Annotated in this window: 51 protein-coding genes, 4 tRNA genes and 1 pseudogene (1 of these 56 running past the window's edge); 35 read left to right on the forward strand and 21 right to left on the reverse strand. The window is 59.7% G+C overall.

Annotation, left to right across the window (positions count from 1 at the left end; genetic code table 11):
- Positions 1-113 precede the first annotated feature (113 nt).
- Together BMY54_RS15030 and BMY54_RS15035 are read left to right on the forward strand one after the other, a co-directional pair.
- The gene (locus BMY54_RS15030; protein ID WP_007965379.1) at positions 114-356 is read left to right on the forward strand and encodes a hypothetical protein; all 243 of its coding nucleotides are present in this window, start codon (positions 114-116) and stop codon (positions 354-356) included.
- 29 nt (positions 357-385) lie between these two features.
- Positions 386-1,135: a TerC family protein gene (locus BMY54_RS15035; protein WP_016986876.1), complete on the forward strand. Its 750-nt coding sequence runs from the start codon at positions 386-388 to the stop codon at positions 1,133-1,135.
- Positions 1,136-1,404: 269 nt separating this feature from the next.
- Here the strand turns inward: BMY54_RS15035 and BMY54_RS30615 are convergent, their stop codons facing one another.
- Entirely contained in the window at positions 1,405-1,575 is a 171-nt protein-coding gene (locus tag BMY54_RS30615; protein WP_175559614.1) for a hypothetical protein, read from the reverse strand.
- Positions 1,576-1,809: 234 nt separating this feature from the next.
- Here BMY54_RS30615 and BMY54_RS15045 point away from each other — a divergent pair, with 234 nt between their 5' ends.
- The 3 genes from BMY54_RS15045 to BMY54_RS15055 all read left to right on the forward strand — a co-directional run bounded on the left by BMY54_RS15045 (position 1,810) and on the right by BMY54_RS15055 (position 2,996).
- Positions 1,810-2,481 carry a peptidase C39 family protein gene (locus BMY54_RS15045; protein WP_093434034.1) on the forward strand — a complete coding sequence of 224 codons (672 nt, stop codon included), beginning with the start codon at positions 1,810-1,812 and terminating at the stop codon, positions 2,479-2,481.
- A gap of 89 nt (positions 2,482-2,570) precedes the next feature.
- Positions 2,571-2,777, forward strand: coding sequence for a DUF6021 family protein (locus tag BMY54_RS15050; protein WP_093434037.1), 207 nt, complete (start codon positions 2,571-2,573; stop codon positions 2,775-2,777).
- Positions 2,778-2,789: 12 nt separating this feature from the next.
- A complete protein-coding gene (locus tag BMY54_RS15055; protein WP_093434040.1) occupies positions 2,790-2,996 on the forward strand; it encodes a hypothetical protein in 207 nt (68 codons plus the stop codon).
- A 62-nt stretch (positions 2,997-3,058) separates the two neighbouring features.
- Here the strand turns inward: BMY54_RS15055 and pbpG are convergent, their stop codons facing one another.
- On the reverse strand, positions 3,059-3,997 hold the full coding sequence (gene pbpG, locus BMY54_RS15060; RefSeq protein ID WP_093434043.1) for a D-alanyl-D-alanine endopeptidase: 939 nt from the start codon (positions 3,995-3,997) through the stop codon (positions 3,059-3,061).
- 230 nt (positions 3,998-4,227) lie between these two features.
- Entirely contained in the window at positions 4,228-5,082 is an 855-nt protein-coding gene (gene folD, locus BMY54_RS15065; protein WP_038362797.1) for a bifunctional methylenetetrahydrofolate dehydrogenase/methenyltetrahydrofolate cyclohydrolase FolD, read from the reverse strand.
- Between the two features lie 275 nt (positions 5,083-5,357).
- Here folD and BMY54_RS15070 point away from each other — a divergent pair.
- The 12 genes and pseudogenes from BMY54_RS15070 (at position 5,358) to BMY54_RS15125 (ending at position 16,482) form a co-directional block, all read left to right on the forward strand.
- Positions 5,358-5,434, forward strand: a tRNA-Arg gene (locus BMY54_RS15070).
- A gap of 32 nt (positions 5,435-5,466) precedes the next feature.
- Positions 5,467-5,542, forward strand: a tRNA-His gene (locus tag BMY54_RS15075).
- A 56-nt stretch (positions 5,543-5,598) separates the two neighbouring features.
- Positions 5,599-5,683, forward strand: a tRNA-Leu gene (locus BMY54_RS15080).
- Between the two features lie 77 nt (positions 5,684-5,760).
- Positions 5,761-5,836, forward strand: a tRNA-His gene (locus BMY54_RS15085).
- 402 nt (positions 5,837-6,238) lie between these two features.
- Positions 6,239-7,549, forward strand: coding sequence for a trigger factor (tig, locus tag BMY54_RS15095; protein ID WP_093434049.1), 1,311 nt, complete (start codon positions 6,239-6,241; stop codon positions 7,547-7,549).
- Positions 7,550-7,642: 93 nt separating this feature from the next.
- The gene (clpP, locus tag BMY54_RS15100) at positions 7,643-8,278 is read left to right on the forward strand and encodes an ATP-dependent Clp endopeptidase proteolytic subunit ClpP (protein WP_007951559.1); all 636 of its coding nucleotides are present in this window, start codon (positions 7,643-7,645) and stop codon (positions 8,276-8,278) included.
- A gap of 112 nt (positions 8,279-8,390) precedes the next feature.
- Entirely contained in the window at positions 8,391-9,674 is a 1,284-nt protein-coding gene (gene clpX / locus BMY54_RS15105) for an ATP-dependent Clp protease ATP-binding subunit ClpX (protein ID WP_003223632.1), read from the forward strand.
- A 163-nt stretch (positions 9,675-9,837) separates the two neighbouring features.
- Entirely contained in the window at positions 9,838-12,234 is a 2,397-nt protein-coding gene (lon, locus tag BMY54_RS15110; protein WP_016986884.1) for an endopeptidase La, read from the forward strand.
- 148 nt (positions 12,235-12,382) lie between these two features.
- Positions 12,383-12,655 (forward strand): HU family DNA-binding protein, encoded by a 273-nt coding sequence (locus tag BMY54_RS15115; RefSeq protein ID WP_003183171.1) that lies wholly within the window; start codon positions 12,383-12,385, stop codon positions 12,653-12,655.
- A 228-nt stretch (positions 12,656-12,883) separates the two neighbouring features.
- Positions 12,884-14,755, forward strand: a complete 1,872-nt coding sequence (locus tag BMY54_RS15120; RefSeq protein WP_093434052.1) for a SurA N-terminal domain-containing protein — start codon at positions 12,884-12,886, stop codon at positions 14,753-14,755.
- Positions 14,756-15,370: 615 nt separating this feature from the next.
- Positions 15,371-15,535: pseudogene (locus tag BMY54_RS30900) on the forward strand (LysR family transcriptional regulator); the annotation flags it as partial.
- Between the two features lie 92 nt (positions 15,536-15,627).
- On the forward strand, positions 15,628-16,482 hold the full coding sequence (locus BMY54_RS15125; RefSeq protein WP_093434055.1) for a DUF2242 domain-containing protein: 855 nt from the start codon (positions 15,628-15,630) through the stop codon (positions 16,480-16,482).
- Positions 16,483-16,886: 404 nt separating this feature from the next.
- On the opposite strand, the gene BMY54_RS15130 is transcribed toward BMY54_RS15125, so the two are convergent.
- Positions 16,887-17,927, reverse strand: coding sequence for an AraC family transcriptional regulator (locus BMY54_RS15130; protein WP_093434058.1), 1,041 nt, complete (start codon positions 17,925-17,927; stop codon positions 16,887-16,889).
- 3 nt (positions 17,928-17,930) lie between these two features.
- On the reverse strand, positions 17,931-19,061 hold the full coding sequence (locus BMY54_RS15135) for a carbon-nitrogen hydrolase family protein (protein WP_093434061.1): 1,131 nt from the start codon (positions 19,059-19,061) through the stop codon (positions 17,931-17,933).
- Between the two features lie 208 nt (positions 19,062-19,269).
- Between BMY54_RS15135 and BMY54_RS15140 the strand changes: the two genes are divergently transcribed.
- Entirely contained in the window at positions 19,270-21,309 is a 2,040-nt protein-coding gene (locus BMY54_RS15140) for an NADPH-dependent 2,4-dienoyl-CoA reductase (RefSeq protein ID WP_093434064.1), read from the forward strand.
- 200 nt (positions 21,310-21,509) lie between these two features.
- Positions 21,510-22,436, forward strand: coding sequence for a 1-aminocyclopropane-1-carboxylate deaminase/D-cysteine desulfhydrase (locus BMY54_RS15145; RefSeq protein ID WP_093434066.1), 927 nt, complete (start codon positions 21,510-21,512; stop codon positions 22,434-22,436).
- Positions 22,437-22,439: 3 nt separating this feature from the next.
- Here the strand turns inward: BMY54_RS15145 and BMY54_RS15150 are convergent, their stop codons facing one another.
- The 3 genes from BMY54_RS15150 to BMY54_RS15160 form a co-directional block, all read right to left on the reverse strand.
- Positions 22,440-22,988, reverse strand: a complete 549-nt coding sequence (locus BMY54_RS15150) for a cytochrome b (RefSeq protein ID WP_093434069.1) — start codon at positions 22,986-22,988, stop codon at positions 22,440-22,442.
- 190 nt (positions 22,989-23,178) lie between these two features.
- Positions 23,179-24,006 (reverse strand): phosphonoacetaldehyde hydrolase, encoded by an 828-nt coding sequence (phnX, locus tag BMY54_RS15155; RefSeq protein ID WP_093434071.1) that lies wholly within the window; start codon positions 24,004-24,006, stop codon positions 23,179-23,181.
- Between the two features lie 143 nt (positions 24,007-24,149).
- Entirely contained in the window at positions 24,150-25,259 is a 1,110-nt protein-coding gene (locus BMY54_RS15160; RefSeq protein ID WP_093434074.1) for a 2-aminoethylphosphonate--pyruvate transaminase, read from the reverse strand.
- Positions 25,260-25,371: 112 nt separating this feature from the next.
- On the opposite strand from BMY54_RS15160, the gene BMY54_RS15165 reads away from it, so the two are divergent.
- Positions 25,372-26,232, forward strand: a complete 861-nt coding sequence (locus BMY54_RS15165; protein ID WP_093434077.1) for a LysR substrate-binding domain-containing protein — start codon at positions 25,372-25,374, stop codon at positions 26,230-26,232.
- Between the two features lie 114 nt (positions 26,233-26,346).
- Here the strand turns inward: BMY54_RS15165 and BMY54_RS15170 are convergent, their stop codons facing one another.
- Positions 26,347-27,219 carry a LysR family transcriptional regulator gene (locus BMY54_RS15170; RefSeq protein ID WP_093434080.1) on the reverse strand — a complete coding sequence of 291 codons (873 nt, stop codon included), beginning with the start codon at positions 27,217-27,219 and terminating at the stop codon, positions 26,347-26,349.
- 278 nt (positions 27,220-27,497) lie between these two features.
- On the opposite strand from BMY54_RS15170, the gene BMY54_RS15175 reads away from it, so the two are divergent.
- On the forward strand, positions 27,498-28,823 hold the full coding sequence (locus BMY54_RS15175) for an MFS transporter (protein ID WP_093434083.1): 1,326 nt from the start codon (positions 27,498-27,500) through the stop codon (positions 28,821-28,823).
- Between the two features lie 72 nt (positions 28,824-28,895).
- The gene (locus tag BMY54_RS15180) at positions 28,896-30,287 is read left to right on the forward strand and encodes an FAD-dependent oxidoreductase (RefSeq protein WP_093434089.1); all 1,392 of its coding nucleotides are present in this window, start codon (positions 28,896-28,898) and stop codon (positions 30,285-30,287) included.
- 105 nt (positions 30,288-30,392) lie between these two features.
- Here BMY54_RS15180 and BMY54_RS15185 read toward each other — a convergent pair whose 3' ends face one another.
- Positions 30,393-31,784: a type VI secretion system Vgr family protein gene (locus BMY54_RS15185; protein WP_093434091.1), complete on the reverse strand. Its 1,392-nt coding sequence runs from the start codon at positions 31,782-31,784 to the stop codon at positions 30,393-30,395.
- A 221-nt stretch (positions 31,785-32,005) separates the two neighbouring features.
- Between BMY54_RS15185 and BMY54_RS15190 the strand changes: the two genes are divergently transcribed.
- The gene (locus BMY54_RS15190; RefSeq protein WP_093434095.1) at positions 32,006-32,710 is read left to right on the forward strand and encodes a YebC/PmpR family DNA-binding transcriptional regulator; all 705 of its coding nucleotides are present in this window, start codon (positions 32,006-32,008) and stop codon (positions 32,708-32,710) included.
- Between the two features lie 126 nt (positions 32,711-32,836).
- Here BMY54_RS15190 and BMY54_RS15195 read toward each other — a convergent pair whose 3' ends face one another.
- On the reverse strand, positions 32,837-34,150 hold the full coding sequence (locus BMY54_RS15195; protein WP_093434098.1) for a protein kinase: 1,314 nt from the start codon (positions 34,148-34,150) through the stop codon (positions 32,837-32,839).
- A gap of 216 nt (positions 34,151-34,366) precedes the next feature.
- Positions 34,367-35,497 (reverse strand): cell division protein ZapE, encoded by a 1,131-nt coding sequence (zapE, locus tag BMY54_RS15200; RefSeq protein WP_093434101.1) that lies wholly within the window; start codon positions 35,495-35,497, stop codon positions 34,367-34,369.
- Between the two features lie 305 nt (positions 35,498-35,802).
- Here zapE and BMY54_RS15205 point away from each other — a divergent pair, with 305 nt between their 5' ends.
- The 7 genes from BMY54_RS15205 to BMY54_RS15235 all read left to right on the forward strand — a co-directional run bounded on the left by BMY54_RS15205 (position 35,803) and on the right by BMY54_RS15235 (position 42,229).
- On the forward strand, positions 35,803-36,306 hold the full coding sequence (locus tag BMY54_RS15205; RefSeq protein WP_093434104.1) for a Csu type fimbrial protein: 504 nt from the start codon (positions 35,803-35,805) through the stop codon (positions 36,304-36,306).
- 99 nt (positions 36,307-36,405) lie between these two features.
- Positions 36,406-36,939 (forward strand): Csu type fimbrial protein, encoded by a 534-nt coding sequence (locus BMY54_RS15210; protein WP_093434107.1) that lies wholly within the window; start codon positions 36,406-36,408, stop codon positions 36,937-36,939.
- 20 nt (positions 36,940-36,959) lie between these two features.
- Positions 36,960-37,496, forward strand: a complete 537-nt coding sequence (locus tag BMY54_RS15215) for a Csu type fimbrial protein (RefSeq protein WP_064389251.1) — start codon at positions 36,960-36,962, stop codon at positions 37,494-37,496.
- Positions 37,497-37,500: 4 nt separating this feature from the next.
- Positions 37,501-38,001 (forward strand): Csu type fimbrial protein, encoded by a 501-nt coding sequence (locus tag BMY54_RS15220; protein ID WP_093434110.1) that lies wholly within the window; start codon positions 37,501-37,503, stop codon positions 37,999-38,001.
- Between the two features lie 33 nt (positions 38,002-38,034).
- Positions 38,035-38,823: a fimbrial biogenesis chaperone gene (locus BMY54_RS15225; RefSeq protein WP_093434113.1), complete on the forward strand. Its 789-nt coding sequence runs from the start codon at positions 38,035-38,037 to the stop codon at positions 38,821-38,823.
- Positions 38,824-38,903: 80 nt separating this feature from the next.
- Positions 38,904-41,261 (forward strand): fimbria/pilus outer membrane usher protein, encoded by a 2,358-nt coding sequence (locus BMY54_RS15230; RefSeq protein WP_093434116.1) that lies wholly within the window; start codon positions 38,904-38,906, stop codon positions 41,259-41,261.
- Positions 41,258-42,229 (forward strand): Csu type fimbrial protein, encoded by a 972-nt coding sequence (locus tag BMY54_RS15235; protein WP_093434119.1) that lies wholly within the window; start codon positions 41,258-41,260, stop codon positions 42,227-42,229. The genes BMY54_RS15230 and BMY54_RS15235 overlap by 4 nt, the downstream gene beginning before the upstream one ends.
- Positions 42,230-42,287: 58 nt before the next feature.
- Here BMY54_RS15235 and BMY54_RS15240 read toward each other — a convergent pair whose 3' ends face one another.
- Together BMY54_RS15240 and BMY54_RS15245 are read right to left on the reverse strand one after the other, a co-directional pair.
- On the reverse strand, positions 42,288-43,043 hold the full coding sequence (locus BMY54_RS15240; RefSeq protein ID WP_093434121.1) for an anti-sigma factor family protein: 756 nt from the start codon (positions 43,041-43,043) through the stop codon (positions 42,288-42,290).
- Positions 43,040-43,546: a sigma-70 family RNA polymerase sigma factor gene (locus BMY54_RS15245; protein ID WP_007917263.1), complete on the reverse strand. Its 507-nt coding sequence runs from the start codon at positions 43,544-43,546 to the stop codon at positions 43,040-43,042. Before BMY54_RS15245 ends, BMY54_RS15240 begins: the two co-directional genes overlap by 4 nt.
- Positions 43,547-43,703: 157 nt before the next feature.
- Here BMY54_RS15245 and BMY54_RS15250 point away from each other — a divergent pair, with 157 nt between their 5' ends.
- Both BMY54_RS15250 and BMY54_RS15255 read left to right on the forward strand, forming a co-directional pair.
- Positions 43,704-44,810 carry a catalase family peroxidase gene (locus tag BMY54_RS15250; RefSeq protein WP_093434124.1) on the forward strand — a complete coding sequence of 369 codons (1,107 nt, stop codon included), beginning with the start codon at positions 43,704-43,706 and terminating at the stop codon, positions 44,808-44,810.
- The gene (locus BMY54_RS15255; RefSeq protein ID WP_093434126.1) at positions 44,807-45,352 is read left to right on the forward strand and encodes a cytochrome b; all 546 of its coding nucleotides are present in this window, start codon (positions 44,807-44,809) and stop codon (positions 45,350-45,352) included. The genes BMY54_RS15250 and BMY54_RS15255 overlap by 4 nt, the downstream gene beginning before the upstream one ends.
- Here the strand turns inward: BMY54_RS15255 and BMY54_RS15260 are convergent.
- A complete protein-coding gene (locus BMY54_RS15260) occupies positions 45,349-46,542 on the reverse strand; it encodes an MFS transporter (protein WP_093434129.1) in 1,194 nt (397 codons plus the stop codon). The two genes, BMY54_RS15255 and BMY54_RS15260, sit on opposite strands and share 4 nt — an antisense overlap.
- 148 nt (positions 46,543-46,690) lie before the next feature.
- Positions 46,691-47,842 carry a M14 family metallopeptidase gene (locus BMY54_RS15265; RefSeq protein ID WP_093434131.1) on the reverse strand — a complete coding sequence of 384 codons (1,152 nt, stop codon included), beginning with the start codon at positions 47,840-47,842 and terminating at the stop codon, positions 46,691-46,693.
- Positions 47,843-47,938: 96 nt separating this feature from the next.
- Here BMY54_RS15265 and BMY54_RS30620 point away from each other — a divergent pair, with 96 nt between their 5' ends.
- Positions 47,939-48,103, forward strand: a complete 165-nt coding sequence (locus BMY54_RS30620; protein WP_156685516.1) for a hypothetical protein — start codon at positions 47,939-47,941, stop codon at positions 48,101-48,103.
- A gap of 219 nt (positions 48,104-48,322) precedes the next feature.
- On the opposite strand, the gene BMY54_RS15275 is transcribed toward BMY54_RS30620, so the two are convergent.
- On the reverse strand, positions 48,323-48,661 hold the full coding sequence (locus BMY54_RS15275) for a DUF6124 family protein (protein WP_093434137.1): 339 nt from the start codon (positions 48,659-48,661) through the stop codon (positions 48,323-48,325).
- Positions 48,662-48,791: 130 nt separating this feature from the next.
- Between BMY54_RS15275 and BMY54_RS15280 the strand changes: the two genes are divergently transcribed.
- Positions 48,792-49,451, forward strand: a complete 660-nt coding sequence (locus BMY54_RS15280) for a LexA family protein (protein WP_093434139.1) — start codon at positions 48,792-48,794, stop codon at positions 49,449-49,451.
- Positions 49,452-49,491: 40 nt separating this feature from the next.
- Here BMY54_RS15280 and BMY54_RS15285 read toward each other — a convergent pair whose 3' ends face one another.
- From BMY54_RS15285 to BMY54_RS15300, 4 genes are all read right to left on the reverse strand, one after another.
- Positions 49,492-51,441 (reverse strand): acetyl/propionyl/methylcrotonyl-CoA carboxylase subunit alpha, encoded by a 1,950-nt coding sequence (locus BMY54_RS15285; protein ID WP_093434142.1) that lies wholly within the window; start codon positions 51,439-51,441, stop codon positions 49,492-49,494.
- Positions 51,441-52,256 (reverse strand): gamma-carboxygeranoyl-CoA hydratase, encoded by an 816-nt coding sequence (locus BMY54_RS15290; protein ID WP_093434145.1) that lies wholly within the window; start codon positions 52,254-52,256, stop codon positions 51,441-51,443. Before BMY54_RS15290 ends, BMY54_RS15285 begins: the two co-directional genes overlap by 1 nt.
- Positions 52,257-52,373: 117 nt before the next feature.
- Complete coding sequence (locus tag BMY54_RS15295) at positions 52,374-53,981, reverse strand: carboxyl transferase domain-containing protein (RefSeq protein WP_093434147.1); 1,608 nt, start codon at positions 53,979-53,981, stop codon at positions 52,374-52,376.
- A 12-nt stretch (positions 53,982-53,993) separates the two neighbouring features.
- Positions 53,994-55,157, reverse strand: coding sequence for an isovaleryl-CoA dehydrogenase (locus BMY54_RS15300; RefSeq protein WP_093434150.1), 1,164 nt, complete (start codon positions 55,155-55,157; stop codon positions 53,994-53,996).
- A gap of 297 nt (positions 55,158-55,454) precedes the next feature.
- Between BMY54_RS15300 and BMY54_RS15305 the strand changes: the two genes are divergently transcribed.
- Positions 55,455-56,363, forward strand: the 5' portion of a protein-coding gene (locus BMY54_RS15305; protein WP_093434154.1) for an AMP-binding protein. Its footprint extends 789 nt past the window's final position; 909 of the gene's 1,698 nt are visible here — the first part of the coding sequence; it begins with the start codon at positions 55,455-55,457; its stop codon lies beyond the right edge, outside the window.

Genomic DNA, 56,363 nt, shown 5'->3' on the forward strand with positions numbered 1-56,363 from the left:
AACCGAAGTATAGCCAATAAAAATACGAATTTTCCTGAAGTGTTTGTCTCCCTAGAATGCCCAGCCATCGACGGCCGGTCTGTGAGCCTGTCTGTTCATTCGAAGGAAACCTTATGAAATACACAATCCCGGCATTGATGTTTACGTCTTTACTGCTTATGGCCGGTTGCGATCAGGCCGAGAAAAGCGCCCAGCAACTGATGGGCAAAGCGGCCGAAAGCGCCAAGCAAGCGATTGACGACACCCATAAAGCCGCTGAGCAGGCACTCAGTGATGCCACCGGCGGGTTGATCGAGAAGAAAGAAACTCCGGAAAAAGATGCGGAAAAATCCGAATCTTCCTCCAAGACCATCTAATTCGTCTTACACAGAGTCAGGACTGACCCATGGAATATCTGTTACAGCTCGCCGCCAGCCCCACCGCTTGGGTTGCTTTGGCCACACTGGTGGTGATGGAAATCGTGCTCGGCATCGATAACCTGATCTTTATCTCGATCCTGACCAACAAATTGCCCAAGCAGTACCAGCAGAAAGCACGCCGTATCGGTATCGGCATGGCGTTGATCCTGCGTCTGGCACTGTTGAGCACCATCGCCTTCATCGTGCAGCTGACCGCACCTGTGATCGAAATCCTGGGCCAGGCCTTCTCCTGGAAGGACATGATCCTGATCGCCGGTGGTCTGTTCCTGGTCTGGAAGGCTACGACCGAGATCCATCACAGCATGGACCCGGCGCCGGAAGATCCGAAGTCGGCGACCTCGACAGTCACTTTGGGTTTCGCCGCGGCTATCGGCCAGATCCTGATGCTCGACATGGTGTTCTCGATCGACAGCATCATTACTGCGGTCGGCATGACCGAACACTTGCCGATCATGATCATCGCGGTGGTGGTGTCGGTGCTGGTGATGCTGTTTGCTGCTGAACCACTGGCCAAGTTCATCAACGACAACCCGACGGTGGTGATGCTGGCGCTGGGCTTCCTGATCATGATCGGCATGACGCTGATCGCCGAAGGCTTCGGCGCCCATGTACCGAAAGGTTATGTGTATGCGGCCATGGCGTTCTCGGCTTCGATTGAAGTGCTGAACATGATGTCGCGCCGGGCGAAGCAGAAGAAGCTGGCTGAGCAGGTGTAACCGCTGAAAGTGAAAAGCCGCCTGAACTCTTTGAGGTCAGGCGGCTTTTTTTCGATTCGAGATTTTCAGTGTGGGATAGAGCCAGCCCCTCACCCCAGCCCTCTCCCGAGGGAGAGGGAGCCGATTTGTGGAGTGTTTTAGTCTTTAGTTCGGCTCGATATTTCAGGTCGGCGTAACTCGAAAGACACCCCGGTCAGTCCCCTCTCCCTCTGGGAGAGGGCTAGGCGGGCGGCGTTCCGATGAGGGGCTTTTGCCTTTGACGTTCAGCCTCAGTGCGCAGTGGCGTGGCGAGGACTTTGTTTCGGCGTTTTTCCGAGTGCAGCAGGCTGAACCGGATGGTGATGATGGCGCCGCGAAACCCGCAGCACCCCCCACAACATGGCAGCGGCCACGGCCAGCCAGCCGGCAATCAACATCACAATGGTCATGGTCAGGCTCATCAGTGCCTCCTCTTCGCCCTGCATCGGGCCCACACTTTTTCAATTCGCTCTGTTTCAGTGACAGTCTAGACAATGGGCTGTTTCAGACTATTGACCAAAGGTCGATTGCGACCAATCACTTTGCTCTATGCAATCGATGGGTCTGCCGCTTAAGGCTATACCGCAGCCGGGCGCGGCCCTATGATCGCAGGCGTTGCCGGAACACGATGACCGGCGTCTGAACAGAGAGTGATGATGGTGCAGGTATTTTCTCGAATTCGTGCGGCGCTACTGGTGGCAGGTTGTGCGGCCGTGTTGGCCGGATGTGCAGGTACTGTGGCGCCTGAGGTCAAGCGTCTGCCGGAGCGGGTCGAACTCAGTGGCACGTTCTATCGCGGCGAAGCCAATCAGAGTGGGCCGCAAGTGTTGGCCAGCCTGTTGTCGCAGCAGGGCATCGTGATAACCCCGGGCTTGCTCGAGAAACCTCTGCACTTGCCGGGTGCCGAAGACAAATTGCAGCAGAACCTGCAAAACCTCGCCCGCGAGTACGGCATGGTGGTTTACCCGCTGGACAGCAACCTGCCCGCACTGTTGACCCAGGTGGCGGCAGGCTATCCGGTGATGGTGCGCTTCAGCGAGGGGGCGGCATTCTGGGCCGAGCCGCGTTACGCGATCCTGTCCGGCTACGACCGCAACAAACAGAAGGTCTTGCTGCGTGCCGGCATGAACCGTCGCGAACTGATGAGTTTCAGCTCCTTTGAGTCGGCACTGGAGAAATCCGGTGGCTGGGCCGTGCTGATCCAGAAACCGTCGCAGATCCCGGCAGCCGTTGACCGTCAGCGCTGGCTCAAAGCGGCCGATGAACTGGCCCAGGCCGGTCAGGAAAACGAAGCGGCGCAGGCGCGCAAGGCGCTGGCAGCCCACTGAGTTCCGTTCGTCATTTGCCGGGCACGACTGCGCCCGGCAAGCCTCCTACGAATAGAACCCGTTTTCTGCGGGTGACTCAGGAGGCGAACATGGCAGATTCCCCATCCCCGAAAGGGCCGCATTCGACCGAGCATTCGTCGGGTCATGATCTGGGTTTCGACCCCGATTCGCCGGACCTTGATGATCCGCAAGTCGATCCGGTTGGCCCGGCCAAGGCGCCGAAAGACGTGAAACCCGGTGAAGACGACAAGACGCCGGCCAAACCGTATGACCCGTTAGCCAATCTGAAACCTTGATGTGAGGTGCGTATGAGTACTGACTCAAGCTTCGATGAGCAAAAACCGGACAGCGTGCCCACGACGCCGGAGCCGGAGATTGATCCGGTGCTGAATCCGGACAGCCCGCTGCGCGATCCGATGGCCCGACCTAATGTCATGACGCCGGAACCTTCGCGGGATCCAAGTGCAGGCGATGGCATTCCTGATGACGACAAGATGCCGCTGCCCAATGACTGAAATGCAGGAATGCAGGCGAAAAAAAGCCCCGAGGATTCGGGGCTTTTTCTTGCGGGCGCGGGTTACTTGGACGCTTCAACCACACCGCTCTGGCGTGACTTAAGGTTTTTCTCGGCCTTGTATTGTTGCGCCACCGCAGGAACGTTGGCGCTCTTGCCGGTTTCCACCCAGCTGCGAATACGGCTGGCATCGGCAAAGTGGGTGTATTTGCCGAAGGCATCGAGAATCACCAGCGCGACCGGGCGGTTAGCCATTTTCGTTACCAGTACCAGGCAATGACCGGCAGGATTGGTGAAACCGGTTTTGGTGATCTTGATGTCCCAGTCGGCCTTGTTCACCAAGTGGTCGGTATTGCGGAAACCCAGGGTGTAGTTGGGTTTGCGGAAAGACACGGTCTTTTCCTTGGTGGTGGTGAGTTCGCTGAGGAGCGGGTACTTATGCGCGGCCACCAGCAGCTTGCTCAGGTCGCGGGCGGTGGAAACGTTACGTTCCGACAGGCCTGTCGGTTCGACAAAGTGCGTACTGGTCATGCCCAGTGCCTTGGCTTTCGCGTTCATGGCCGCGATAAAGGCCGCATAACCTCCCGGATAGTGGTGAGCGAGGCTGGCGGCCGCGCGGTTCTCCGAAGACATCAAGGCGATCAGCAGCATCTCGCGACGCGGCAGCTCACTCTTGAGTTTGACTCGGGAGAACACACCCCTCATTTCCGGTGTGTTGCTGATATCGACATTGATCCATTCGTCCATGTTCTGCCGGGCTTCAACCACTACCAATCCAGTCATGAGCTTGCTGACAGAGGCGATCGGCACGATCACGTCAGGGTTGCTGGAGTAGATGACTTTATTGGTCTGCATATCCATGAGCAGTGCGCTGCCGGAGGCGATCTTCAGGCTCGAAGCGTCACGTGGGGCAGCGGTGGTTTCCGCAGCGTTGATCGTTGGCGTGATGAATGTGCCTGTAAAAGCAAAAAACAGGCTCAGAATCGAAAGACGAATTTTCACGCGGGCGAACTCATAAAGGTTGGATATTCCGTTAGTTTGTAACGGGTTATTTCTTCAAAGCGTCGCATTCTAGGAGTATGGCTGAAGATCTGTCGATGGTTGTTTGAATGACCTGAAAAACTCGTGAAAAGGCCTGTAAAAAGAGGGGTTTCCGGCGAACGGTTACAGTTTTTTCTCAGGCATGAAAAAACCCGCACAAGGCGGGTTTTTCTTATTGCTGAAAGTACCGATCAGGCGTGCAGGGTTTCTGCCGCATAAAGGGTGTTTTCCAGCAGGCAGGCACGGGTCATCGGACCTACGCCACCCGGCACTGGAGTGATCCAGCCAGCGCGGGGCAGGGCGGTTTCGTAGACGACGTCGCCGACCAGTTTGCCGTCGTCCTGACGGTTGATGCCGACGTCGATCACGATCGCGCCTTCCTTGATCCACTCGCCTTTGACCAGGCCCGGCTTGCCGGCGGCCACCACCACCAGATCAGCACGACCAACGTGGCCGGCCAGATCCTTGGTGAAACGGTGAGTCACGGTCACGGTGCAGCCGGCCAACAACAACTCCATCGCCATCGGGCGACCGACGATGTTGGAGGCGCCGACGACCACTGCGTCCATGCCATAAAGGTCGGCGCCAGTGCTTTCCAGCAGCGTCATGATGCCTTTAGGTGTGCAGGGACGCAGCAGCGGAATGCGCTGGGCCAGGCGGCCGACGTTATAAGGATGGAAGCCGTCGACGTCTTTGTCCGGGCGAATGCGCTCCAGCAATTTGGAGGCATCCAGGTGCTCGGGCAGCGGCAGCTGAAGCAGGATGCCGTCGATTGCAGGGTCGTCGTTGAGGCGATCGATCAGATCGGTCAACGCGTCTTGCGTGGTGTCGGAGGGCAGGTCGTAGGCTTGAGAGAGGAAGCCAACCTCTTCACAGTCTTTACGCTTGTGCGAGACATAAACCTGAGAGGCAGGATCGCTGCCGACCAGGATCACCGCGAGGCCGGGAGTGCGCAGGCCTTGCTGGCGACGCTCGGCAACTCGTTGGGCGATCTGCTGGCGCAGGCTGGCGGCGATCGATTTGCCGTCGATTAGTTGTGCAGTCATTGCGCGTGATTAACCATCGAGAGGGGAAAAAATGAGAACGCATTCTCGCATGTCGAGCGTTGAGGGCAAAGGCGCTTGGTCAGCAAATTCCTCTAACTCCTTTAATTAAATGAATTTTTTTCAAAAAGGATTTGACGACCTTTCGAGCGCTCTATACTATTCGTCGCACTTGTCGGGCACAGCCTAGCACTGGTTAAGAAGGTGAAGCGGAATCAAGGTTCTGCGACACTGGAAAGCACTTAGTTTGTAGTCCTTTAAGAGTACAGATTAATAAGGCGCCCGTAGCTCAGCTGGATAGAGCATCCGCCTTCTAAGCGGATGGTCGCAGGTTCGAGTCCTGCCGGGTGCGCCATTAGGCAGCTTTGGCACAAGTAACGCGATATGGTGGGCGTAGCTCAGTTGGTAGAGCACGGGATTGTGACTCCCGTTGTCGTGGGTTCGATCCCCATCGTCCACCCCATATTTCGAAAGGCGCCAGATGTAACAGTCTGGCGCCTTTGCTTTAAAAGCTTCATCGCGGATGTGGTGGAATTGGTAGACACACTGGATTTAGGTTCCAGCGCCGCGAGGCGTAAGAGTTCGAGTCTCTTCATCCGCACCAATTAAAGCTTCATTCATGTCTTCGGGCTGGTGAGGTTCCAACAAAGAAGTTGTTTGGCTTTTTTGTTACGCAATATGGTGGGCGTAGCTCAGTTGGTAGAGCACGGGATTGTGACTCCCGTTGTCGTGGGTTCGATCCCCATCGTCCACCCCATATTTCGAAAGGCGCCAGATTTAACAGTCTGGCGCCTTTTTTGTTTTAGCGGTTCTGAAAAGCGGCAATTGCCGGTTTCGGGGCGCAGGGGCAGGGCGCTTCGTCGTATTTATGTTGCTCGATGATGCTGTGCTGCTCGCCGGGCTTGCTTTCAGGTTCGGCCGTCAGGGACTGATTGGCAACCTCTTCTATATATAGAAGCGGTTGGCGCAGAGCCCTGGCGTGATTGGTTGTATTCGCCTGTGGGACGCGCTGCATCCGTGCATCGATCCCTATAAATTGCCTGCTGTTTTTTTACCCGTTTTCAGTAGGGTGACTTCTTGAGTTTGACCCACTAGAATGCATGCCCTTGATTCTGGGGTCGGAAACGGCCGGCTAACGTCTGTGCAACGAGGAATATCCATGCAAGTTTCTGTTGAAAATACTACTGCTCTCGAGCGCCGCATGAGCGTCACCGTGCCGGCTGAGCGCATCGAGACTCAGGTCAACAAGCGTCTGCAGCAGACTGCCCAAAAGGCCAAGATTGCTGGCTTCCGTCCAGGCAAAGTGCCAATGAGCGAAATCAAGCGCCGTTTCGGTGCTGATGCTCGTCAGGAAGCTGTAGGCGACGTGATCCAGTCCTCCTTCTACGAAGCTGTGGTTGAGCAGAAGCTGAACCCGGCAGGTTCGCCATCGATCGAGCCTAAGTCGCTCGAAGCTGGCAAGGACCTGGAATACGTTGCTGTATTCGAAGTGTTCCCTGAGTTCACCGTTGCCGGTTTCGACGGCATCACCGTTGAGCGCCTGAGCGCTGACGTGGCTGACGCTGACCTGGACAAAATGCTCGACATCCTGCGCAAGCAGAACACTCGTTTTGAAGTGGCCGATCGCGCTGCCCAGAACGAAGACCAACTGAACATCGATTTCGTTGGCAAGGTTGACGGCGAAGTATTCGCTGGCGGTTCCGCCAAGGGTACTCAGCTGGTACTGGGTTCCGGCCGCATGATCCCGGGCTTCGAAGAAGGCCTGGTTGGCGCTAAAGCGGGCGAAGAGCGCGTTCTGAACCTGACCTTCCCAGAGGACTATCAGAACCTGGACCTGGCTGGCAAAACCGCCGAGTTCACCGTGACCGTCAACACTGTTTCCGAGCCTAAACTGCCAGAGCTGAACGAAGAGTTCTTCGCTCAATTCGGCATCAAGGAAAGCGGCATCGACGGTTTCCGCACCGAAGTTCGCAAGAACATGGAGCGTGAACTGCGTCAGGCGATCAAATCCAAGGTCAAGAATCAGGTAATGGACGGTCTGCTGGCCACCAACCCGATCGAAGTGCCTAAGGCGCTGCTGTCCAACGAAGTTGACCGTCTGCGTGTGCAGGCTGTTCAGCAGTTCGGTGGCAACATCAAGCCTGATCAACTGCCGGCCGAGCTGTTCGAAGAGCAAGCCAAGCGCCGCGTCGTGCTGGGCCTGATCGTTGCTGAAGTGGTCAAGCAATTCGATCTGAAGCCTGACGAAGCTCGCGTTCGCGAAATGATTCAGGAAATGGCTTCCGCTTACCAGGAGCCTGAGCAGGTTGTGTCGTGGTACTACAAAAACGAGCAGCAGCTGAACGAAGTGCGTTCGGTTGTGCTGGAAGAGCAAGTTGTGGATACTGTTCTGCAGAAAGCTAGTGTGACCGACAAAGCGGTCTCTTACGAAGAAGCAGTCAAGCCGGTAGAAGCTCCAAAAGCCGACTGATTGATTCCGCGTTAAGAAGTACACACCATAAGCCAGCTCTCGAGCTGGCTTATGCGTATTCAAGACATAACTATTTGGGAGCGACTGCAGAGCATGTTCCGTAATTCTTATATTCAGCAGAACTCTGATATCCAGGCCGCCGGCGGCCTGGTCCCGATGGTTGTCGAGCAATCTGCTCGTGGCGAACGCGCCTATGACATCTATTCGCGCCTGCTCAAGGAGCGAGTGATCTTTCTGGTTGGTCCGGTAGAGGACTACATGGCCAACCTGATCTGTGCGCAACTGCTGTTCCTTGAAGCGGAAAACCCGGACAAGGACATCCATCTCTACATCAACTCCCCGGGCGGTTCGGTGACTGCAGGCATGTCGATCTACGACACCATGCAGTTCATCAAGCCGAACGTGTCGACCACCTGCATCGGCCAGGCCTGCAGCATGGGCGCATTCCTGCTGACCGCAGGTGCCCCGGGCAAGCGTTTCTGCCTGCCGAACTCGCGCGTGATGATTCACCAGCCACTGGGCGGTTTCCAGGGCCAGGCGTCGGACATCGAAATCCACGCCAAGGAAATCCTCTTCATTCGCGAGCGTCTGAACACGCTTATGGCCAAACACAGCGGGCGTACTCTGGAAGAAATCGAGCGCGATACCAATCGCGACAACTTCATGAGTGCAGAAGCTGCGAAGGAATATGGCCTGATCGACGAAGTGATCAACCAGCGCCCAGCTTAAAATAAGCAGCTCAAAATAGGCTTGGTCGGCTTGTCTGATCAGCGGCGGGCTTGAAAAAGCCCGCAATAGCCTTCATCTTGTGTTGCAAGCCTATCGGATTTGGATCGAACGAATGACTGACACCCGCAACGGCGAGGACAACGGCAAGCTGCTCTATTGCTCCTTCTGTGGCAAAAGCCAGCATGAAGTGCGCAAATTGATTGCCGGCCCCTCGGTCTTTATCTGCGACGAGTGCGTCGACCTGTGCAATGACATCATCCGCGAGGAGGTGCAGGAAGCCCAGGCCGAGAGCAGCGCGCATAAATTGCCTTCGCCTAAAGAAATCAGCGGCATCCTTGACCAGTACGTCATTGGTCAGGAGCGTGCGAAAAAGGTTTTGGCCGTAGCGGTGTACAACCACTACAAACGCCTGAACCAGCGTGACAAAAAGGCTGACGACGTCGAACTCGGCAAGAGCAACATCCTGCTGATCGGCCCGACAGGCTCCGGTAAAACCCTGCTGGCCGAAACACTGGCCCGCTTGCTGAACGTTCCGTTCACCATTGCCGACGCAACCACCCTCACCGAGGCGGGTTACGTGGGTGAAGATGTCGAGAACATCATTCAGAAGCTGCTGCAGAAGTGCGATTACGACGTAGAGAAGGCCCAGATGGGTATTGTCTACATCGACGAAATCGACAAGATTTCCCGCAAGTCCGACAACCCGTCGATCACCCGGGACGTTTCCGGTGAAGGCGTGCAACAGGCCTTGCTGAAGTTGATCGAAGGCACGGTCGCTTCCGTACCGCCGCAAGGTGGTCGCAAGCACCCGCAGCAGGAATTCCTGCAGGTCGACACCCGTAACATCCTGTTCATCTGCGGTGGTGCGTTCTCCGGTCTGGAAAAGGTTATTCAAAACCGTTCCACCAAGGGCGGCATCGGCTTCAACGCAGAAGTGCGCAGCAAGGAAGAAGGCAAGAAAGTCGGTGAATCCCTGCGTGAAGTCGAGCCTGACGATCTGGTCAAGTTCGGTCTGATCCCGGAATTCGTCGGTCGTCTGCCGGTCCTCGCGACGCTGGACGAGCTGGATGAGGCTGCGCTGATGCAGATCCTCACCGAGCCGAAAAATGCTCTGACCAAACAGTATGCCAAGCTGTTCGAGATGGAAGGCGTGGATCTGGAGTTCCGGACCGACGCACTGAAATCGGTCGCCAAGCGTGCCCTGGAACGTAAAACCGGTGCTCGTGGTCTGCGCTCGATTCTCGAAGGTGTACTGCTCGACACGATGTATGAAATCCCCTCGCAGTCCGAGGTGAGCAAAGTCGTGATCGATGAAAGCGTGATCGAAGGCAAGTCCAAGCCACTGTATATCTACGAAAACAGTGAGCCGACGGCCAAGGCAGCGCCGGACGCTTAAGCGTCCAGTCTGCTGGGATAAAGAAGGGGCCTTCGGGCCTCTTTTTTTTTATGTCATTTTTTACATCCGCTTTGTGCTTGTTTTTTTTCAAGGCAGCCCCCATCTTGGTTTCAAGCTCAATTCCATCTGATTACGGCCATATGGCCGCCGTAGAGGCGAAATCATGAAGACAACCATCGAATTGCCTCTCCTGCCATTGCGTGATGTCGTGGTTTATCCGCACATGGTTATCCCGCTGTTCGTGGGGCGCGAGAAATCCATCGAAGCCCTCGAGGCCGCGATGACGGGCGACAAGCAGATCCTGCTGCTGGCCCAGAGAAACCCGGCTGACGATGATCCCGGTGAAGACGCTCTCTATCGCGTAGGTACCATCGCCACTGTTCTACAGCTGCTCAAGCTGCCTGACGGCACCGTCAAGGTTCTGGTCGAGGGTGAGCAGCGTGGCACCGTCGAGCGCTTCAGCGAAGTTGACGGCCACTGCCGTGCCGAAGTCTCGTTGATCGAAGAAGTCGACGCCGCCGAGCGCGAATCCGAAGTGTTCGTGCGCACACTGCTGTCGCAGTTCGAACAATACGTACAGTTGGGCAAGAAGGTCCCGGCTGAAGTCTTGTCGTCGCTCAACAGCATCGATGAGCCGGGTCGCCTGGTCGATACCATGGCGGCGCATATGGCGCTGAAAATCGAGCAGAAGCAGGAAATCCTCGAAATCATCGATTTGTCGGCTCGGGTCGAGCACGTTCTGGCGTTGCTGGATGCCGAGATCGATCTGCTGCAAGTCGAAAAACGCATTCGTGGCCGCGTCAAAAAGCAAATGGAGCGCAGTCAGCGCGAGTACTACCTGAATGAGCAGATGAAGGCCATTCAGAAAGAGCTCGGTGACAGCGACGAAGGCCACAACGAAATCGAAGACCTGAAGAAGCGTATCGACGCTGCCGGTCTGCCGAAAGACGCGTTGGCCAAAGCTACTGCCGAGCTCAACAAGCTCAAGCAGATGTCGCCGATGTCCGCTGAGGCCACCGTGGTGCGCTCGTACATCGACTGGCTGGTGCAAGTGCCGTGGAAAGCGCAGAGCAAGGTACGTCTGGACCTGGCGCGCGCAGAAGACATTCTCGATGCCGATCACTACGGTCTCGAAGAGGTCAAGGAACGTATCCTTGAATACCTCGCCGTGCAAAAACGCGTGAAGAAAATCCGTGGCCCGGTGTTGTGCCTGGTCGGTCCTCCGGGCGTGGGTAAAACCTCGCTGGCGGAGTCGATTGCCCATGCCACCAACCGCAAATTCGTGCGCATGGCCCTCGGTGGCGTGCGTGATGAAGCGGAAATTCGCGGTCACCGTCGGACTTACATCGGTTCGATGCCAGGAAGATTGATTCAAAAGATGACAAAAGTGGGTGTGCGCAACCCGCTGTTCTTGCTCGATGAAATCGACAAAATGGGCAGCGACATGCGTGGCGACCCGGCGTCGGCGTTGCTGGAAGTGCTCGATCCGGAGCAGAACCACAACTTCAACGACCATTATCTGGAAGTCGATTACGACCTCTCGGATGTGATGTTCCTGTGCACCTCGAACTCGATGAACATCCCGCCGGCGCTGCTCGACCGGATGGAAGTGATCCGTCTGCCTGGCTACACCGAAGACGAGAAGATCAACATCGCCGTCAAATACCTCTCGCCAAAGCAGATCGCCGCTAACGGTCTGAAAAAGGGCGAGCTGGAATTCGACGCGGAAGCGATCCGCGACATCATCCGTTACTACACCCGTGAAGCCGGTGTGCGTGGCCTCGAACGTCAGATCGCCAAGGTCTGCCGCAAGGCCGTTAAAGAGCACGCAATGGAAAAACGCTTCTCGGTGAAAGTGACAGCTGACCTGCTGGAACACTTCCTCGGGGTGCGCAAATTCCGCTACGGTCTGGCTGAGCAACAGGATCAGATCGGTCAGGTCACGGGCCTTGCCTGGACTCAGGTGGGTGGTGAATTGCTGACCATCGAAGCCGCGGTTGTGCCGGGTAAAGGTCAACTGATCAAGACCGGTTCGCTGGGCGACGTGATGGTCGAATCGATCACTGCCGCGCTCACTGTAGTGCGCAGCCGGGCCAAGAGTCTGGGCATTCCTCTGGACTTCCACGAGAAGCGTGACACGCACATCCACATGCCGGAAGGGGCGACGCCGAAAGACGGCCCTAGCGCTGGCGTAGGCATGTGTACGGCGCTGGTGTCGGCCTTGACCGGCATTCCGGTGCGCGCCGATGTCGCCATGACCGGTGAAATCACGCTGCGTGGTCAAGTGCTGGCGATTGGCGGTCTGAAGGAAAAACTGCTGGCGGCTCACCGCGGCGGAATCAAGATCGTGATTATTCCTGAAGAGAACGTACGTGATCTGAAGGAGATTCCTGACAATATCAAGCAGGATCTGCAGATTAAACCGGTTAAATGGATTGACGAGGTCCTGCAAATTGCGCTGCAATACGCGCCGGAGCCCTTGCCGGATGTGGCTCCGGAGATAGTTGCCAAGGACGAAAAACGTGAGTCTGACTCTAAGGAAAGAATTAGCACGCATTAATACGCTTTTGCCTGGGGGGCTTCCTTGACAGTTTTTTAGAGCCCTTGTTATAAAGCGGCTCTTAAGTGTCTGTAGGCCATTCAGCACTCGTTTTTGCTTTCACCAAAAAACTTAGAATCATCTCAAAATAGATATAAGGGGACTTAGAGTGAACAAGTCGGAACTGATTGATGCTATCGCTGCATCCGCTGATATCCCGAAAGCTGCTGCTGGCCGTGCGCTGGACGCTGTAATCGAATCCGTCACTGGCGCTCTGAAGGCTGGCGACTCCGTTGTTCTGGTTGGTTTCGGTACTTTCTCCGTGACGGACCGTCCGGCTCGTACCGGTCGTAACCCTCAAACCGGCAAGACTCTGGAAATCCCGGCTGCCAAGAAGCCAGGTTTCAAAGCCGGTAAAGCACTGAAAGAAGCTGTTAACTAAGTTTTCAGGTTTTTACCCATCCGGGTCGGGGTCATGCCTGACTTGGCAGCGGGGCGGTAGAGCAGGTCGCTGAAACAGTGGCCTGTAACGCCGGGATCGAGGGTTCGAGCCCTGTCCGCTCCGCCAGTTACGAGAAGGCGCATCCTCGGATGCGCCTTTCTTCTATCCGGATTCTACCCACGCTCCACGGTTGCCTAATTTTGAAGTTCAACCGTTTCTGGGGGACGCATGCTGCAGAATATCAGGGACAATTCACAAGGCTGGATTGCCAAGACCATTATCGGGGTCATCGTTGCACTGATGGCTCTGACCGGTTTCGACGCCATTTTCCAGGCCACGACTCACAAGAATGAGGCGGCCAAGGTCAACGGTGATGAAATCAGCCAGAACGAGCTGAGCCAGGCCGTTGATATGCAACGCCGTCAGCTGATGCAACAGCTGGGCAAGGACTTCGATGCTTCCTTGCTCGACGAGAAAATGCTGCGCGAATCGGCCCTCAAGGGTCTGATCGATCGCAAGCTGCTGCTGCAAGGTGCAGAACAAGCGAAATTCGCTTTCTCCGAAGGCGCACTGGACCAAGTGATCCTGCAGACACCTGAATTCCAGGTGGACGGCAAGTTCAGCTCCGACCGTTTCGACCAGGTGATCCGTCAACTGGGTTACAGCCGTATGCAATTCCGTCAGATGCTGGCTCAGGAAATGCTGATCGGCCAACTGCGTGCCGGTGTGGCAGGCAGCGGTTTCGTCACTGACGCCGAAGTGCTGGCATTCGCCCGTCTGGAAAAACAGACCCGCGATTTCGCGACCCTGAACGTCAAGGCTGACCCGGCGGCGGTCAAACTGACCGACGACGAGGTCAAGGCTTACTACGACGAGCACGCCAAGGAGTTCATGACTCCGGATCAAGTGATCATCGATTACGTAGAACTGAAGAAGTCTTCGTTCTTCGATCAGGTTGCCGTCAAGGACGAAGACCTGCAGGCGGCGTATCAGAAAGAGATCGCCAACCTGTCGGAACAGCGTCGTGCCGCGCACATTCTGATCGAAGTGAACGACAAGACCACCGAGGCTCAGGCCAAGGCGAAGATTGAAGACGTTCAGGCGCGTCTGGCCAAGGGCGAGAAGTTCGAAGCGCTGGCCAAAGAGTTCTCGCAGGATCCAGGTTCGGCCAATAACGGCGGTGACCTCGGTTATGCAGGCCCTGGCGTTTACGATCCGGCGTTCGAAAAAGCCTTGTACTCCTTGTCGAAAGACCAGGTGTCCGAGCCGATTCGTACCGACTTCGGTTATCACTTGATCAAGCTGTTGGGTGTGGAAGCGCCTGAAGTGCCGACCCTGGCCAGCCTGAAAGACAAGCTGACCCGCGAGCTGAAAGCCGCTCAGGTCGAGCAGCGTTTTGTCGAGGCGACCAAGCAACTGGAAGACTCCGCATTCGAAGCGTCTGACCTGGCTCAGCCAGCGGCGGATCTGAAGCTGACCGTGCACACCTCCAAGCCGTTCGGCCGTGAAGGTGGCGAAGGTGTTGCGGCGAACCGCGCCGTGGTTGCTGCTGCGTTCAGCACCGAAGTGATCGACGAAGGTGCCAATAGCACCGCCATCGAGCTGGATCCGGAAACCGTGATCGTGCTGCGTTCCAAGGAACACCTCAAGCCTGCGCAACTGCCGCTGGAAAACGTGAGTGCGGCGATCCGCACCCAGTTGACCAAAGAGCACGCCAGCGCGGCTGCCAAGACCAAGGCCGAGAAGCTGATCGCTGATCTGCGCGATGGCAAGGCGCCGTTGGACAAGGCGGTTGATGGTCAGAACTGGAAAGCTACCGAAGCGGCCACCCGTGGTCAGGAAGGTGTTGATCCGGCGGTGCTGCAAGCGTTGTTCCGTATGCCGAAGCCGGCTGCCAAGGACAAGCCGACGTTCACCAGCGTGACGTTGCCGGATGGCAGTCTGATGATCGTGCGTCTGAATGGTGTTAACGAAGCGGCGGCGCCGACGGATGAAGAGAAGGTTCAGTACCGTCGTTTCCTTGCTTCGCGTGAGGGGCAGCAGGACTTTGCTGCTTATCGCAAGCAGTTGGAAGCTCAGGCGGACATCAAGCGGTTTTGATGGTTGACTGAGATGTGATGAGAGCCCCGGCCTGATAGGTCGGGGCTTTTTTTTGGGCTTTGGGTAGTGGCGGCCTTTGGGCCGACCATGTTCTTGGGGTTTTGGGTGAATATCCGTTGCTGCGGGTGTTGCGGCTGGCGGTTTCGCCCTTACGGCGAGTCCCTTTGGCAAACGCCCCAAAGGAACCAAAGGTCTTTGCCCTGACGTTCGGCCCACTCGCTAAAGCTCGGGGTTCCTTCGCTGCGGGATTGATCCGGGCGCAGCGTCTCCGGTTTGCTTCGCTGCACCTACTCCCGCTGTGTTTGGCTTCGCCAAACGGTCGCTGCGCTCCCACGCCCGGATCAAGCCCTCCACTCAGCCTGCCGACGGGCCTTCAGATCAAGATCAAAAGCTGCAGCCGAGCTAACGCTCATCCTGTGAGTGGTGAGGAGCAAAAGCCGCATGCGTTCTGCTGTTGCTCTTCTGTGTGCGAGCCTGCTCGCGAAGGCGGCCTGACAGCCGAGCTGTTTTTTGCGGATGTACTCATTTTTCAATTGTAGGAGCGAGCCTGCTCGCGATAGCGGTCTGCCAATCGACCCATTTTCCGTCGTTCATGAGCCGGCATCCATGTGCAGAGTTGACGAGGCTCAAGGCCGTTTGCGTCGCGTGCTTGATACGCATCTGGAACACACCGGACAGTTCTGGGTCCTATGGCCATCCAGTCGCCACGCCACGGCAAAGTTGCGCGTGTTCATCGATCATCTGGCATTGCGACTTTTTCCCGCAACTGAAGGTCGATAGAGTTGTAACTGCTTTAAGACACTAATCCATGCGCCGCCGGGGCGTGATCTGTTGCACAATACGCCCCGGACTGTTTTCTCTCAGGATGTTCAATGTTGATTTCCACTCCCATGCGTGTTGTCGGGTTGGCGCTGTTGTTGACCGCTGTTGCCGGCTGTTCGAAAGACAAGCCGATGTATGAGCATGAGAACTTCGATGACTCCGGTACGTTTTCGCGCAATTACCCGGTGACCGACGCGGTCAGTTGCGAAGCGGCGCGCCGTGCATTGCTTAGCCAGGGCTACATCATCACCAGCAGTGACCCGAAACTGGTCAGTGGCCACAAGAGCTTCCAGCAAACCGGCGACACCCACATGGAGATCAGCTTCAACGTGGTCTGCGCCGATGACGGCAGTGTCGGGCACCATGCGACGATGTTCGCCAACGCCTTGCAGGATCGTTATGCGCTGAAGAAGACCAACAACTCGGCCAGCCTCGGCGTGGGTGTGTTGGGCTCGGTGTCGATGCCGATCGGCTCGTCCGACGATTCGATGGTCAAAGTCGCCAGCGAGACGGTGACGGCACAGAAGTTCTACGAGCGTTTCTTTACCCTGGTCGAGCAGTTCCTGCCGACGGATGCGAAGAAAGCTGCGCACATTGAAGAGAAACCGAAGACTGACCTCGGCGTGCCTGAGGCGAAGCCTGCTCCGGCAGCGCTGGTGCCAGCGCCGACTCCAACGCCTGCGCCCGCCGCAACCCCGGCGCCTGCAGCGGAGCCCGCTCCCGCACCTGCCGAGACCGCACCCGTGACGTCTGAACCGGTTGCGCCACCGGCAGAGGCCGCGCCGATCACTCCGGCGCCGAGTGCAGAATCTGCACCGGCGACCGAAACCATCACGCCACCGGCCAACCCGGATATCCCCCCGCCATCCGAGCCGATTCCGGCGATGCCAGCGTCCGGCCAATAATCCAGCCTCACAGCAACCCCTGTGGGAGCGAGCTTGCTCGCGAAAGCGTCGGAACATTCAGCACGCATGTGACTGACTGGCCGCCTTCGCGAGCAAGCTCGCTCCCACAGTAGTTTTTGGGGTGGCTTAAAATCTCGTTACATTCCCCTGACAAAAGTCCTGCGATAAATTCCTGACCACCTGCTACGTTTTATTCATGAAGGCCGGGTTTCACTTTTCCTTCATACGAGCACGTTAAGCTCGAGACACTGGGCATTTGCTCAGGCCCATTCAAGAGAGCAGCAGGGGGATTACACGATGGATGAATATCAAGAAGAGCTGCTCGAATACCAGGCCTTTGAACTGGACCAACCCGAGCCAGCCGAAGACGCCACCGAGCTTTAACTTGCAGCTTGCAGCTGCCTTCAGGCCGTTTTGCGGTGACTGCGGCGGAATTCTCCTGGCGTCTGACCGCTCCAGCGTTTGAAGGCGCGCTGGAAGGCTTCGGCTGAGGCAAAACCCAGCAGGTAGGCGATTTCACCGAATGCCAGTTCGGTATCGCGGATGTAAGTCATCGCCAGGTCCCGGCGAGTATCATTGAGGATTGCGCGAAACTGCGTGCCTTCCTCGGCCAGTTTGCGCCGCAACGTCCAGGTCGGCAGCTTCAGGCGTGCCGCCACTTCTTCCAGGTCGGGTTCCCGGCCACCATTGAGCAATGGCCCCAACAGTTGAGTGATGCGTTCACGCAGGCTGCGGGTGCGAGTCAATTGCTCCAGCTCGCGTTCACACAGTTGCAGCAGATGCCGCCAGGTACTCGGGCAATGCTCGGGATTGCGCTGTGCGAGGCTGTTCAGGCTCAGGCGCAGTTGATTGCCCTCGGCACCGAACTGGATCGGGCAATCCCCCAGCAAGTCGTACGCCTCGCGGTAATCCGGCTCATCGAATTCGATTTCAATGCGTTCGGCGCGCAGCGGTTCGCGGCTGACACTGGAGAGCTGATGCAGCCATCCGGCAATGATCGAGTCCACGACAAAACGGTTATAGGCGTTGTACGGGCTGATCGAATAGAAACGCAGCCACGCGCCATGGGCATCTTCATGGAAACTGGACTGACCGCGATAGTTGGAACCGTACAACGCCTCGAAACGGATCAGGCAGCGCGCGGCTTCTCGCACGGTTGGCGCCTGTGCGGCGGTAACGCCGGCCAGCCCGGCCTGACTCAGGCGACTGAGCTGGCCCATGCGCAGGCCCAGCGCCGAATCGCCGGTCAACTGAATCGCCGCGTGGCCCAGGCGCATATAGCGCGGAATCGACAAACGCGCCCCGGCCTCGGCCAGTCGCGCGGCGTCCAGACCATATTGCTCCAGCAACGACTGCGGATCCGCCCCATGACTGCGCACGGCGTCGGCGAGGCTGTGAACAAAGCCCACCGACAGGTCCCCGAGGCGCATCGGCAGGGGCTTCATGGCTTACAACCAGATGTTCAACAAACGCGCGCCCCGGGCATCGCCATCGGCGAACTGCTGACCGTTGCTGCTGAGGAAACTCTGACCGGCACTGGCCTTGTCCCAGAACTGCCCGCGCAGGAACACACTGATGCCGGCAATCGCTCGACTGCTCGGTGGTTGCGCGGTCAGTGTCAGTCGATGCCAGGCTTGTCCTTCGGTGACTTCACCGGGTTTTAGGCTGACCGACCCCGGTGTGCTTGAACCTTTGTAACCGCGCCATGGCTGATTCCACGCACCTTGACCGAATACCTGCGCCGGTACCGCGACCAATTGTGCGTTTTGCTCGTCGAGTTTGCGGTAATTGTCGGGGTACCAACTGTCGCTACCAATCAATACGCCAAGGCGTCCGGCCGGGGTGTCGACCACGTTGAGCGCGTGTTTGTCTGCGCTTTCGAGCACTTCGCGCTGATCGAATACCGGGTGCATCTGCCGTTGCGGCTGGCCCAGCGGCACGCCATCGCGGCCGAACACCACGCTGCTGTTGAACAGGGCACCGCTACCGGGTTTGAGCTGGCCATCGCGAACGCTGGGTTCCGGTAACACGATCGAGCCGGCCACCAGGGTCACGTGAAATTCTTTGGCCAGACCACCGAACAGCGCCTGGTAATCCTTGGCCATCGCCTTGGCTTTCATCCGCAGGTACGCGTCGTTGAGGCGGTCGCTGCCGTTGGCGCTGAGCCAGGCGCGGGCGAACAGCAAGGGATTGCTCGCCGCCAGCCAGTTCATCGCCTCGGCGAGGCTCGGGGCCTGATACAGCTCGTCTTTCTCGCCGCTGAGCAGCAGCCAGGTGCCGACGTTCTCCGGCAGCACCACGACGGTTTTATCGTTCAGCAGGCCTTGATCCTGGGCTTGCTGCAGATAGGCTGCGAGTTTGCGGTGCAAGCGCTCGGGGTTTTGATAATCGGTGGGAAACAGCTCGGGCTGGATGCCCAGCAGATTGCCACGATCGGCGGGGATGCCCTGATCGACCGCCACTTTAATGCGTAAGTCCGACAGGTAATGGCCCGCCGGCCGGTCCGCCGCCCACATGGCGTAGGTGGTCAGGGCGGCGATGAGGGCCATGGAGAAAAACAGGTACAAAAGTTTGCGCATGAAAACCAACAGCTACCGGGTACAGGGTATGGCGACTAGGGTAGGGCCCATGGAGCTGATTGCCAAGGGGCGCTGCGCATTTGGATCAATAAGTTGTCAGTTACGGTCATTGAGTGACAGCGATGCGACTCTTAGTCTGTCGAACATGACTGACGGGAGCCGCAGAGCGCCCGCAACTTTTCCGTGATTGCTCGTTGTGGAGTTACCGATGACCGCCGCTCACTACCCGCACCTGTTGGCCCCGCTGGACCTGGGATTCACCACGCTGCGCAACCGCACCCTGATGGGTTCGATGCACACCGGTTTGGAAGAAAAACCGGGCGGTTTCGAGCGCATGGCGGCGTACTTCGCCGAACGTGCCCGGGGCGGCGTTGGCCTGATGGTTACTGGCGGTATCGGCCCGAACGACGAGGGCGGCGTGTACTCCGGGGCGGCCAAGCTGACCACCGAGGAAGAAGCGCTCAAGCACCGCATCGTCACCCGCGCGGTGCACGACGCGGGCGGCAAGATTTGCATGCAGATCCTCCACGCCGGGCGTTATGCCTACAGCCCGAAACAAGTCGCGCCGAGCGCGATTCAGGCCCCGATCAACCCGTTCAAGCCCAAAGAACTGGACGAGGAAGGCATCGAGAAACAGATCAGCGATTTCGTCACCTGTTCGGTACTGGCGCAAACCGCCGAGTATGACGGTGTCGAGATCATGGGCTCGGAAGGTTATTTCATTAACCAGTTCCTCGCCGCACACACCAACCACCGCACCGACCGCTGGGGCGGCAGCTACGAAAACCGCATGCGCCTGCCGGTGGAAATCGTTCGTCGTGTGCGCGAGGCGGTAGGGCCGAACTTCATCATTATTTTCCGTCTGTCGATGCTCGACCTGGTCGAGGGCGGCAGCACCTGGGACGAGATCGTTACCCTGGCCAAAGCCATCGAGCAGGCCGGCGCAACCATCATCAACACCGGCATCGGCTGGCACGAAGCGCGGATCCCGACCATCGCCACCAAAGTGCCGCGTGCGGCATTCAGCAAGGTCACCGCCAAGCTGCGCGGTTCGGTGAAGATTCCGCTGATCACCACCAACCGCATCAACACCCCGGAAATCGCCGAGCAGATTCTGGCTGAAGGCGATGCCGATATGGTCTCGATGGCGCGGCCGTTCCTCGCCGACCCGGACTTCGTCAACAAGGCCGCTGAAGGCCGCGCTGACGAAATCAACACCTGTATCGGTTGCAACCAGGCGTGCCTCGATCACACCTTCGGCGGCAAGCTGACCAGTTGCCTGGTCAATCCGCGTGCCTGCCATGAAACCGAACTCAATTATCTGCCGGTGCAGCAGATCAAGAAAATCGCTGTGGTTGGCGCCGGCCCTGCCGGTTTGTCCGCCGCGACCGTGGCTGCCGAGCGTGGCCATCAAGTGACTCTGTTCGATTCGGCCAGCGAAATCGGCGGCCAGTTCAACATCGCCAAACGCGTGCCGGGCAAGGAAGAGTTCTTCGAAACCCTGCGTTACTTCAAACGCAAGTTGCAGACCACGAATGTCGAGGTGTGCCTGAACACCCGCGTCGATGTCGCGAAACTGGTGGAAGGCGGTTACGACGAGATCATCCTCGCCACTGGCATTGCACCGCGCGTGCCGGCAATTCCGGGTGTCGAGAATGCCAAGGTGCTGAGCTACCTGGACGTGATCCTTGAGCGCAAGCCGGTGGGTAAACGCGTGGCGGTGATTGGCGCCGGCGGTATCGGTTTTGACGTCTCGGAATTCCTCGTTCACCAAGGCGTGGCCACCAGCCAGGATCGCGCCGCGTTCTGGAAAGAGTGGGGCATCGATACGCAACTCGAAGCCCGTGGGGGTGTGGCCGGGATCAAAGCCGCACCGCACGCGCCGGCCCGCGAAGTGTTTCTGTTGCAGCGCAAGAAAACCAAGGTCGGCGATGGTCTGGGTAAAACCACTGGCTGGATTCACCGTACCGGTCTGAAGAACAAACAGGTGCAGATGCTCAACAGCGTTGAATACCTGAGCATCGATGACCAAGGCCTGCATATCCGCATCGGCGAAACCGGCGAGCCGCAAGTGCTGGCGGTGGACAACATCGTGATTTGCGCGGGGCAGGATCCGCTGCGTGAATTGCATGACGGTCTGGTGGAAGCGGGGCAGAACGTGCACCTGATCGGTGGTGCCGATGTCGCGGCCGAGCTGGATGCCAAACGCGCGATCAACCAAGGCTCGCGCCTCGCTGCTGAACTTTAAGCTCCACCGCTGAACCTGTGGGAGCTAGCCTGCTCGCGAAGGCATCGTGTCAGTCGACATATATATTGACTGACACTCCGCTTTCGCGAGCAAGCTCGCTCCCACAGGATTTGTGCACATCGTGAACCTTGTGAGCCTGCTCGCGATGGCTGCTTGTGAGCGATTAGAATGCTGGCTCTGTCCAGATCGAATCGCCGCTCATGCTTTTGCCTCCCACCGATTGGCTACCCCAAGCCCCTCTTGAACACCTTCACCTCGACTGGCTCGCAAACGCCGGCATTGAAATGGCCATCCTGCGCCTCGACCAGATCGACCCGCTGATCAGCGGCAACAAATGGTTCAAACTCGTCGAACACCTCAAAGCCGCCGACCGTATGGGTGCCGAGGGCATCATCAGTCTCGGCGGTGCGCACTCCAATCATCTGCACGCGTTGGCGGCGACGGGGAAACGGCTGGGCTTCCAAACCGTGGGGCTGCTGCGCGGGCATGCGCAGGAAACTCCCACGGTGCTGGATCTGCAGGCGTTTGGCATGCAATTGCATTGGTTGGGTTATGGCGGTTATCGCGCGCGCAACGAGCCGGGATTCTGGCAACCCTGGCACGAGCAATACCCCAATCTGCAAGCGGTTCCTGAGGGGGGAGGTGGACTTGCAGGGGCGCTCGGTTGTGCAGCCATCAAGGAACAGGCGCAAGCGCAATTACCTGCGCTGGGCTGGAGCGACTTTCACGGTTGGTGGCTGGCCTGCGGCACCGGGACGACACTCGCCGGACTGGTCCTCGCCGAGGCGGGTGCGCACCGGGTCTATGGCGCGTTGGCAGTCCCTGAGGATCACGGCGTGGCGCCGCAGGTCGAGTCGATTATGCGGTCAGCCGGACTGGCCACTGCCGACTATGAGTTGATCGATGCCAGCCGTGGCGGTTTTGCCAAGGTTGATCCGCTGCTGCTCGCGTTCATTGAGCAGACCGAGCAGGCCAGCGGCGTCCCACTGGAGCCGCTGTACACCGGTAAGGCGTTGCTGGCGCTCAAGCAGCAGGTGGAGGCAGGCAGGTTCGCGCCCGGCACGCGGCTGATCTTCATTCATACCGGAGGCTTGCAGGGCCGGCGTGGGTTCAGCGCCAGCCGCTGATATTCAACCGCGTTTGGGCATCATCCGCAGCAGCGTGTTATCGCCCACCACATAGTGGTGATAAATCCCCGCCAGTGCATGCAGGCCGATCAACCAGTAGCCGATCGTGGCGATCAGCACATGCCAGTGTTCGACCTGCTTGGCGAAGGCTTTGTTTTCCGCCACCAATAGCGGTAGGTCAAAGCCATAGAACATCACTTGATGTCCTTCGGCGCTGGTGATCAGCCAGCCCAGGATCGGCATGCTGATCATGAACAGGTACAAAGCCCAGTGCATCAGCCGCGCCAGCACGGTTTGCCATTGTGGTGAGGCGGGGAAGATTTTCGGCGCCGGACCAATGCTGCGCGCGAGCAGGCGAAACCACACCAGCACAAACACGGTCAGGCCGAGCATGTAGTGCACTTCGCGGATCAGCGTGCGCCCGCCACTGCCTTTGGGAAACAGACCGCGCAACTCCATGCTGGCGTACACCAGCACCAACAGGACCAGCATCAGCCAGTGCAACAGGACCGAGACGGTGCTGTAGCGGGATTCGGAACTTGTCCACGGCATACGGTGTTTCCTCACAGATCAGGGTTCAAACCTGCCGTTCTTGGGCGACGGCATGCTTTAACTGTAATCCGCTTTGGCGGATTTGCCTGAGGCTGATCGGACTTTCAGCGCTCTGAATCGGGGCTTTGCCAATAAAAAACGCCAGTGTCGGCAAGACACTGGCGTTTTTCTTTGCAGCAAGCGGCAGGAATCAGCTCGATTGCGGCATCTCACCGTTGGCCAGACGCTTGTTGATGTCGGCGATGACTTCCGGCAAATCGGTAATGGTGTCGATCATGTAATGCGGGCGCGAGCCTTCGAACAGCGCGTGAATGCGTTTGCGCTCGCTGGCCAGTTCATCGCTGCCCAAGGCGCGGAAACCGGCGTAATCCAGACCCAGTGCGTTGCCTGAGCAGATCAGCGCCACGGTCCACATCCCGGCGCGGCGGCCTTCGAGAATGCCCGGCACGGTGTCATCGATCTTCACGCACGCTGCGACATCGTCGATGCCCAGCGCGATCACGTTGGCCAGTGCCTGAGCCGGCCACGGACGGCCATTTGGCACTTCGTCGGTGGCAACCACATGATCAGCGACGTAGCCGTTGGTGGCGGCCAGTTCGACGACCTTGTCCATCACCTGCTTCGGGTAGCCGGAACAGGAGCCGATCTTGATGCCTTGCTGACGCAGATTGGCGATGGTTTCCAGTGCGCCGGGAATCAGCGCCGAGTGTTCGGCGATCTTCTCGATCTGCAGCGGCATGAAGCGGTTGTAGATGGCGGTGACGTCATCGTCGGTCGGCGTGCGGCCGAACGCCTTGCGATAACGCTCGGCCACTTGCGGCTGATCGCAGAGGGTGCGGATGTGGTCCCACTTGCCCATGCCCATCGGGCCACGCGCTTCTTCGATGGAGACCTGCACGTCGAATTCGGCGAAGGCCTCGACGAAAATCTGCGTGGGTGCGAACGAGCCGAAATCGACCACGGTGCCGGCCCAGTCGAGGATCGCGGCTTGCAGTTTGTTTGGATTGACGTAGTTCATGTTGATCAAATTCCTGAGTTGGCAATGCAATTCAAATGTAGGAGTGAGCCTGCTCGCGATAGCGGTTGATCATTCAACATCTTCGTCGACTGACACGGCCTCATCGCGAGCAGGCTCACTCCTACAGGGGATTGGTGGTGTTCTTAGATTTCGAGGACTTCCATCTCGCGCAGCACTTCGCCGATCGCGGCAACGGCCTGGCGCATTTCGCCCGGGTTGACGTGACCGATGCAGCCGACGCGGAAGGTCTCGACCTGAGTCAATTTGCCCGGATAAAGGATGTAACCCTTGGCCTTCACGCGTTCGTAGAAATCCTTGAACTGGTAGCGCGGATCTTGCGGCGCATGGAACGTGGCGATGATCGGCGCTTGAATCGCCGCTGGCAGGAAGCTGCGCAAACCGAGTTTGCCCATCTCGTCCATCAGCGCCTGGCAGTTGGCGGCATAACGCGCATGGCGTGCCGGCAGGCCACCTTCTTCGTTGTATTGCAGCAGCGCTTCGTGCAGCGCCGCGACCACGTGAGTCGGCGGGGTGAAGCGCCATTGACCGGTTTTCATCATGTAAGCGTGCTGGTCGTACAGGTCCATCGCCAGCGAGTGCGAATTGCCAGCGGCTGCGGCCAAAGACTCTTTGCGAGCGAAGACAAAACCCATCCCCGGTACGCCTTCCAGGCATTTGCCGGAAGCGGCGATCAGTGCGTCGAACGGCACTTTCTGCGCGTCCACCGGCAGTGCGCCAAAGGAACTCATGGCGTCGATGATCAAGCGTTTGCCGTGTTGCGCGACGACCTGGGCAATCTCCGGCAGCGGATTGAGAATCCCGGTGCTGGTTTCGCAGTGGATCAGGGCGACGTGGGTAATATTGCTGTCGGCGCGCAGCAAGCGGTCGACGTCGGCGGCGGTGGTCGGTTCATCTTCAGCGGTTTCGAAGGTGCTGAATGAGCGACCGAGCACTTCGCAAATCTTCGCCAGACGCTTGCCGTAGGCGCCGTTGATCAGCACCAGGACTTTGCCGTCACGCGGCACCAATGTGCCGATGGCCGCTTCAACAGCGAAGGTGCCGCTGCCCTGTAAGGGTACGCAGTGGTGAGTCGCGGCGCCGTTGAGGATCGCCAGCAGTTGTTCGCAAAGGCTGGCGGTCAGTTGATTGAAGCGGTCATCCCATGACCCCCAGTCGACCATCATCGCCTGGCGGGTGCGGGCCGAAGTGGTCAACGGGCCGGGAGTGAGCAGGATGGGTTCGGCAATACTCATTCGTGTGTCCTCGGATAGCGCTGTGGGATGAAGCTACGGGGCATACGTTGCAATTCGCCGTTGCATCAATCAAATTGTTTGTTGTTATGCCAGCCATCAGTGAGAGTTATTCATGAACCTGTTCCAGCTCCGCGCCTTCGACGCCGTGGCCCGTGAAGGCAGCTTCACCCGTGCCGCCGCGCGCTTGTTCATCAGTCAGCCGGCGGTTACCGGGCACATCAAGGCGCTGGAAGAGCACTACCAGATCACCCTGTTGCGGCGCACCGCGCGACGGGTGGAACTGACCGAGGAGGGCACCAAACTCGCGGCGATTACCCGCGCGATGTTTGGCCTCGCGGAAGAGGCGCAGACGATGCTTGAGGCCAATCGACAGTTGCTGACAGGGCGGCTGGAAGTGGCGGCGGACGGGCCGCACATGGTCATGCCGATGTTGGCCAGCCTGCGTGCACGCTATCCGGGAATCACGGTGAACCTGCGCTTGGGCAATGCCCAGGAAACCCTCGCTGCATTGTTGTCGGAACACGCCGATGTGGCGGTGTTGACCGAAGTGGAGCCGCGCAAAGGCCTGCACCTGCAGGCATTGAGCGAATCACGGATTTGCGCGTTGGTGCCGGCAGGGCACCCGTGGGCGATGCGCGCCGGAGAAGTGAAACTCAAGGAACTGGATCAGGTGATCATGGTGCTCCGTGAGCCGAGTTCGATCACCCGTCGTACGTTTGATGAGGCCTGTGCGCAGGCGTCGATCCATCCGCGCGTGTTGCTGGAACTGGACAGCCGTGAGGCGGTGACCGAAGCGGTGGCGGCCGAGTTGGGCGTTGGCGTGGTGTCATCGGTGGAGGTCAGCCATGACCCGCGGGTGATGGCGATTCCGATTGCCGGGGCAGGGCTGGTCAATCGGCACATGATCGGCTGCATGGAGCGGCGGCGGGAGTTGCGCTTGATACAGGCGTTCTTTGGTCTGGCGCCGGCCTGATACACCGAGTCGCTCCCTTCGCGAGCAAGCTCCCTTCGCGAGCAAGCTCGCTCCCACATTTGGAATGCGTAACCCCTGTGGGAGCGAGCTTGCTCGCGAAGGGGCCATCACGGTTCACACAAGACTCTGGCGCACCATATCGAGAAAGGTCGCCACCACCCGTCGATTGCTTTGCTCGCGCAAGCACACCAGCGTCTCCGTCAACCGTCGGGTGCAGTCGACAATCGGCAACGCGCACACCCGCGAGTCCGCACCAAATTCCGCCGCCGACACCACGCCAACGCCAATCCCGACCACCACCGCCTCACGCGCTGCTTCCCGGCCCTCAACCTGAATCGCCGGACGAATGCGAAACCCCGCGCGGGCCATTTCCTCTTCCAGCGTCTGCCGGGTTACCGAACCGTGCTCACGCAACACCAGCGGCGTGTCATCCAGGTCTGCCAGGCAGATCGATTCCCGCTCGGCCCACGGATGATGGCGCGACACGAACGCGACCATCGGATCATTGCGCAGCGGCACGCACAGCAAGCGTTCATCACTGACATCGCGGCCAAGCAACGCCAGATCGGCCTGATAGTTGAACAGGCGAAATAACGATTCATCGGTGTTGCCGGTCTCGATCTTCACGCTGATTCCCGGATAGCGCTCGCAGAAGCGCGCGATCTGCGGCAGCACGTGGACCGGCGCATCCACTGCCAGAATCAGGCTGCCGGTCTGCAAGGCCTGGGATTCCTGCAACAGTTCCTGTGCTTCGGCTTCAATCACAAACAGGCGCTGGGTGATCGCCAGCAAGCGTTCGCCCAGGTCAGTCAGGCGTACGGAACGTTTATTGCGGTGAAACAGCAAAACGCCAAAACGCTCTTCGAGTTTGCGCACTTGGTCGGATATCGCCGGTTGCGTGAGAAAAAGGCGCTCGGCGGCTTTGGTGAAGCTTCCATGCACAGCCACGGCGTGGAAGGCTTTGAGTTGGGCGTGGGACACCGACATGCAGTCACCTGATCGTTTAGTCAGTAACAAGCTGAGCTTATGTGTGAAATACGATAAATCGATTTTATTTATTAAACAGTAATTGCTTTGATCGGCTCACGCCATCGTTGACGACCCGCTCGGGCCGCACGGTAGCGATGAGCCTGTGCGTGCAACAACAGGACTCATCTGACCGATATCGCCACAGGGACGAGGTGATATCGCAGTGCTCAACAATAAAAACACAGGCGTTTTTAACGATTCTGCCGGCACACTCACACCCTGAGGTCAGAACCACCATGAACAAGCACATCGGCACCATTGCGCGTTGGCGCGTGCAGATTTTCGCGATTACCTGGCTTGCGTACGCCGCTTTCTATTTCACCCGCAAAGCGTTTTCGGTGGCCAAACTCGGCATCGCCGAAGACCCGACCTTCATGCTCGACAAGATGGCCATGGCCAACCTCGATGCGATCTATCTGGCGGCTTATGCCCTCGGCCAGTTCACTTGGGGCATGCTCGCTGACCGCTTTGGCCCCCGGGTCGTGGTGCTCGGCGGTTTGCTGATTTCCGCCGCAGCGGCGCTGGTGATGGGCAGTTACGCGACGTTGCCAATCTTCGCCACCTGCATGTTGATTCAGGGCTTGGCGCAGTCCACTGGATGGTCGGGATTGTGCAAAAACCTCGGCAGTTTTTTCCCCTCCCAACAACGCGGGCGAGTGCTCGGGTTATGGAGTTCCTGTTACGCGTTTGGTGGTCTGGTAGCGTCGCCGTTCGCCGGCTGGTGGGCGTATACGTTGGTGGGCACCTGGCACGCGGCGTTCATTTCCAGTGCGGTGGTGGTCGCCGTGGTGGCGGTGTTGTTCTTTATCTTCCAGCGCAACAAGCCGGAAGACGTCGGCTTGCCGGCGGTCGAGCCGGAACCTGAATTGACGGCGGAAGAAACCGAAGCCAACAGCAAGCTCAGCGTCTGGGAGCCCTTGAAGGAAATCCTGCGTAACCGCACGGTGCTGGTGTTGGGCCTGGCGTATTTCATGTTGAAACCGGCGCGTTACGCGATTCTGTTGTGGGGCCCGGTGATTGTCTTTGAACAGATGCCCAGTGTCGGCAAGGTCGGCGCGGCGATCATTCCCACTTCGTTTGAACTGGCCGGGTTGCTCGGGCCGATCCTGATTGGCCTGGCCTCGGACAAACTGTTCGGTGCCCGGCGCATGCCGGCCTGCGTGTTGAGCCTGCTGGCGCTGACCGTGACGCTGGCGCTGTTTATGGCCGCGTTGCATACCGGCAGTGTGTTGCTGGTGGTCGCGCTGCTGTTCGTCATGGGCCTGACTTTGTATGGCCCGGACTCGATGATCAGCGGTGCCGCCGCGATCGACTTCGGCAAAGCCAAGGCCGGCGCCACGGCGGCCGGTTTCGTCAACGGCTGCGGCTCGGTTGGTGCGGTACTTGGCGGTTTGCTGCCGGGTTACTTCGACTCGGTGACGGTGTTCATCGTCTTCGCCGGTTGCGCGCTGTTCTCGGCGCTGGTGCTGATTCCGCACTGGAACAGCCGCCCGGTTGGCGTGATGGAACCGCGCGCCTCTATCCCCAATTGCCCGCTGACGATCAAACCCCTGCGTTCCTGAAACTCTTGCCTCGCGGCCTGCTGCGACGCTCGCGGCAGGCTGGGTCGTGGCCATCTGACTTGGAGAAACCCCATGAGACCGTTTTGGCTGGAGCAGGCCTTGCAGGCCGACACCTCGCAAACCTGCCCGCCGTTGCAAGGCGAAGTCCGCGCCGATGTGTGCATCGTCGGCGGCGGGTACACCGGGTTGTGGACAGCGATCATGCTCAAGCAACAAAACCCCGAACTCGATGTCTTGCTGATCGAAGCGGACATCTGCGGCGCCGGCGCCAGCGGGCGCAACGGTGGTTGTGCGCTGTCGTGGTCGGCGAAGTATTTCACCCTTGAACGCTTGTTTGGCGTCGAGGAAGCGGTGCGCCTGGTCAAGGAATCCGAGCGCAGTATCCACGCGATTGGCGAGTTCTGTGAGCAGTACGGCGTCGATGCCGATTATCGGCTCGACGGCACGCTGTACACCGCGACCAACCGCGCGCAAGTCGGCTCGACCGATGCGGTAATCGCTGCACTCGAGCGCAATGGCATCAACTCATTCACCCAGCGTCCAGTAGCTGATGTGCAGCGCATGGCCGGTTCGAGCAAGCATCTGGAAGGCTGGTTCTCGCCGGCGGCGGCCAGTGTGCAACCGGGCAAACTGGTGCGTGGCTTGCGTCGCGTGGCGTTGCAGTTGGGTGTGAAAATTCACGAAAACACGGCAATGACCGGGCTGGAAGAAGGGCGCCCGGCACGCCTGCAAACACCGAACGGCAGCATTGTTGCCGATCGCGTGGTGCTGGCGATGAATGCGTGGATGGCCCGTGCCTTTCCACAGTTCGAACGCAGCGTGGCGATTGTTTCCAGCGACATGCTGATCACCGAGCCGCGCCCGGATCTGTTGCAGGAGATCGGCCTGACCAGCGGGGTCACTGTGCTCGATTCGCGGATTTTCGTGCACTACTACCACAACACCCCGGACGGCCGGATCATGCTCGGCAAGGGTGGCAACACCTTCGCGTTTGGCGGGCGCATGCTACCGGTGTTCGATCAGCCATCGCCTTATGCCGGCCTGCTGAAAAACAGCCTCGCCGACTTCTTCCCGGCGTTTGCCGATGTCAAAGTCGATGCCACCTGGAACGGCCCGTCGGATCGCTCGGTCACCGGTTTGCCGTTCTTCGGCCAGATGAGCAGCGCCGGCAATGTGTTTTACGGCTTCGGCTATTCTGGCAGCGGCGTCGGCCCGTGCCACATGGGCGGACAGATTCTTGCTTCGTTGGTGCAGGGCCTGGACAACCCGTGGACCCGTTCGCCGCTGGTCAACGGGCCGCTGGGTTATTTCCCGCCGGAGCCAATCCGCTACCTCGGTTCGTTGATGGTGCGCAACGCCATCCGCCGCAAGGAGCGCGCCGAAGATCACGGGCGGCGTCCTCGGCATCTGGATGTGCGTCTGGCGAAATTCGCTGCGGCGGCGGGCAAGGCTGACAAAGCCTGAAGCACGGCGTGTTGATCTAGGGGCTGCCGCAGGCTGCGATCTTTCGATCTTGTTTTTAAGATCAAAATCAAAAGATCGCAGCCTGCGGCAACTCTTACGAAGGGATCAGCGTGCGCCGCTGTCGAGTAGCCAGTCGAGTAATAGGCTGTCACGTGCGGGTGGTTCGCGAGGTGTGGGCTTGCGTGAGTTGCCCAGACACAGAATCGGCCGGTCGGGGTCGCTGTCAAGGAAACTCACCCACACTTCGCTGCCGGCGCAGGGCAGTTCCTCCCGTGCCACTCGGCCATTGGCGCGAGTCATCGCGATGGGCAGCCAGATCGCCTCGTCATCAAGGGTTTGCAGATGTTCCGAGGGCCACAGCCTGACGGCGACCCGACCCTGTTCATCGAGCTGCGCCGGTTGCCCGGCAGGTCCCAGCACCAGCGCCAGGTGATAACCGGCAATGCCTGGACGCGGTTGGTTGAGCGCCGGGCGAAAATCGCTTGACCAGGGCTGGGCGGTAAAATCGTTTTCGTAGCGGTGCAAGGGTGGGGTCGGGTCAAGAATCGACGGATGTTGCCCGTGATGACGTATCGAGGTGAGCCGCCATTGTTCGTTGAAGTGGCTGACCGGATGCGCCGACACTTGCAGCAGTTGTCCACTGAGCAAGCCGATCCGGTCGCTGCGGCCGTTGATCGTGCGATGCTGGCAGCGTTGCCGTTCCAGATGTCGACGGCTGCGTTGTTCGTGGTGTCGTTGTTCGAGGGAAGATGCCTGCGGCAAGGGATTTGCCGTGATGTGGTTGGCGGCCTCGTCGCTGATCGCCCGCTGCCCTCGGTTACGCACGGCATGCAGCGTGGCGACGGGCGCGGCGTGATGATGCTGGTACAGCGAAGTGATGCAGGGAGAAGGCGTTTGCTCACAGGCCTTGAACGGAACCAGTACCGGCGTTTGCGGCAGACTGAGGCTGTCATCGGCAAACACGACCACGTGTCCGTCCATCCGGTGTTCAAAGTGATAGTGAATGCCTTCCTCTTCGCAAAGTCTGTGCAGCAGCGCCAGATCACTTTCTTCGTACTGGATGCAAAAAGGCCGGATCGGGTAGCGGCCGACGGTCATTTCAATCCGGTAGCCGTCGGCGGGCAGGGCGTTTTCCGTGAGCAACTGCTGGAGAATCTGCGGCACACTCTGTTGCACGAACACTCGCCGTTTGCTCGGCTGAGCCAGCCTGTGCAAGCGCGGCACGACCGTCACGCGATAGCCGATCCGGTGCGTACCGCGATGTTCGCAACTGGCACTGTCGATCACGCCGTGGATTCCATGATGGTCGTCCAGACGCAGAAAGGCCCGTTGGTGCAGGAATGTGCCCGGCGCCACGGCGGGGGCCAAACCGATCAGTTCGATATCGAAACGGTAGGGCTGGTTGAGCGCTTCCTCGCCGTGAAAACGCACCACCGGCAGGCACAGACCGCTGTCGGTCAGGGTCAGGGTAAAAGGACTTTCCTTGTCATTGAGCATTCGAACAGGCTCTGTCAGGCAATACGGGCCTGAGAGGGTACGAAACCGCAGCGTTGAATGGTCATGTCAAAGGCGTTTTTCAGAATTCCCCTACAAGCTCTGGTGAAGATGTCGATTCCACATTGCGTTTTTTTGGTCGATTGCCGACTTTAGGCCGTATAAACTTGGCGCCACGCGTCGGCCAATAGATGTCTCGGCGCCACAGATCAAGAGAGTGAGTAATGGGCGCACAGTGGAAGGTTAAACACAAAGAAGCGGCAGCCAACGCCAAAGGCAAGATCTTCGGCAAATTGGTGAAGGAAATCACCATTGCTGCCCGCAACGGTGCCGATACCGCCACCAACGCACACCTGCGTCTGGTGGTCGAACAGGCCAAGAAAGCCTCGATGCCAAAAGAAACCCTCGATCGCGCGATCAAGAAAGGCGCCGGTTTGCTCGGTGAAACCGTGCAATACCATCGCGTGACCTACGAAGGGTTCGCCCCGCACCAGGTGCCGCTGATCGTCGAGTGCGTGACCGACAATATCAACCGTACCGTCGCCGAAATCCGCGTGGCGTTCCGTAAAGGCCAACTGGGGGCTTCCGGCTCCGTGGCCTGGGACTTCAACCACGTCGGCATGATCGAAGCCTCGCCGGACACCCCGGACGCCGATGCGGAAATGGCCGCGATCGAAGCCGGTGCTCAGGATTTCGAGCCGGGCGAAGACGGCGCAACGCTGTTCCTGACCGACCCTACCGACCTGGATTCGGTGCAGAAAGCGCTGCCAGAGCAGGGGTTCACCGTGCTGTCGGCCAAGCTCGGCTACCAGCCGAAGAACCCGGTCAGCGGCTTGAGTGACGAGCAGATGGCTGAAGTTGAAGCGTTCCTCGAAGGCCTCGACAACCATGATGACGTGCAGGACATGTTTGTTGGCCTGGCGGGCTGATCGGCTGCGTCAGTGATGGCCACATCGCGACCAGGCGCAGGCCTACAGGCCAGAGGTGAACACATCATTTGTGATCACCACCGTCCACTGTAGGAGTGAGCCTGCTCGCGATTGACCGCGCAGCGGTCACAGATTCTCAAGCTGCCGCATGACCTCAGCAAACCCCGGCCGCGCCAGCACATCCGCCTGACAGCAACGCCGCTCCAGCTCTTCAAGCACCGCACGCAGTTCATCACCCAACCCCGAGTCGACGCGCGCCAGCAATTCCCCCAGCAAAACCCCGAACGCACGCACTTCGATGCGTTGCAACGCGCGCGTTTCCAGCGTGTCATCGACAGCATGGAACGACGCCCCGCCAAAATCCCCGAGCAGGCAATCGCCGCGCTCGTTCAACAGAATGTTGTGCCCGTAGAGATCGCCGTGGGTGATGCCTTGCTGATGCAAGTGTTCGGCTGCCGAAGCGATGCCTTTGGCAATGTTCAGCGCGACCTCGGCACTGAACCGGCAATCATCGGCGTACACATCCCGCGAGCAGGACGCCAGGCTGGGCAGGTCGGCGAGGTTGCGGAACGACGGATCGATCAATTGCATCACCAATCCTTGCTGGCCGTCGGGATGGCCACTGATGCGTCCCTCGACGCGGATCAGATTGGGATGCAGGCCGGCGGTGATACACGCATTCATTTCGTGCAGCGGCGAGCCGTCGCTGGTCATTTCACCTTTGTACAACTTCACCGCAACCGGTATCACCGAACCATCGTCGCGTTGCCAGTTCGCCCGGGAAATCACCCCCGAGGCGCCTTCACCCAAGCGTTGCTCCAGACTTAGCGCAGACCAGGGGATCTGTGCCGTCGCATCGAGCGCGGCAGCGTCCGCCTCGTTTTCCAGCGGGTTACCGGCGTAGGCCAGCCAGGTCAGGCTGGGCAGCGCGAGCAGCCACTGCGGCAGCTCGGTCAGGCGGTTGGCGGAGATGCGTAACAGCTCCAGACGATGGCAGTTGCTCAGCGAGGGTGGCAGCGCTTGCAGACGGTTGCCGGACAGCATGAGCTTTTGCAGGGCAGGGCGCTCACCGAGTTCGCTCGGCAGGCTTTCAAGGCAGTTGTCGGTCAGGATCAGCCAGCGCAGCTGTGGTGGCAGGGCTGCAGCGGGTACGTTGACGATGCGATTGGCCCTGAAGCCGATCATCGTCAGCGCCGCGCACTGGCCGAGGCAGGCCGGCAGTTCGGTAAACGGGTTGTCGGAGCAGAACAGCACCCGCAGGCGCCTCAGACGGTGCAAGTCATCCGGCAGGCGGCTCAGGGCGTTGCCGCTGAGATTGAGGATTTCCAGGGTGTCGGCCAGATCGAAAATCTCGCGCGGGAATTCGGTCAGGCCACAAGACAGATCCAGCCGAGTGATGCCCGACAACTCGCCGGCACGCAATTGAGCAAGGGTGTGCATGTTGGGGTTCGCTATTGATCAGGTGCGCGCCGCTGGGGCGCTGGGAATGGGCGACATGATAACGGCAAAGCCCGGGTTTGAATTGGATAGGCGGCGAAACTTCAGTTGCCCTTGGTGGGAACGAGCCTGCTCGCGAAGGCGGAGTGTCAGAAGCTGATGTTTTGACTGATAGGGCGCTTTCGCGAGCGGGCTCGCTCCCACAGGGGAATGGCGTGCTCAGATCGTCCCGTGCACTTCTTGCAACTGCCCCAACCGACTGCGCGTGCGCGCCAGGTCAATGGCCTGGCCATCCAGGCTTTCACGCAAGGGAAAACGACCGAGTAGCGTCAGGTGCTTGTCCTGGTCGTACAGCACGTCGATCAGGTTGATGAAGCGTTGTTGCGCGGCGATCGAGCACTCCGCCAGTTCCGGCAGATCATCGATGATCCAGCGGTCGAAACGGCGACACAGTTCCAGGTAATCCATCACCGCCGTTGGCTGTTCGCACAGATCGTTGAAGGTAAAACCGACCCGCCGCTTCTCAAAAAAACGCGCCTGAAACTGCCGGGTGCCGACCGTTAGCGCAACGGCCGGTGCCTCTGCAGGTGGCAGATCCAGGGCCGTGCGTTGTGCTGGCGTCGCCGGCCACACGTAATGTCCCTGGGTGAATATCTGGTGTGCAGAGTGACGCGTCTGGCTGCGGTAATCATGCGGGCCGCCGACTTCCATCACCTGCATGTGCGTATTGATCAGTTCGATCACCGGTTTGAAGCGGGCGTGATAAAGCGGATTGGGCAGCAAACCCTCAGGCGCATAGTTGGAGGTCACCAGCAGCAGAATCCGTCGTTTGAACAACGCCTTGAACAGCCGGGTGATCAGCATGGCATCGCCGATGTCATGCACATGAAACTCGTCGAAACACAGCACCCGACAATCTTGCAGCAGTTCGTCGAGGGTCACTTCGAGGGCATCGTCCTGCAGGCGATGGCTGAACATGCCCTGATGCAATTGCGCGAAAAACTGATGGAAATGCAAGCGTCGTTTCTGAGTGATCGGCAGCGCCTGAAAGAAGCCGTCGAGCAGCCAACTCTTGCCACGCCCGACGGCGCCGAACAGATACAGGCTTGGCGTGGTTCGGCTGTTGGCGGCCAACAGCAGACTGGCCTGCTGCGCCATGCACTCAATGACGCGCTGCTGGCTGTGGCTGAGGGTGTAGCCCTGACCGCTGGCCTTGTGTCGGAAGTAATCGCGGATCGACTGGGCGCTGGCGTCATGCCCGGCGCCGGCCGGCAAACCCTTGCCGAACCAGCGGCGCAACGCCGGCCAGCGCTGGATCAGTCGCGATCGTTTCGGCGGGTGGGCAGGCACTGTCGGCGTCTCCGTGTTCGTCAAAACCGGCTCCCGGGAGCGCGGCGATGTAGTGTAACCAGACGCCGAGATGACCAGCCACCGCGACGTGTCGACAGTGGGCGGTTGTTGAACAAATTTGTGCGGCACGTACAGCCTTTTTTAGCGACATGGCTCGCCCCGTTGCCAATCTTTCGAAACATATCCCGGCCGATCCATGGATCCAATCGACTGGCGGAATCGTCGACCGTTGCTAACCTCAATCACAGAAACGACGTCGCAAGCGATCACTGACAAGGAATGGCGCAGTGAATGTACATGGGGTTATGGGGCTGTTGGGTGTGCTCGCTGCACCTGTCTATTCGGCGGATCTTCAGGTTGAAGTGCGCGTCGATGTGCAACGCGGCTGCCAGTTGATCGGCCAGCAGCGCAACGCTGGCATTGAGCAACTGGGCGTGCTTGATTTCGGCAGCACTGCACGTCTCGATGACCCGGCCGGGCCTTTGGCAGCGGCGCTGACCAATCAACGCCTGCCACGGCTGGAGTGCAATCCGGACACGCCGTACCAGATGCGTGTCGACGGCGGCTTGCATGGTGGTGTCGGGGAAGTTCGCTATATGGTCGGTTCAACAGGCAGTAAACCGATTCCGTACCGCTTGTATCAGGACGCGGCGCGCCGGGTGCCGCTGGTGGTGGATGTTCCGGTCAGTGGGCGGGTGCCGGACAGCGGCACGGTGGAGTTGCCACTTTACGCGCGGATCGAGCGCCTGGCTGAGGTGCCGCAGGTCAGCCGTTATTCGGATCTGGTCAAGGTGACGGTCACCTGGTGAGTGTGGTTTCAAGGCAGCCGCTGGACGCGGGTGCGCAAGGAAGGCGTTCGATGATGAGCGCGGTGATCGAATCAGCGTAAAGGAGCAGGGACGGGCGCAATGACAGGTAAACACTGGATGGTGGTGGCAGCGGGGACGCTGGCATTGCTCGCAGACGAGGCGCAAGCGGCGGTCAGCGGGCAGATCAATGCGCGGCTGATCCTGATTGCCGGCTGCGAAGTCACCAATACCAGCACACCCGACAGTCCGCTCAGCGCCCTCGGCACCCTCGACTTCGGCCTTCAGGGGCCCACCTGGAACGCGCCGATCAAGGCCAGTCTGGACGGCGACAGCAGCGGCAAACTCAACGTCGCCTGCAATCCCTCGGTCACCGGTTTCACCGTCACCATCGACGGCGGCACCCACGGTGACGGCAATACCCGGCGCCTGAGCAACGGTCGCCAGACCCTCCCTTATCAGCTGTTTGTCGATCCCTCCGGCGTCCGGAGTTACAGCATCGGCCAGCAACACAATTTCGCTGTCACCAGCGGTGCGCAGATACCCATTCCGGTATTTGGCACGGTGGTGGCGAATACCCGTGCGGTACCGGCAGGGGTCTATACCGACACCCTGACGGTGACGCTCGACTGGTAACCCCGTAGAGGACGGACACCATGCGTATGTTTGCATCAAGGATAGGTTTGTCGTTGCTTGGCCTGGCGCTGGTTTCCAGTGCCAACGCCGCCACCACGGTCACCGGCCAGATCACCTCCAGCCTGATTCTGATCAGCAGCTGTCAGGTCAACGGTGCTGGCGGTTCCACCGGGCTGAACTTCGGTGCGTTGAACTTCGGCACTGCCAACAGCCTGTTCACCACCGCCACCGGGCAGGTGTTGGGCGGCGGCGGCGGGGCGTTGTCGATTCTCTGCTCCAGCGGCACCACGCCGACGGTCAAGGTACGCGCGGGCTCCCACGACGGAATGTCACCGGGTGGCACGCGGGCGCTGTACGACGGCGTTGCCAATTACGTGCCGTACGACTTGTACACCGATGCCGGGCACTCGCAACTGCTGGCGATTGACGGGACGATCAACCTCGCCGCCAGTACCGGTGTCGCGCAGACAGTGAACATCTACGGTCAAGCGGTCGGCAAGGCCGGTTTGCCGGCGGGGACATACACCGACACTGTCGCCGTCGAACTGACGTTCTGATGCCATGCGCCGCCATGGCTGTGCCGTGCTGCTCCTGCTCTGCGCAGGCAGTGCGCCGCTGCCGCTGACAGCGGCGACGAGCCAGAGCTTTCAGGTCAGTGCGACGGTCACTGCCGGGTGTCTGGTGGTGGGCGGGGTGTCGAACTATGGCGGGCTGAATTTCGGTTCGCGTTCGGCACTGGCCACCGGCACCGTGCAGGTCGCGCTGACGGGTGGGGTGCAATTGCAATGCACGCCGGGCGTGACGCTGAACATGAGCGTTGATGGCGGCCAGTACAACAACAGTGGCCGGCACATGCAGGTCAACAGCGGTAATGCGCGGGTGGCGTATGCGCTGTTTAGTGATGCGGCATACAGCCAGAGCCTGGGCATCGGCCAGAGTGTGGCGGTGGCCTACAGCGATGCGAACAACATCAGCCTGCCGATTTACGGTCAGGTGCAATTGCCGGGCAATCAGCCTGGGGGGACGTACAGCGACGTGTTGCAGGTGCAACTGTCGTGGTAAGGCGAAGTTGAATGGCCGACAAGGAGCAGGTTTATGGGGTCAGTTACGTCACTGCATTCGTTCGTGCGCTGTGCGATGTGGACGCTGGTCATGCTTGGGGCAAGTCAGGCACACGCGGCGAGTTCGGTGCTGATCTGGCCGATCGATCCGGTGCTGGAGGCTGATCAGCAGGCCAGTGCGCTGTGGCTGGAGAATCGCGGCAGTGAAACCGCCAATCTGCAGATCCGCGTGTTCGGCTGGAGCCAGAGTGGTTTCGCCGAGCAATACCAGAACCAGCGCGACGTGATCGGCAGCCCGCCGGTGGCGAAAATCGAGCCGGGACAGAAACAATTGGTGCGTCTGACCCGAACCAAGGAAGTGCCACCGGGGCAGGAACTGGCCTATCGGATCATCATTGACGAAATTCCTTCCGCACAACCCGCGACCGCTGACGGAGGCAAAACCGCCGCAGCGATCCGCTTCCAGATGCGTTATTCGGTGCCGCTGTTTGCCTATGGCGCCGGGCTGTGGAGCAAGGAAGATAGCAGCCGCGCGCGTGATCCCAAGGGTGTCGGCCTGCCGCAATTGAGCTGGCGCACGGTGGCCGTGGACGGCAAGCCCTATGTCGAAGTGCGTAATCAGGGCGCGGTGCATGCGCGACTGACTGACGTGGCAATCAAACAGGCAGGGCAGAGCAGACCGCTGGCCGAAGGACTCTTGGGTTACGTCCTGCCGGGCGCGGTAATGCGCTGGCCGGCACCGGGGCCGTTGGCCGGTGATTCGGCGTTGCAGGTGCGGGTGAACGGCGCGCCGCAGGTGCAGAGCATTACACCTGCCAAGTGAGTGAGTCGTAGCGCAGTTATCTGACGTCGGCTAAAGCGGTATCAGGGAGGATTCAGTCCATTGACGGACGTAAAACGGGTATGAGCCCAGGACGGGTTCGTCGTATTCAGCGTCCGTTGTGGCTCATCACCGGCGCGTGTTGCCTGATGTTCGTTCAACCATCCGGGGCCGGCGATCTGCCGCCGCCACCGAGCGGCATGGAGGCCGTGAGTGATGCACAGTTGTTTCTGGAACTGGTGGTCAACCAGATGAATACCGGACGCGTGGTGGCGGTGCAGCAGCGCGACGGGCGCTTGTTCGTGCCAGTGACCGCGTTGCGCGAGACCGGCATGAAACTGCCCGACAGCCTCGGTGCCGAGGTCGATCTCGACAGTCTGGCGGGGCTGCACAGTGATTACGACAGTGTCGGTCAGCGCCTGCTGCTGGACGTGCCGCCGGACTGGTTGCCGGAACAGTTTATCGGCAATCGCCAGGCTTACCCGCGCACCCCGGCGCTGAGCAGTTTCGGCGCACTGTTCAACTACGATCTGTACCTCAACGATACCGACGATGCCGGCACTTACCTGGCGGCGTGGAACGAAGTGCGGCTGTTCGACAGCTGGGGCACATTGTCCAGCACCGGGCAATACCGGCGTACGTTGTCCGGTGATTCGCTCAACACGCTGGACAATGGCTACCTGCGTTACGACACCACCTGGCGTTACTCCGACGACGAGCGAATGCTCACCTACGAGGCCGGTGACGTGATCAGCGGTGCGTTGCCGTGGAGCAGTTCGGTGCGTCTGGGCGGCGTGCAGTTCTCGCGGGACTTTGCCGTACGCCCGGATCTGGTGACTTATCCGTTGCCGCAATTTGCCGGTGAAGCAGCAGTGCCGTCCTCGGTGGACCTGTTCATCAATGGCTACAAGTCGAGCAGCGCAGATTTGCAACCTGGGCCTTATACGCTGACCAATATTCCATTCATCAACGGCGCTGGCGAAGCGGTGGTGGTGACCACCGATGCACTGGGTCGGCAGGTGTCGACCACGGTGCCGTTCTATGTCACCAGCACGTTGTTGCAAAAAGGCTTGAGCGATTTTTCCGTGGCGGCCGGTACGTTGCGCCGCGACTACGGCTTGAAGGACTTCAGTTACGGCCCGGGTGTCACCTCCGGCAGTCTGCGTTACGGCGTCAGCGACAGTTTTACTCTGGAGAGCCACGCCGAAGCGGCCGATTCGCTGACACTGGGCGGCCTCGGCGGCAACCTGCGGCTGGGTAATTTCGGTGTACTCAATAGTGCCCTGAGTCAAAGCCGCTTCGACGGCGAGGGCGGTCAGCAATTGAGCCTGGGCTACCAGTACAGCAATCAGCGCTTCAGCTTTTCCTACCAACGCCTGCAACGTCACGATCAATATGCCGACCTGACCGTGGTCGACAGCCCCTACATCAGCCTGAGTCGACGCAGCGAACAGGCGACCTTAAGCCTTAACCTTGAGCGTTGGGGCAGCCTCGGCGCCGGTTATTTCGATGTTCGTGCGGCGGACGACTCGCGCACGCGGCTGCTCAACCTCAGCTGGAGCAAACCGCTGTGGCGCAACAGCAGTTTTTACCTGTCGGCCAACCGCGAAATCGGCGACAGCAACTGGGCGGTGCAGGCGCAACTGGTGATTCCGTTCGATCTGCGTGGCAGCCTGGCGATCAGCAGCGATCGCAGTAAAACCGGGCAGAGCCAGCAACGGGTCAACTACAGTCGTGCGGTGCCGACTGAGGGCGGCGTGGGTTTCAACCTCGGCTACGCCAAGGGTGATGGCGCCGATTATCGCCAGGCCGACGTCACCTGGCGGCTGCAATCGGTGCAGTTGCAGGCCGGTGTCTACGGCACTTCAGAGGCTGAAACCCGTTGGGCCGACGCCAGTGGTTCGCTGGTGTGGATGGATCGTCAGGTGTTCGCCGCCAACCGCATCGACGACGCTTTTGTAGTGGTCAGCACCGATGGTTTCGCCGACATTCCGGTGCGCTACGAAAACCAGCAGGTCGGTCAGACCGACAAGAACGGTCATCTACTGGTGCCGTGGAGCAGCGCCTATTACCGGGGCAAGTATGAAATCGACCCACTGAATCTGCCGGCAAATGTGCGCAGTCCCAATGTCGAACAACGCATCGCGGTAAGGCGCGGTAGCGGATATCTGCTGGAGTTTCCGCTGGCCCGGGTGATTGCCGCGAGCATCGTGCTGGTCGACGCGCAACAGCGCGAACTGCCGCTGGGCGCGGGTGTGTTGCATGAGCAGAGCGGTACGCGGACGGTGGTCGGTTGGGATGGGCTGGTGTATCTGGAAAACCTGCAGGCGCAGAACTCGCTGCAGGTCACGCTGGCCGACGGCAAGACCTGTCAGGCGCAGTTCAGCGTCGATATGAATCAGGACCAGGTGCCGCTGATTGGCCCGTTGGTGTGTCAATGATCGGCGCACGCTTGCTTCTGTTGCTGGCGCTGATGCTGCCGGGGGCGGCGCAGGCTGCGTGCTCGGTGGTCAGCACCACGCCGGCAGCATTCGGTACGCTCAGTTCGATCGCCGTGCGCACGACGTCGCAGCCCAGCTCCACGCTGAATGCAGGTTTGAGCTGTACCGGTTCGCTGCTGTCCCTGCTGACCAGCAACGACCACTTCTGGGGCACCGTTTCTTCGACTCAAAGTGGTCTGGTCGGGCCGACCGGCGATGTCATCAACTACACGGTCTACGCCAACAACAGCACCAGCTACCCGCTGACGCGTGGCACGGCCTACGACTTTGCGCGCAACGGCATCATCGATGCCTTGGGCCTGCTCAACGGTACAACGCCGAAAACCGTGCCGTTGTATCTCGGCACAACCATTGGCAGCAACGTCGCCGCCGGGGTGTACACCGAGACCCTGAGCATTTTCTGGAACTGGAATTACTGCTCGGGGATTGGTATCGGTTCTGTCTGTCTTGGGCGCGACATCGCCAGTGGCACGACCTCGTTGACGGTGAACATGACGGTGTCCAACGACTGCACGATTACTGCGCCGAACATTGCGTTCGGCAGCGCTCCGGTGATCAGCGCGTTCACCCCGGTGACCGGGCAAACCATCAATCTGGCCTGCACCAAGGGCAGTGCCTATACCGTGGGGCTGAGCGACGGGCAGAACGCAGTGAGTGTCGGCGGCCGGCGACGGATGATTTCCGGGAGCAATTATCTGGCCTACGACATTTTCAAAAGTGCCGGCACCACGCGCTGGGGCAGTGTCGGCGCGGCGCGGCGGGCGAGTAGCGATGCCGAGGTCAATCCGGGTAACGGCTTGGGCACGGGCAGCCAGATCTTCAACTACAACGCGAAAATCTACACCGACCAGAGCACGCCGCCTGCAGGTACTTATCTGGACAATGTGGTGCTCGACGTAGGTTTCTGAGCCTGACGCTGATCCCTCGTGGGAGCAAGCTCGCTCCCACAGGGGAAAGGTGGTGTTCTCAGAATGGCAGTGATTGCTTGAGCTGTTGCGCCGCCGGTGTATCGACCGGGCTGACCATCGCGTAGTTATAGCCACCACCTGACCAGTACTGGGCCTGCAAATCTCCGTCACTGCGCGTGCCACGCGGCAAAAAGGTGTTCTTCGGCCCCGGCGGGCGCACGTAGAAACTCACCTTGTGGCCACTGCCATCCTCATACATCACCATCGCTGCCGGGCCTTCGTCGGTGCTGAGCAGGCGTCCACTGACCGGTTCAAACCCGGCCGCCTTCAGATCTGGTAAACGACTGGCCCGAGTGAAATAACGATCGAGCCAGCGCTGCATGTCGCCATCACTGTCGACCTTGTAATCGGCTGGCAACATGCCTTGCTGGGCAATCAGGCGATAGGCTTGCAGGGCGTCGGTCATTGGCAACATGGCCGGGCGCACAAGGGTCATGTCCCGGGCCTGCCAGCCACTGAAACCGCCGAGGCTGACCGCGATCAGCAACACCGCAGCACTGGCCAGATGACGACGCGACTGGCGCTGACGGCGCTGGCGAATCATCGCTGGGTCAAGCGCTGGGTTGGCCGGTTGCTGCAACGCGCCGCTGAGTGCCGCGCGCAATTGCTGGGCATCCTGTTGCCAGGCGCGAACCTGCGCCGCTTCGTCCGGGTGACTGGCCAGCCAGGTGTCCAGCACACGCCGGTCGGCGTCGCTGAGCTGGTGGTCGACATAGGCGTGCAGATCACGCTCGGTGGGAGGCAGGCTGATCATTTGAGTATCCGCAAAGAAGGGCTGCTGATTTCGCCGTCGCTGAGTTGGCGCAGGGCCTGGCGGGCGCGGGACAGGCGCGACATCACGGTGCCGATCGGGGCGCCGAGAATCTCGGCGACCTCTTTATAGGAAAGGCCTTCCACTGAAACCATGAGCAGCAGCGCGCGCTGTTCGCTGGGCAGTCGGTCGAAGGCTTGCAGGGTTGACTGAGCGATAACGGTGCGCTCCACCGAGGGTTCGGCATCGTCGCGACCGGTGAAGAATTCGAGCATTCGCGCATAACGCCGCGAGCGCCGGTGGGCGTCGAGAAACTGCCGATAGAGGATCGCGAACAGCCAGGCACGCAAGTCGCCGTCGGCGCGTTTGTCGCCCCAACTCGACAGGGCACGCTCCAGACAGGCCTGCACCAGATCGTCAGCACTGCTGCTGTTGCGCGTCAACGACACGGCAAAGCGGCGCAATCTGGGAATGATTTCTCTCAACTGTTCGTCGAATTCGCTCATGAAATTCTGCTAGTCACTACGCTGTGGACTAGGGAGACGCCCGCCGTTGGAGGTTATTCCACGTTCGGAAAAATAAATACCGTTGTGTGGAATAAACCCGGATGAGGCGCGTCTTGCTGATTCTTCCTACTTGTGGCCATTGGCCCTGGAGTCCTTCATGGTTGATCGCACCTCACCCAACGCTTCACCGCCTGGCGGGCCGCAGCGCCCGCCACTGAGTGTCGCGAGCCTGATATTGCGTCTGGGCGGCATTGCCGTGGTAGTCGCTGCGGTGGCCGGGGCGTTTGCCTACGTTCACGGTAACTTCGACCCACAACGCCTGACGCCAAAGGCGCTGGTCGATGTGCTGGAGAAGAACAATGGCGTGCATCCCGGGTTTCGTCGTAATCACGCCAAAGGCGTGTGCGTGATCGGGCATTTCGAAAGCAGTGGTGAGGCACGGGCATTCTCCACTGCGCAGGTGTTCAACGAGCCGCAGACTCCAGTCGTCGGGCGCTTTGCGCTGCCGGCGGGCAATCCCTATGCACCGGACAGCAGCGTGCCGATTCGCAGTCTGGCGTTGCGGTTCACCCAGGCTAACGGGCAGCAATGGCGCACCGGGATGAACAGCATGCCGGTGTTCCCGGTCGGTACGCCTGAGGCGTTTTATCAATTGCAGCAGGCGCAATCGCCAGATCCGGCCACCGGTAAACCTGATCCGGCGAAGGTTCCGGCGTTCTTTGCCGCGCACCCGGAAACCGTGCCGTTTTTGACGTGGGTGAAGACAGCCAAACCGTCGGCCAGTTATGCCACCGAAACCTATAACAGCGTCAACGCGTTTTATCTGGTCGACGCCAGCGGTAAAAAACAGGCCGTGCGCTGGAGCATGACACCGTTGGCGCGCGATGCTGCGGGCGCCAGTGCACCTGAGGGCGGTGATTTTCTCGAGAAAGATCTGGTGCAGCGGTTGTCGTCTGCACCGCTGCGTTTTCAGTTGAATATCACTCTGGCCAATCCCGAGGATCCGGTGAACGACGCCAGCAAGACCTGGCCCGAGGGGCGCAAAGTGTTGAACGCCGGTACGCTGGTGCTGGAAAAGACCCAGCCGCAATTGAGCGGCGAATGCCGGGACATCAACTATGACCCGCTGGTGCTGCCGGCCGGGATTCAAGGTTCCGACGACCCGTTGCTCGCGGCGCGTTCCGCCGGTTACGCCAATTCCTACTTGCGTCGCACCAGCGAAGTCAGTCAGTTGCCCGCCGCCAAACAGGAGGCTCGTCCATGAGCACTCAACCGACGCATTTCGCCCTGTTGGCGCGGCTGCTGCACTGGCTGATGGCGCTGATGATCATCGCCATGCTGTTTATCGGCGCCGGCATGGTCACCTCGGTGTCCGAGCGGCATGAATGGCTGATCCATCTGCACAAACCGCTGGGCATTGCGATTCTGGCGCTGGTGATCGTGCGTTTGCTGGTGCGGCTCACCACGCGCCAGCCACCGTTGCCCGCCGATCTGCCGGGCTGGCAAGTACTGGCGGCCAAGGCGTCCCATCTGCTGCTTTACGCGTTGATGCTGGTGTTGCCGTTGCTCGGTTGGGCGATGATCAGCGCTTCTGGTGAACCGGTGATGCTCAGCACAACGTTGCAGTTGCCAGCGATCGTTCCGGCCGATGCGCAGTTGTTCGCGTTTCTGCGCAAGGCTCACGGGTATCTGGCCTATCTGCTGTTCCTGACGGTGCTGCTGCACCTGGCGGCGGCGTTGTTTCATGGCTGGGTCCGCCGCGACGAGGTGCTCGACAGCATGTTGCGTGGTCGCGATCGCAGCTAACCCGTTTGCGTGGCGCATCGTAGCGATGCGCCGCGTTTCAGGGTCAGCCACCAGTACGCCAGCGCCACGGCGTTGATGCTGGCGCCGAGCAGGCACACGCCGATCCAGCCGGCCCACGCGTACATCGCGGTCGAGCCGATGGAACCGAGCGCACTGCCGATCGAATAGAACAGCATGTAACCGGCGGTGAGACGGCTTTGCGCTTCGGGGCGCACGCTGTAGATCATGCTCTGGCTGGTGACGTGCACGGCTTGCAGACCCAGATCCAAGGTGATTACGCCGAGCAGCAATGCCCACAGCGAGGATTGAGTCAGGGCGATCGGCAACCATGAGGCGAGCATCAGTAACAGCGACAGACCGCTGACCCATTGCCCCAGACCACGATCAGCCAGATGACCGGCCCGTGCGGCTGCCAGTGCACCCGCAGCACCTGCGAGTCCGAACAGACCGATTTCACTGTGCGACAACGACAACGGTGGCGCGGCCAGCGGCAGCACCATCGGCGTCCACAGCACCATCGCACTGGCAAAAGTCAGCAATGCGAGGATCGCGCGTTGGCGCAGTACCGGTTCTTCTTTGAACAGGCTGAATACTGAGGCGATCAGGGCGGCGTAAGTCGTAATCGGTTGCGGGACCTCATCCTTCGGCAGAACACGCAACAGCAGCAACGCCATCAACAGTGTCAGCCCGGCTGACAGCAAGTAAATCGCTCGCCACCCAGCCAAATCGGCCATACCGCCGGCAACCGTGCGTGCCAGCAAGATGCCGACGACGATGCCGCTGGTGACCACCCCGACCACGCGCCCGCGTTGGGCCGGGATTGCCAGCGTCGCGGCATAAGCTACCAAGACCTGCGTCACTACCGCGAGCAGCCCTGTCAAGGTCATGCCAAGCAGCAGCCACGTACTGTCGGGTGCCAGCGCGATCATCAACAGCGCCGCTGCCGACAGCAGGGTTTGAGTAACGATTAATCGGCGCCGATTGAGCAGATCACCGAGAGGGACCAATAGCACCAGTCCGATGCCGTAGCCGATTTGCGTCAGGGTGATGACAATGCCGATGGTCGCCGGCGACATCGCGAACGCCTCGGCCATCGCGTCCAGCAATGGCTGGGCGTAATACACATTGCCCACGGCCAGACCGCAGGCTACGGAGAAAAGCAAAACGGCACTGCTCTTTAGAGGTTTCATTTCCCGCATCCTTTTAGGTTTCAAAATAAAACCTTGAGTACGGTATTGATTCGGGTTTTATTTTGCAACCTGTTTGCGCGAGATGGCGAATGGCGGAAAGCAAAAGATCGCAGACAAGCTGCGATCTTTTACAGAACGGAGGAGGGGATCAGCGCAGGGTATCAACCATGTCAGCGATGGTGGTCAGCACGTCTTTGCCCAGCTGTTTAGAGCGTTTGCCCGACCAGCCGGTGACGTTGTCGGGATGGTCGTCGTGATCCTTGAACGGCATTTCCAGGGTCAGCGACAGGCAGTCGTATTTCTGGCCGACGCTGTTGCACGCCAGGGTCATGTTGGCCTGACCCGGTTCGTCGCGGGTGTAGCCGTACTTGGTCTGGAAATCTTTGGTGGTGTGTTTCAGGTGATTGCGGAAATGCTCTTCGAGCTTCTCGATACGCGGCGTGTAGCCCGGATTGCCTTCGCAGCCGGCGGTGAATACGTGAGGAATGGTTTCATCGCCATGGGCGTCCAGGAACAGATCGACGCCGTACTTTTCCATTTGCTGCTGGACGAAGAGCACCTCGGGACTGATCTCCTGGTTGGCGTTCTGCCAGGCCCGGTTCAAATCCTGGCCCATGGCGTTGGTGCGCAGATGGCCATGGAACGCGCCGTCCGGATTCATATTCGGCACCAGGTACAGATCGGCACTGGCGAGCAGCTTGTTCAGCACCGGATCATCGTGCCTTTCCAGGCGCTCGATCACGCCTTCCATGAACCATTCGGCCATGTGCTCGCCGGGATGTTGCTGAGCGATGATCCAGATTTTGCGCTGGCCTTCAGCGCCAGTGCCTTTGCGCAGCAATTGAATGTCGCGACCTTCGACACTTTTACCGGTCGCCAGTAATTCGGTGCCGGCCTTGCTCAGCGCCTGCTCGATCAGCCAGTCGTGACGGCCACGGCTATAGGGTTCGAAGTAGGCGAACCAGGCATGGGTCTGCGTGGCCTCGAGGCAAAAGCGCAGGCAGTCGCCCTCGTAAATAGTCGGCACGCGGAACCAGTTGACGTGATCGTAGGACGCTACGGCCTGATAACCGGGCCAGCCCTTGCTGTACGTGGATTGGCTGGCATTGTTCAGGCGGAACCAGTGTTCCTGGCCGACATGCAGGCCGCTGGCCTTGAAGTGAAACCACTGGAAATGCGCGCTGCGAGTATCTGGACGAATGGCCAGAACCGGATTGAGTGGATTGCTGATGTCGATGACTTGGATGTTGCCGCTGTCGAAGTTGGCGCTGATGTCGAACGAAGATTTGGCCACGGTCATAATCGATTCCTGAATATGATTTTTATGGCCGTTACTGTACACGCAGGCAGGGCTGAAACCGAGGGGAATTGCGGTGTGTGGCGGGGGGCGTCCTCCATGACGCGCAAGCAGCTTAGAGACTGTGCGATTGATTCTCAAGTGCTAATTGGCATTAGTTTGCCCCAATGCGGCCGGGCTTCGCTTGCCAACCAATATTCTTTTGATATTATCCGCGCCATCGAATTTGCAGCACCTAAAGACTTCATTAGCCTGAAGCCATAAGCCTGAAAAACGGGCAAAAAAAAGACCCGGCAAAAAGCCGGGTCAAAAACCGTGATTAGCCTGATGAGGAGATAGTCCAGAAGACCGACCTAAGGTCTCTGGTCCATCGACTGATCTCGCGACCAGTTGCTTGCAATAATAATCATTATCATTTGCAAGTCAAATGTTTTTACCTGCTCGATTGGAAAATTCTTTCCCGTCCGCCCGCACTTCCGTTTCTCAGGCTTCATCGCCATCGAGTGAATGGTCGACCATCGCCCGCGCCATATCCACCATATGCACCACTGAAAATGCCAGATCGCGACTCGCGCCTTGCAGATTTTCGGCTGCCTTGAACGCCGTTGCTGCTGCGCAGCGCAACAGGTCCGAGGCGTGCACCAGGGCTTCCTCGCCACTGAGATGGCGCCTGACATCGAAAAAACGCTCGTCGACCTCAGGTTCTGACACAGCTGGTTTCAAGTAGTAGTCCAGCGCTCGTTGCGCCGCCGCATTGCCTTGGGGCGAGGTGAAGGTGGTGTCCATTTGCAGATCGGGCAAGTCTTTGCTGCTGATATTCATGATGAGGGGGCACTCCTTGGTCGATTGAAAATCCGTGCCTTCAGAATAGTACTCTGTGTAGTTGTGACGAGAATTTAAATACTACAATATGTGTTTTGCTGGCCGAAGGCGTCCACGTAAGGTGCTGCACATGGATAAATGGATTGAGTTGGTCAAGGCCAAGATGAGTGAACTCAAAATCACTCAAACAGAGCTCGGAGAGCGCGTCGGCATGTCCCAGGGCGGGATCGGCCATTGGCTGAACAAGCGTCGCGAACCCGGTATCACTGAAATGAACCGGGTGCTGCAAGCGCTGGGCATGGATTTCCTCGAAGTGGTGCTGGTGATCCGTGAACCGCAACCCACGTCCGAGGACGAGATGCCGCTGGCGCAGAAGTACAACCCGTACTTCCGTTACCCGGTCAGCGATTGGCAGACGACGTGCGAAGTGCGTGAAAGCGATCCGGCGTCCTACGACAAGGCAGCAGGCAAGCAGCGCTTCGAGTTGACGGATTACCACGCGCGAGGCCCGGCGTTCTGGTTGACGGTGACGGGAGATTCAATGACCGCACCCAGTGGCCAGAGCATTGCCGAAGGCATGCTGATTCTGGTCGACCCGGCCGCCGAAGCGCTGCCCGGTAAACTGGTGATCGCCCAGTGGCCCGACAGTACGGAGGCGATTTTTCGCAAACTCGACGAAGAGGGCGGCCAGCGTTACCTGGTGCCGCTCAATCCGACATGGCCGAAAGCCCTGCTGACCGATGAGTGTCGAATCATCGGTGTTGTGGTGCAGGCAACGGCGCGTTACTAGTCAGATCGATCCTCGCCAGGCGCAGGATCGATCCTCCCGTTCATACTTCTTCCAGCTCAACCAAAGCGCTGCCTTCGCCAACCATTTCACCTTCCTGGCAATACAGCGCTTTGATCACCCCGGCATGCGGCGCGCGGATGCTGTGTTCCATCTTCATCGCTTCCAGCACCACCAGTTGCGCACCGGCCTCAACCGATTGCCCGGCCTCCACCAACACGCGGACAATGCTGCCGTTCATCGGCGCGGTCAGGCCGCCCTGATGACTGTGGCTGGCTTCGATGGCGCTGATCGGATCGTATGTTTCGATACGGCGCAACTCACCTTCCCATTGCAGGTACAGCGCATCGCCCTGGCGAATCGCACGCAACGTACGACGAACGCCTTCGTGCTCGACGATAAGTGCTTCGCCGGACAGTCTGGCGTGGTCGGCAGCATTCAGCGTCAAGGCGCGATCCTGCCCCTCGCAACTCAAATGCAGGGTGATTTCCGGCGGCAGCCCCGCACGCAAACCGCTATTGAGCGACCAAGGCGAAGCAGGGTCATCCTGGCGTGCGAGTTGTGGCAGGCTCTGCGCCACCGCTTGAGCCGCCGCCGCCCAGAACGCGTCGCTCAGCGTGCCCGGTGCAGGCAGCAATTGCTCCTGGTAACGCGGAATAAACCCGGTATCCAGTTCCGCCGCCGCGAACGCCGGGTGCGCAATGATCCGCCGCAAGAAGTTGATGTTGGTTTTCAAACCGCCAATCGCAAACTCGTCGAGCATGCTCAACAAGCGCAATCGAGCCTGTTCGCGATCCTCGCCCCAGGCAATCAGCTTGCCGAGCATCGGGTCGTAGAACGGCGAGATTTCATCGCCTTCTTCAACCCCGCTATCCACCCGGCGCCCTGGCCCTTCGGCCGATTCGCGATACAACGCCAGACGTCCGGTCGCCGGCAGGAAGTCATTCGCAGGATCCTCGGCGTACAAGCGCACTTCAATCGCATGGCCGTTCAACGGCACTTGTTCCTGGGTGATCGGCAGTGCTTCACCACGAGCAACGCGGATCTGCCAGGCGACCAGATCAAGACCGGTAATCGCTTCAGTCACCGGGTGCTCGACCTGCAACCGCGTGTTCATCTCCATAAAGAAGAATTCACCGCGCGCATCCAGCAGGAACTCCACCGTACCGGCGCCGACGTAACCGATCGCCTGTGCCGAACGCACCGCTGCTTCACCCATCGCCCGCCGCAGTTGCGTGGACAGGCCGGGTGCCGGCGCTTCTTCGACGACTTTCTGATGGCGCCGTTGAATCGAGCAATCCCGTTCATTGAGGTACAGGCAATTGCCATGCTGATCGGCGAACACCTGGATTTCCACGTGACGTGGCTTGAGCAGGTATTTCTCCACCAGCATGCGCGAATCGCCGAACGACGACTGCGCTTCACGCTGAGCCGAAGCGAGGGCTTCGGCCAACTGGCTGACGTCCTCGACCACTTTCATGCCTTTGCCACCACCGCCGGCCGTGGCTTTGAGCAGCACTGGATAACCGATGCGTTCGCAGGCATCGCGGAAGGTGTCGAGGTCCTGCGCTTCGCCGTGATAACCCGGCACCAGTGGCACACCGGCGGTTTCCATCAGCGCTTTGGCGGCGGACTTGCTGCCCATGGCATCGATGGCCGAGGCGGGCGGGCCGAGGAAAATCAGCCCGGCCGCTTCGATGGCACGAGCGAACCCGGCGTTTTCCGAGAGAAACCCGTAACCCGGATGAATCGCCTGCGCGCCACTGGCCTTGGCCGCTGCGATCAGCTTGTCGATCTGCAGGTAACTGTCGGTCGCTTTGCTGCCACCGAGATCGACGCGGATGTCCGCTTCCCGGCTATGTCGCGCCTCACGGTCGGTGGCACTGTGCACGGCAACCGTGGTCAGGCCCAAGGCTTTGGCGGTGCGCATCACGCGGCAGGCGATTTCGCCACGGTTGGCCACCAGCAGGGTGGTGAGAACAGGTGCGCTCATCAACGCGGCTCCTTGGTGGTGGTTGCGGCTTGCCAGCTCGGCGGACGTTTTTGCAGAAAGGCGCGCAGGCCTTCCTGACCTTCAGGGCTGACGCGGATGCGGGCGATGGCATTTTCGGTGTAGCGGCGCAGCGCCGGGGTCAGCGCGCCGTTACCGACTTCACGCAGCAAATCCTTGCTGGCGCGCATGGCGGCGGGGCTGTTGAGCAGTAAATTGTTGATCCACTGTTCGACTTGCTGATCAAGTTCTGCCGCCGGATAGCTCTCGGACAACAAACCGATTTCGCGCGCACGTTGTCCGCCGAAACGCTCGGCGGTCAGCGCATATCGACGCGCAGCGCGTTCGCCGATGGCTTGCACCACGAACGGACTGATCACCGCCGGCGCCAGACCGATGCGCACTTCCGACAAGCAGAACTGCGCGTCATCGGCGCCAATCGCCATGTCACAGCAACTGATCAGCCCCAGCGCGCCACCGAACGCCGCGCCTTGCACCACGGCCACTGTGGGGATCTTCAGCTTGGCGAGGTTGTACATCAGCTCTGCCAGTTCACGTGCGTCGTCGAGGTTGGTGTGGTAATCGAGTTCGGCCGATTGCTGCATCCACGCCAGATCAGCGCCGGCACTGAAGTGCTTGCCACGACCACGCACCAGCAGGAAACGCAGGCTGGCGTCGCTGGCGACTTTGTCCAGCGCGAGGATCAGTTCGCGGATCATCTCGGCGTTGAAGGCGTTGTTCTTTTCTGCGCGGTTGAGCCACAGCGTTGCAAAACCGCGTGGGTCGCTGTGCAGTTCGAGGGTGTTGAAATCGCTCATATTCATCCGTCTCCACGGTTCTTGTGGGAGCGAGCCTGCTCGCGAAAGCGTTGTATCAGTCGACCTATCCGCTAGCTGACAAACCGTATTCGCGAGCAGGCTCGCTCCCACAAAAAATCACATCCGGAACACGCCGAAGCGGCTCGGTTCGATTGGCGCGTTCAGCGACGCGGACAAGGCCAGGGCCAGCACATCGCGGGTCTGCGCCGGGTCGATGACGCCGTCGTCCCATAGCCGTGCGCTGGAATAGTAGGGGTGACCTTGCTCTTCATACTGGTCGAGGATCGGTTGCTTGATCTCGGCTTCCTGCTCGGCACTGAAGGCCTGGCCACTGCGTTCAGCCTGTTCGCGTTTGACCTGCACCAACACGCCCGCCGCCTGCTCGGCGCCCATCACGCCGATCCGCGCGTTCGGCCACATCCACAGGAAACGCGGGTCATAAGCGCGGCCGCACATGCCGTAGTTACCGGCGCCGAAGCTACCGCCGATGATCACGGTGAATTTCGGCACCTTGGCGCAAGCCACCGCTGTTACCAGTTTCGCGCCGTGTTTGGCGATGCCGCCGGCCTCGTATTTCTGACCGACCATGAAGCCGGTGATGTTCTGCAAAAAAAGCAGCGGAATACCGCGCTGGCAGGCCAGTTCGATAAAGTGCGCACCTTTCTGCGCGGCTTCGGCGAAGAGGATGCCGTTGTTCGCCAGAATCGCGATCGGGTAGCCGTGCAGATGCGCAAAGCCACACACCAGCGTGGTGCCGAACAAAGCCTTGAATTCATCGAACACCGAACCGTCGACCAGTCGCGCAATCACTTCGCGCACGTCGAACGGCTGCTTGGCGTCGGCCGAAACTACGCCGTACAACTCGTCGCTGGCGTACAGCGGCGCAATCGGCGCGCGTTGCTGCACGTCACCGAGCTTGCGCCAGTTGAGGTTGGCAACGCTGCGGCGGGCGAGGGCGAGGGCGTGTTCGTCGCTCTCGGCGTAATGGTCGGCGACCCCGGAAATCTTGCAGTGCACATCGGCACCGCCCAGGTCTTCAGCGCTGACCACTTCACCGGTCGCGGCTTTCACCAACGGCGGGCCGGCGAGGAAAATCGTCGCCTGATTGCGCACCATGATCGCTTCGTCCGCCATTGCCGGTACATACGCGCCGCCGGCAGTGCACGAGCCCATGACCACGGCGATCTGCGGAATGCCCATCGCGCTCATGTTGGCCTGGTTGAAGAAGATCCGCCCGAAGTGCTCACGATCCGGAAACACTTCGTCCTGACGCGGCAGGTTGGCGCCGCCCGAATCGACCAGATAGATACACGGCAGACGATTCTGTTGCGCGATGGTTTGTGCACGTAGATGTTTTTTCACGGTCAGCGGGTAGTACGAACCGCCCTTAACCGTCGCGTCGTTGGCGACGATCATGCATTCGACGCCTTCAACCCGGCCGATCCCGGCAATCACACCAGCGGCCGGAACGTCTTCGCCATACACGGCGTGGGCGGCCAGTTGGCTGATTTCCAGAAATGGCGAACCTGGATCAAGCAAGCGGTTGATGCGTTCACGAGGCAACAGTTTGCCGCGTGAGGTGTGGCGTTCCTGGGCTTTCGCGCCGCCGCCCTGCGCCACTTGGGCGAGCAGGGTGTGCAGGGCGTCGACCTGTTTGAGCATCGCCGCGCTGTTGGCGGCGAACTCCGCTGAACGAGGGTTGAGCTGAGTGTGCAGGGTAGCCATGGCCAGCTCCGTTTAGCGGGTTTCGTTGAACAGTTCGCGACCGATCAGCATGCGACGGATCTCACTCGTACCGGCGCCGATTTCGTACAGCTTGGCGTCACGCAGCAAGCGGCCCGCCGGGAATTCGTTGATGTAACCGTTACCACCGAGAATCTGGATCGCGTCGAGGGCCATTTGCGTCGCGCGCTCGGCGGTGTAGAGGATTACCCCGGCGGCATCCTTGCGGGTGGTTTCGCCGCGCTCGCAGGCCTGGGCCACGGCGTAGAGGTAGGCGCGACTGGCGTTGAGCTGGGTGTACATGTCGGCCACTTTGCCCTGGATCAGCTGGAACTCGCCGATGCTCTGGCCGAACTGTTTGCGGTCGTGGATGTATGGAACGATCAGGTCCATGCACGACTGCATGATCCCGGTCGGGCCGCCGGAGAGCACGACGCGTTCGTAATCGAGACCGCTCATCAACACTTTGACGCCGCCGTTGAGCACGCCGAGGATGTTTTCTTCCGGCACCTCGACGTCATCGAAAAACAGCTCGCAGGTGTTGGAGCCGCGCATGCCGAGCTTGTCGAATTTGTTGCTGCGGCTGAAGCCTTTCCAGTCGCGTTCGACGATGAACGCGGTGATGCCGTGCGGGCCTTTTTCCAGATCGGTCTTGGCGTAGATCACGTAGGTGTTGGCGTCAGGGCCGTTGGTGATCCAGGTTTTGCTGCCGTTGAGGACGAAATGGTCACCGCGTTTGTCGGCGCGCAGTTTCATCGAGACCACGTCGGAACCGGCGTTCGGCTCGCTCATGGCGAGGGCGCCGACGTGTTCGCCGCTGATCAGCTTCGGCAGGTATTGGGTTTTTTGTTCGTGGTTGCCGTTACGGTTGATCTGGTTGACGCAAAGGTTGGAGTGCGCGCCGTAGGACAGGGCGACCGAAGCCGAACCACGGCTGATTTCTTCCATCGCCACCACATGCGCCAGGTAACCCAGGCCAGCGCCGCCGTACTCTTCCGGCACAGTGATGCCGAGCAGGCCCATGTCACCGAATTTGCGCCACATGTCGGCGGGGAACAGGTTGTCGCTGTCGATCTGCGCGGCGCGCGGAGCGATCTCCTTGGCGACAAAGGACTGAACCTGATCGCGCAACATGTCGATGGTTTCACCGAGGGCGAAGTTCAGGGAGGGATAGCTCATGGGTCACCTTTTGGCTTTTTTGTAGGGTGGGGAGGGCGGTTACTCAGCTCTCACCTTTACGTTAACGTAAGCCTGCGATGGATGGCTGTCAATCACCCTTTACGTTAACGTCAACTTAGGCGAGAGTAGGGGCAGTTCAAGATTGAAACGGAGCGGACCTTGTGGGAGCGAGCTTGCTCGCGAAAGCGTCAGATCAGTCAACACGGATGTTGAATCTGCTGGCCTCTTCGCGAGCAAGCTCGCTCCCACAGGGGTTAAATCCGGCAAAACCCACTAATAAAGACAATAGGGGTCGTCATGGATCAACCCAGTGCAAACCCGCAGCGCAGCTACACCCGTGGCTCACAGGACAAAGCCTTGCTGGCACTGACCATCGGGCAGAAGTTCGATCACACCGCCGCGCAATACCCTGACGGTGAAGCGCTCGTCGTGCGCCATCAGCAACTGCGTTACTCCTGGCGACAACTGGCCGATGCGGTGGACCTGCACGCCAGAGCGCTGCTCGCCCTGGGTTTGCAGGCCGGCGATCGCCTCGGTATCTGGGCGCCGAATTGCGCGCAGTGGTGCATCACCCAAGTTGCAACGGCAAAAATCGGCGTGATCCTGGTCAACATCAACCCGGCCTATCGCAGCTCCGAACTCGAATACGTGCTCAAGCAATCCGGCTGCCAATGGCTTGTCTGCGCAGGGGCGTTCAAGTCCTCCAACTACCACGCCATGTTGCAAGGGTTGGTGCCGGAACTGGCCGAGCAATCCATCGGCCAACTGCGCAGCGAAAGCCTCCCCGAACTGCGCGGGGTAATCAGCCTTGACGCGCAACCACCGTCAGGTTTTCTGCCGTGGTCGCAACTGGCCGATCTGGCCACCAGCATCTCTCCCGATCAACTGCGCGAACGCAGCGACAGCCTGCACTTCGATCAACCGGTGAACATCCAGTACACCTCCGGCACCACCGGTTTCCCCAAGGGTGCGACCCTCAGCCACTACAACATCCTCAATAACGGCTACATGGTCGGTGAAAGCATCGGCCTGACCCCGCGCGATCGTCTGGTGATCCCGGTGCCGCTCTACCACTGCTTCGGCATGGTCATGGGCAACCTCGGCTGCATCACCCACGGCAGTACGATGATTTACCCCAGCGATGCCTTCGATCCATTGCTGACCCTGCAAACCGTCGCCGAAGAAAAGGCTACCGGCCTGTACGGC

The organism is Pseudomonas sp. ok266 (assembly GCF_900110195.1).
GTDB lineage: Bacteria > Pseudomonadota > Gammaproteobacteria > Pseudomonadales > Pseudomonadaceae > Aquipseudomonas > Aquipseudomonas neuropathica.

Excerpts from the sequence above, each read along its gene's own strand:
- tig (WP_093434049.1), top strand. The coding sequence starts at position 6,239 with ATGCAAGTTTCTGTTGAAAATACTACTGCTCTCGAGCGCCGCATGAGC.
- BMY54_RS15285 (WP_093434142.1), bottom strand. The coding sequence starts at position 51,441 with ATGAGCGCACCTGTTCTCACCACCCTGCTGGTGGCCAACCGTGGCGAA.
- BMY54_RS15300 (WP_093434150.1), bottom strand. The coding sequence starts at position 55,157 with ATGAGCTATCCCTCCCTGAACTTCGCCCTCGGTGAAACCATCGACATG.
- BMY54_RS15175 (WP_093434083.1), top strand. The coding sequence starts at position 27,498 with ATGAACAAGCACATCGGCACCATTGCGCGTTGGCGCGTGCAGATTTTC.
- BMY54_RS15275 (WP_093434137.1), bottom strand. The coding sequence starts at position 48,661 with ATGAATATCAGCAGCAAAGACTTGCCCGATCTGCAAATGGACACCACC.
- BMY54_RS15130 (WP_093434058.1), bottom strand. The coding sequence starts at position 17,927 with ATGAAGCCCCTGCCGATGCGCCTCGGGGACCTGTCGGTGGGCTTTGTT.
- BMY54_RS15160 (WP_093434074.1), bottom strand. The coding sequence starts at position 25,259 with ATGAGTATTGCCGAACCCATCCTGCTCACTCCCGGCCCGTTGACCACT.
- BMY54_RS15210 (WP_093434107.1), top strand. The coding sequence starts at position 36,406 with ATGACAGGTAAACACTGGATGGTGGTGGCAGCGGGGACGCTGGCATTG.
- lon (WP_016986884.1), top strand. The coding sequence starts at position 9,838 with ATGAAGACAACCATCGAATTGCCTCTCCTGCCATTGCGTGATGTCGTG.
- BMY54_RS15280 (WP_093434139.1), top strand. The coding sequence starts at position 48,792 with ATGGATAAATGGATTGAGTTGGTCAAGGCCAAGATGAGTGAACTCAAA.
- BMY54_RS15145 (WP_093434066.1), top strand. The coding sequence starts at position 21,510 with ATGCTTTTGCCTCCCACCGATTGGCTACCCCAAGCCCCTCTTGAACAC.
- BMY54_RS15035 (WP_016986876.1), top strand. The coding sequence starts at position 386 with ATGGAATATCTGTTACAGCTCGCCGCCAGCCCCACCGCTTGGGTTGCT.
- BMY54_RS15240 (WP_093434121.1), bottom strand. The coding sequence starts at position 43,043 with ATGATCAGCCTGCCTCCCACCGAGCGTGATCTGCACGCCTATGTCGAC.
- BMY54_RS15140 (WP_093434064.1), top strand. The coding sequence starts at position 19,270 with ATGACCGCCGCTCACTACCCGCACCTGTTGGCCCCGCTGGACCTGGGA.
- BMY54_RS15250 (WP_093434124.1), top strand. The coding sequence starts at position 43,704 with ATGGTTGATCGCACCTCACCCAACGCTTCACCGCCTGGCGGGCCGCAG.
- BMY54_RS15195 (WP_093434098.1), bottom strand. The coding sequence starts at position 34,150 with ATGCACACCCTTGCTCAATTGCGTGCCGGCGAGTTGTCGGGCATCACT.
- BMY54_RS30615 (WP_175559614.1), bottom strand. The coding sequence starts at position 1,575 with ATGAGCCTGACCATGACCATTGTGATGTTGATTGCCGGCTGGCTGGCC.
- BMY54_RS15165 (WP_093434077.1), top strand. The coding sequence starts at position 25,372 with ATGAACCTGTTCCAGCTCCGCGCCTTCGACGCCGTGGCCCGTGAAGGC.
- BMY54_RS15185 (WP_093434091.1), bottom strand. The coding sequence starts at position 31,784 with ATGCTCAATGACAAGGAAAGTCCTTTTACCCTGACCCTGACCGACAGC.
- BMY54_RS15030 (WP_007965379.1), top strand. The coding sequence starts at position 114 with ATGAAATACACAATCCCGGCATTGATGTTTACGTCTTTACTGCTTATG.
- BMY54_RS15220 (WP_093434110.1), top strand. The coding sequence starts at position 37,501 with ATGCGCCGCCATGGCTGTGCCGTGCTGCTCCTGCTCTGCGCAGGCAGT.
- BMY54_RS15150 (WP_093434069.1), bottom strand. The coding sequence starts at position 22,988 with ATGCCGTGGACAAGTTCCGAATCCCGCTACAGCACCGTCTCGGTCCTG.
- BMY54_RS15265 (WP_093434131.1), bottom strand. The coding sequence starts at position 47,842 with ATGACCGTGGCCAAATCTTCGTTCGACATCAGCGCCAACTTCGACAGC.
- BMY54_RS15245 (WP_007917263.1), bottom strand. The coding sequence starts at position 43,546 with ATGAGCGAATTCGACGAACAGTTGAGAGAAATCATTCCCAGATTGCGC.
- BMY54_RS15295 (WP_093434147.1), bottom strand. The coding sequence starts at position 53,981 with ATGGCTACCCTGCACACTCAGCTCAACCCTCGTTCAGCGGAGTTCGCC.
- BMY54_RS15205 (WP_093434104.1), top strand. The coding sequence starts at position 35,803 with ATGGGGCTGTTGGGTGTGCTCGCTGCACCTGTCTATTCGGCGGATCTT.
- BMY54_RS15045 (WP_093434034.1), top strand. The coding sequence starts at position 1,810 with ATGGTGCAGGTATTTTCTCGAATTCGTGCGGCGCTACTGGTGGCAGGT.
- BMY54_RS15170 (WP_093434080.1), bottom strand. The coding sequence starts at position 27,219 with ATGTCGGTGTCCCACGCCCAACTCAAAGCCTTCCACGCCGTGGCTGTG.
- BMY54_RS15230 (WP_093434116.1), top strand. The coding sequence starts at position 38,904 with ATGAGCCCAGGACGGGTTCGTCGTATTCAGCGTCCGTTGTGGCTCATC.
- BMY54_RS15190 (WP_093434095.1), top strand. The coding sequence starts at position 32,006 with ATGGGCGCACAGTGGAAGGTTAAACACAAAGAAGCGGCAGCCAACGCC.
- BMY54_RS15225 (WP_093434113.1), top strand. The coding sequence starts at position 38,035 with ATGGGGTCAGTTACGTCACTGCATTCGTTCGTGCGCTGTGCGATGTGG.
- clpX (WP_003223632.1), top strand. The coding sequence starts at position 8,391 with ATGACTGACACCCGCAACGGCGAGGACAACGGCAAGCTGCTCTATTGC.
- BMY54_RS15050 (WP_093434037.1), top strand. The coding sequence starts at position 2,571 with ATGGCAGATTCCCCATCCCCGAAAGGGCCGCATTCGACCGAGCATTCG.
- BMY54_RS30620 (WP_156685516.1), top strand. The coding sequence starts at position 47,939 with ATGACGCGCAAGCAGCTTAGAGACTGTGCGATTGATTCTCAAGTGCTA.
- BMY54_RS15255 (WP_093434126.1), top strand. The coding sequence starts at position 44,807 with ATGAGCACTCAACCGACGCATTTCGCCCTGTTGGCGCGGCTGCTGCAC.
- BMY54_RS15260 (WP_093434129.1), bottom strand. The coding sequence starts at position 46,542 with ATGAAACCTCTAAAGAGCAGTGCCGTTTTGCTTTTCTCCGTAGCCTGC.
- BMY54_RS15055 (WP_093434040.1), top strand. The coding sequence starts at position 2,790 with ATGAGTACTGACTCAAGCTTCGATGAGCAAAAACCGGACAGCGTGCCC.
- folD (WP_038362797.1), bottom strand. The coding sequence starts at position 5,082 with ATGACTGCACAACTAATCGACGGCAAATCGATCGCCGCCAGCCTGCGC.
- BMY54_RS15180 (WP_093434089.1), top strand. The coding sequence starts at position 28,896 with ATGAGACCGTTTTGGCTGGAGCAGGCCTTGCAGGCCGACACCTCGCAA.
- BMY54_RS15290 (WP_093434145.1), bottom strand. The coding sequence starts at position 52,256 with ATGAGCGATTTCAACACCCTCGAACTGCACAGCGACCCACGCGGTTTT.
- BMY54_RS15215 (WP_064389251.1), top strand. The coding sequence starts at position 36,960 with ATGCGTATGTTTGCATCAAGGATAGGTTTGTCGTTGCTTGGCCTGGCG.
- phnX (WP_093434071.1), bottom strand. The coding sequence starts at position 24,006 with ATGAACTACGTCAATCCAAACAAACTGCAAGCCGCGATCCTCGACTGG.
- clpP (WP_007951559.1), top strand. The coding sequence starts at position 7,643 with ATGTTCCGTAATTCTTATATTCAGCAGAACTCTGATATCCAGGCCGCC.
- BMY54_RS15235 (WP_093434119.1), top strand. The coding sequence starts at position 41,258 with ATGATCGGCGCACGCTTGCTTCTGTTGCTGGCGCTGATGCTGCCGGGG.
- BMY54_RS15135 (WP_093434061.1), bottom strand. The coding sequence starts at position 19,061 with ATGCGCAAACTTTTGTACCTGTTTTTCTCCATGGCCCTCATCGCCGCC.
- BMY54_RS15125 (WP_093434055.1), top strand. The coding sequence starts at position 15,628 with ATGTTGATTTCCACTCCCATGCGTGTTGTCGGGTTGGCGCTGTTGTTG.
- BMY54_RS15120 (WP_093434052.1), top strand. The coding sequence starts at position 12,884 with ATGCTGCAGAATATCAGGGACAATTCACAAGGCTGGATTGCCAAGACC.